This window comes from Rhizobium sp. P38BS-XIX (assembly GCF_012641435.1).
In the GTDB taxonomy this organism is placed as follows: domain Bacteria; phylum Pseudomonadota; class Alphaproteobacteria; order Rhizobiales; family Rhizobiaceae; genus Rhizobium.
The window spans coordinates 733,874-788,896 of sequence record NZ_JABAIJ010000001.1; the positions used below are offsets into that span (position 1 = coordinate 733,874).

A 55,023-nucleotide genomic window follows, 5' to 3' on the forward strand; every position below is an offset into this window, starting at 1 on the left:
GATGGTGTCCGTATCCGTGTTGTCCGCAGCGCGATTTCCGAAGTTCGCGTCAAGGGTGAACCGGTCAAGGCTGACGCTGCGTAAGCTTCCGACGCCTATGCAGCTCGTCTGACGCGCGCAGGTTCTCGAAAATCGGGATCGACTTTCTTGCAGGACTGTGCGCAAATTCAAGGTGTTACTGCGCCCTCCGCAATCCTTACGGAAAGCAGGGCGCAGTAAGGAAGCCCAAATTCGAGAGAGCGATGCTGCACGTCTCCTGGTGGAAGACCACCCTGATCTGGTTCGCCGTTCTCCTGAGCGTGCTTCTTGCCGTTCCCAATCTATTGGGAGAACGAGCGCTTTCCTCCCTTCCTTCCTGGTGGGCGAATAGAAAGATCGAGCTTGGGCTCGACCTGCGCGGCGGCTCGCATCTTTTGCTGAAGATCGAGCGAGACGACATCGAGAAGGATCGCCTCGAAACGATCGTCGGCGATATCGGAACCCGCTTGCGTACCGTCAATGTTGCCTATTCCGGCCTGACGGGCACCGGCCGCAAGATCCAGCTTCGCATCAACGATCCCGCGCAGCTTCAGGCCGCACTGACGGCGTTGCGACCGTTGACTTCGGGCTCGGAAAAACCCGTTGTGACCCTCTCGCAGGGTGAAAACGGTGCGATGACCTTCGATATCACGGATTCGGATATCGATAGCCATCTGTCTTCCGCTGTCGTTCGGTCGATCAAGGTGATCCGCAATCGTATCGCACAGCTCGGCGTGGATGATGCTCTGATCCGCAGACAGGGGAGCGATCGCATCATCGTTCAGGTTCCGGATCTCGCCGATCCCCAGCGGCTGAAGAACCTTCTTGGCCAACCGGCGAAGCTCAGCTTTCATCTTGTCGACCAATCGATGACTGTTCAGGACGCCATGAACGGCCGCCCGCCCGCAGGCAGCGACGTCATGTTTTCCGAGGACGATCCGCCGGTCGGCTACCTCGTCCAGCGCCAGCCCATCCTTTCGAACGTGGATTTCGCCGGCGCTTCCGCCGCCGTCAACAGCCAGAACAGCGACGGAACGGTTTCCACCAAGCTGACACCGGAAGCAACGCATCGCTTTGCGCAGACGACGGCAAGCAATCTCGGGCGGGTCATCGTCGTCGTTCTTGACGATCAGGTCTTGTCCGCCGCATCGCTGAAAACCGTCATCGCGACCGGTGAAGTCGATATTCCAGGCGATTTCACCGCGCAGGGCGCGCAGGATCTTGCCGTCATGATCAAGAGCGGGCCTCTGCCGGCAACGCTGACGACGGTGGAAGAGCGCACCATACAGCCCGGCCTTGGTGGCGAGACGGCTCGCTATGGCATCATTGCCTGCATCGCAGCCGCCATTTTCGTGACGATATTGATGATCGGCTTCTATCGCTTGCTCGGGATAGCGGCTGCCATCGCACTGATCGTCAACATCGTCATGGTCGTCGCGATCATGGGATTGCTGGGTATCGCGCTGACCCTGCCGGGTGTCGCCGCAATCGTCCTGATCATCGGCATCGGGCTCGACGCTCTCGTCCTGATTTACGAGCGCGTGCGTGAGGAGGAGAAAAAGACCCATCTTCTCGTCGATGCGCTGCGCCACGGCTTCAACAGGGCGGCCGCTACGGTCGCTGACGCCAATATTACCGTGCTCATCGTCGCCGCCATTCTGTTTTATATCAGCAGCGGCGCGGTTCGCGGTTTTGCCGCGACGCTGATCGTCGGCGTCTTCACCACATTCTTCACGTCCTGCTTCGTGACGCGATCGATCATCAATATGTGGATCTCGCGGCGCAAACCGCGCACGCTGCTCGTGGGTGTCCGCAGCGGCATTTTCGATAACGCCAATATCCGGTTCATGGGGATCCGCCGCTATACGTTTACGGTATCGGCAGCTCTGTCGGTCGCGACGCTTCTAGCGTTTGCGACGATCGGGATGCATCTCGGCATCGATTTTGTCGGCGGCTCCATCATCGAAGTCCGCGCCAAACAGGGCGTTGCCGACCCGGCCAATATCGAGACCCGCCTTCAGGATGTCATTCCCGGTGACGTGCAGGTCGAGCGGCTGGCCGATCGCCTGGGCGCGCGTATCCGTGTCCACGCCCAGGAGGGCGGTGAGAACGCGGAGCAATCCGCCGTAACCCTCGTACGCGAAGAGCTGAGCAAGGATTACGACTTTTCACGCGTCGAAGTGGTCGGGCCGTCCGTGTCCGGTGAGATCACCACGACGGCCTCGCTCGCGGTTCTGGCGGCGCTCGTGGCGATTCTTCTCTACATCTGGCTGCGGTTCGAGTGGCAGTTTGCCGTCGGCGCGATTATCGCAACGCTGCACGACGTCATCCTCACGCTCGGCCTTTTCGTTCTTACCGGCATGGAATTCAACATGACCGGCATCGCCGCCATTTTGACGATTGTCGGCTATTCCCTGAACGATACCGTTGTGGTCTATGACCGCATGCGCGGAAACCTCAAGCGCTACTCGCAGATGCCGCTCCCGATCCTGATTGATGCCTCCATCAATCAGACACTATCGCGGACCATACTGACATCGGCGACGACACTGCTTGCGCTGCTCGCACTTTATATCTTTGGCGGCGAAGTGATCCGTGCGTTCACCTTCGTGCTGCTTTTTGGTGTCGCGGTCGGCACTTTTTCGTCGATTTATATTGCGGCGCCCGTGCTGATCCTGTTCAAGCTGCGTCCGGACAAGTTCCAGACCGGCGGCGAAAGCAATGGGCCCGCGGCCGGTGACATTCAGTCAGGCAAACCAGCGGTGTGATACATTGGCTAAAGGAATAGAAATCCGTAACGCGCATTTTCCGGGTCGCGCACCGATCGACGCTTACGGCAACGGCGGCTTCCGCTTTGCCGATATGTCGCATCGCGGTTCGCTGCTGTGCTTGCCTTCGGGCATCTATGGTTGGGACATGCTGCAGGGCGATGCACTGACGCCGGATCGCTTCCAGAGGGTTCTCGACGAGGCGGCGGAGATCGAAGTGCTGCTTGTCGGTACCGGCACGGAGCTGCGTCCGCTGCCCGCGGAGTTGAAGGCTGTTCTGCGAGGCAAGCAGATTTCGTCGGACCCGATGAGCACCGGCGCAGCTGTGCGGACCTTCAACATCATGCTCGCCGAATCGCGTGCCGTTGCTGCGGCGCTGATCGCCGTCTGATTTTGGATCCCATCTATGACGACGACCGCCGCGCCCCGAAGCAATCGGGACATCTGCCTTGCCACGCTGCGCGACACAGATCGCGATCGCTATCTCGCATGCCTGCTTGCACCTGAAGAGAAACGCCCGGCGCTTGCCGCGCTCTATGCCTTCAATGCCGAACTGGCGCGTGTGCGCGATCTCGTGCACGAGCCGTTGCCTGGCGAGGTGCGGATGCAGTATTGGCGCGATCTTCTGGAAGGGCAGGCGCACGGATCAAGCGAAGCCAATCCCATTGCCTCCGAGCTTCTGACGGCAATCGAGCAATATCGTTTGCCGCGACAGACGCTGATCGACATGATCGACGCGCGCATCTTCGATCTCTATGACGATCCGATGGAGACCCGCGGCAATCTGGAGGGCTATGCCGGTGAAACGGCATCTGCGCTTATCCAGCTTGCAAGTCTTGTCCTGTCTCCGGAAGAGGCGAAGCAGTCCGCCGAGGCTGCAGGCCATGCCGGCGTTGCGCAGGCCATTGCCGGGCTGCTGTTGCTGATGCCCCTTAATCGCCATCGCGGGCAGCTCTACCTGCCGGTGGAAATCCTGGCGGCAACGGGTCTCGATCGCGATGCGTTTCTGGCTGGCGAGGATCGTCCGCGGATTTCAGCCGCAATCGAGGCATTTGCCGGCCTTGGCCGCGAGCATCTGGCCAAGGCGAGGGCGGCAGGCAGCATACCTGCTCAGGTTTTTGCAGCTTTTCTGCCGGCCACCTTGGCTGAACCTATTCTCAAAAAGGCGCAGGCGCTCGGAGCAGGGCTTTTTGACCGTTCCCTGGCTCTACCGCAATGGCGCCGGCAGATGCGCATGGCGCTGGCCTCTATTACAAAGAAAATCTAAAATACGACACGCTCGCGCAAGTCTCGGCGTATAGGGAGATGGCGGGCACTTGATTTGCATTTCTGGGGGATCTGCCGTGGGTATTGTCGTCTGGTGCATACTGTTTGCGATCGTGGTCTTTTTTGCCTTCTACGCGACGCGTATGGCGTCTCGTAATAAGGAAGACGGCCTGCACGATACCGGTCTTGCCATTTTCGAATTCGGCCGCGCCTTCCCGACGGAGGCTATTCGTCAGCTGCAAACGACAGCGGACGGGCAAGCGGTGTTCGTGCGCCTGCATGACGATAAGGCCGGCTTCATGCGCAATGTGCGCAATCACTTCAGCGTCCATCTGATCGAGCCCGGTCGCGCGCGTGCCAAGACCTCGGCATCCGGTAACGGTCTGACCGTCGATTTTCTGGATGTGCCGCATCACAATGGTACATACGAGTTCAAGACGCCGGCGGAAGCCGCGGAAGTCTCGCTTTGGCTGCTCGGCAACTATGTCGCCAGCAACGACTCCAAGCTCGAATATCTGACACCACCGCCGGGCAAGGCCTGAACCTTAGAAACCGCCGAGGTTTCAGGCACTTTCCGCAAGCACGGGTGCCTGAACGCCGAGCCATTGCGCGCAGTCGGCAAGGGCGCGCTTCGCAATGAGCTGACGCTTCATGATCGTCTTGTCCTTGCCGCGAAAGCGCTTGATGCCTTCCGGCTTGACGATGGAGCCCGGCGCCAGCTCGGGGAACAATCCGAAATTGATGTTCATGGGCTGGAAGGAGCGCTTGCCCGGCTCTTCGTCCGAAACGATATGGCCGCCCGTGATGTGGTTCAGCAGCGATCCGAGCGCTGTCGTGGCCGGCGGCAGCGACGCTGCCTCTCCCTTGCGCTCGGCCGCAGCGAAGCGGCCGGCGAGCAAGCCGATGCTGGCACTTTCGACATAGCCTTCGCAGCCGGTGATCTGGCCTGCAAAGCGCAGGCCTGGCCGCGACTTCAGCACCAGCGAACGATCGAGCAGGGTCGGGGAATTGATGTAGGTGTTGCGGTGGAGACCGCCGAGCCGAGCGAACTCGGCATTCTCGAGGCCGGGAATCAACCGGAAGATCTCTGCCTGAGCACCGTATTTCAATTTCGTCTGGAAGCCGACCATGTTGTAGAGCGTGCCGAGCGCATTGTCCTGGCGCAGCTGCACGACCGCATAGGCCTTGACGGTAGGATTATGGGAGTTCGTCAGACCCATCGGCTTCATCGGGCCATGGCGCAACGTTTCGCGCCCACGCTCAGCCATGACTTCGATCGGCAGGCAGCCATCGAAATAGGGCGTGCCTTCCCACTCCTTGAAACCGACGGCATCGCCGGCGATCAGGGCATCTATGAAGGCCTTATACTGAGCTTCGTCCATCGGGCAGTTGATATAATCCTTGCCCGTACCGCCCGGTCCGACCTTATCGTAGCGCGACTGATACCAGCAGACGTCCATGTTGATGCTCTCGCGATAGACGATCGGCGCGATGGCATCGAAAAAGGCCAGTGCATCCGCACCGGTCTCGGCCTGGATGGCGCTTGCAAGCCCCGGCGCCGTCAGTGGGCCGGTAGCAATGATTGCCTGATCCCATTCCGTGGGCGGCAGGCCCTGAATTTCCTCTCGGACCACGGTGATCAGAGGATGGCTCGCGATTGCCTGTGTCACCGCAGCCGAAAACCCGTCGCGATCCACTGCAAGCGCCCCGCCCGCCGGCACCTGATGCCGGTCCGCGCATGCCATGATCAGGGAACCGGCCAAACGCATTTCGGCATGGATGACGCCGACGGCATTGCTTGTAGCGTCGTCGGAGCGGAAGGAGTTGGAGCAGACAAGCTCGGCGAGGTCGTCGGTCTTGTGCGCCTCGGTGCCGCGCACGCCGCGCATCTCATGAAGGATGACCGGGACGCCGGCGCTGGCGACCTGCCAGGCAGCTTCCGAGCCGGCGAGGCCGCCGCCGATGATGTGGATTGGGGAATGAGAGTTGGTCTGTGTCATGCGCGCGTCATTATCACGGGCAGGGCGGCGATCCAATTGCTTTGCGAGGGCTGGAATCAAAAACGGCGCCGAAAGGCGCCGTCTTGAAGCAGTCTGCTCGATCCGTATCGATTAACGGAAAGAGCGGGAAGCGATGTCGCGGATTTCGTAACGGCTGACGCCGATGTCCGACAGGGTCTGGCTGGAGAGGTTGCCGAGTTCGTTCAGAGTGCGGCGGTAGCTGATCCAGTTCTTGGCAATGCGAATCGGGTTCATGATCTTGTCCTCGGTATCTTGTTTGCGGGCGGTACGATTACCGCCTCAGCGATTGAGATCTATATATGCTCGAGCGCGTATATTGTGCAGTGCAAATAAAAGGCGTCTGCTATGCGTTTGTGCAATATGACGCCTAAAAAGCGGCCATTGCTCAAAAAATGTGTGATCTGCGTGGAGCGATTGGCTCGACACGAGCAGCTTTATGTTGCGATGCACAAAGGACAAAAAAGAACGCCCGTCGCGGCGGTCCGCAACGGGCGTTGATAAGGCTTTCGCTGTTGGCGAAGCCTATCCGGCTTGGCTATTAGCGGCCGGTGGCTTCGCGTGCAACGCGATGGATGTCGGCGCGGTCGATGCCGAGGTCGTGCAGTTCACGCGAGCTCATACGGCCGAGTTCGCTAACGGTCTGACGATACTTGCGCCAGTTATTGAAAGAGCGGGTCAGGTTCATTGTAGTCCCTTTCGAGGATCCGGTGTCGAGCGGTTCCACGATTGGTTCCGTCTTCGATCTGATGGATGTTTATATATGCTGCGGCGCGAAAACTAAAAAGCGCCAAAGCATCATGTCACCTATGCATGAAGTGCACGCCTTGCGGGCGATCTGCCTAAGGAGATGGCTGCTTTATGTGCATATCACGGCTGAAGCAAGAATGGGGCAAAGTCGGCCATATCAGCCTTGCGCCGACGTTTCCCGGGGTATCTGCGGGGTTGCCCACAATCGGACACGTTTTCGCCAGCCTTGCGGTTTTCGGGTGGGTCGCAGCATCGTATCGAGGGTCTCGTTCGATGAATGATTGCCCGATCGCCCTTGCATGCTGCGTCATCGACGCGCACGGCCAAAATCTGCGTTTGGCGGATGTAAACCGATTTAAGTGGGTAAAAAAATAACGCCCACCGCGGGAGGAGGATGCGGTGGGCGTCATTTTGGATGATCGACGACTGGGAGGAGGAGTGTCGTCAATCTATCGGAGCGCACTGGGAGGAGGAGTGTGCAGCTCCGAATTCGGTGTCGGGATATTGCTCCCCAGGCTCATCCGGCTCGCGCCGCCACGGCTCGCCATCGCCGTGTTTGTTGATCCATTAATAGTATGACTTTTTGATTTTGTGCAGCGCAATAATTTCATGGGAGATATGTCTTGTGCGCATGTCTTGCATAGGTATCGAAATACCGGGTCCTATAATACTGAATGAACGATTAATGGCGTATTAATGAGGAACAAGATTGCGCGCGCCGGAGCAGTTGCAAAACTGTCGCGACCCGCATCGATTGCATGTCGATCTGTGCTAACTCTTGTTTTCACGGGAGTCGCGATCAAGGAGCCGGAATGTACAGGGGCAGGCTGGAACGGGATCTGAAAATCTGGGTCGAAAAGGGCATTGTCGATGCCTCTTCGGCGGAGGCGGTGCTTCGCGAGTATGATAGCCGTGAAACGAGCTTCAGTGCGGGCGGTGTGCTGACGATCATCGCGGCTGTGCTTTTCGGCTTGGCCATTCTGCTTTTCATCTCCGCCAATTGGGAGGCAATTCCGAGAGTTGCCCGCCTCACAGGGCTGGTTGTCATGATCTGGGCCTTCTATTTTGGCGCCGCTCATCTGTTGACCGTGGGGCGCTCGATATTGGCTTCGGCCCTTCTCATTCTCGGGACCTTGAGTTTTGGCGGCGCCATGGCGCTGGTCGGACAGATGTACAATCTGTCGGGCGACGAACTGACGATGGTGCTGATCTGGTTTGCCGCGGCCTGCGTCGTGGCAGTGCTTTATCGCTCCAGTGCGCAAGTCGGGCTCGCCGGCTTTCTCGCCTGGGCATTTTGCGGTGTGTATTTATCGGATCACTTCGATGACTGGTATGGCACCATGCCGTGGATGCCGCCATTGATGGCGGTCGTGCTCATTGCGCTCGTCCGGCATGTCGGCGCGCCGAGTGCGCGACATTTGGCCTACCTCATGCTCCTGGGCTGGCTGACTTGGTTATTTGGCCATAACGAAAGCCTGAATGCGGCAATCTTTTTCGCTGCAATCGGTATGGCCGCTTTTCTTCTGGTCGCCATCCCGGGCTCACCGCTGTCGCCTTTCGTTCGCACGGCAGGAGCTGCGCCGGCCTTTTACGCCTATCTTGGCGCTGCGATCGGCTTCTTGATGATTCACGCCGAGATTTCCGACGGCATTTACCAGAACAATGTCTGGGTGGAGAACAAGTTGCCGCTCATCCTCGTCGGCGCTACGACGTTGGCAAGCTCAGTGATCGCAATTGCTCTCAATGGCCGCGACAATGGCGCGGTCCGCTATCTCGCTTATGTCGTCTTTGCCTGCGAGATTCTCTATCTCGCAAGCGAAACGATCGGCTCGATCATGGGCACGGCTGGCTTCTTCCTGATTGCGGGCTTGCTGGTGGCCGCTGCCGCCGGCGTGGTCATCCGGTTGGAGCGGCGATTTTCCGGAGTTGGCGGGCAGGGGAAGCGCGCATGACCTATTTGGCTGACAAAAGTATTGTTGTGGGCAATCGCTCTCGGGTCTGGATCGCGGCGCTTGTTGTCGCGCTTCTGCAGACGGCAGTCCTGGGGTATATGGTCGGCGAGCGTGCCTGGGGATTGCGAAGCGGCACCGAGGTCTTGCTGAAGACGGCGCCCGTCGATCCGCGCGATCTCCTGCGCGGCGACTATGTGATCTTGAATTACGATATCTCCCGGGTTCCCGCCGCGTCGCTCACCGATGGACCGCCAAACAAGAGTTTGGACAACCAGGTGCTTTCGGTTCGCCTGAAAAAGCAGGATGACGGCTACTGGGGCATCGTCGAATCGTCTTTTGGCACGCTCGAGACGAAGCCTGACACCGTCGTGCTGAAAAGCCTGCCTTTCAATTACGTCTTCTACGACGATCCTGTCTATCGAGCCGAGGCCATCTCCGTGAACTACGGCATCGAGCGCTATTATGTGCCGGAGGGCCAAGGCCACGATCTCGAAAATGCACGCAACGACAATCGGGTCGCGATTGCCGCTCGCGTCTCATCGAGCGGCTCAGCGGTCATCAGAAGCCTGCTTCTCGATGGAAAAGCGGTCTACGAAGAGCCGCTTTTCTGAGGATGTTCACCCATTGAAGCCGGATAAGCTTGCGCATGGTCGTGGAACCGTCATTTTTCCTTTGCGTGGTTTGAAACGGGTGATATAGAGACGCCGCGCTCCGGAAGGCCCCATGGGCAGGCATCGCCATGCGGTTTTGGGAACGCGGGTATGGTGAAATTGGTAGACACGCCAGATTTAGGTTCTGGTGCCGCAAGGCGTGGGAGTTCAAGTCTCTCTACCCGCACCAGCACTGTCTTGTGGACGGGGGAGGCTGAACAGGCCTGACCTCCGATATGCTGCAGGACGCGCCACTTTGCCCAGGCATCCCGCTTTCGAAAAGAGAGTGGACAAGATGTTTCGGCTCGTAACGAGGTAGGGCTGCCTTTTGCGCGTTCGTTCGAAGGCGCGGCGCTCTTGGCAAGGTGACAGGAAATTGCATCCAAGCCACGCTCGGGATTTTCCGGCGTCGTGCTCATCGAAACGAACGGCTGTCTGGGCACGGCCGCCATGAATGAAGGTAGGACAATGCAGGTTATCGAAACGCTCGCTGAAGGGCTGAAGCGCGAAATCAAAGTGGTCATCCCGGCCAAGGACATGGAAGTGCGCATGAACGAGCGCCTGGCCGAGGTCAAGGACAAGGTTCGCATCAATGGCTTCCGTCCGGGCAAGGTTCCGGTCTCGCACCTGAAGAAGGTCTACGGCAAGTCGATCATGGCCGACCTGGTCAACGAAATCGTTCGCGACCAGCCGCCGGCAATCCTGACCGAGCGCGGCGAAAAGTCGGCAACCCAGCCGGAAATCGCGATGACCGAAGACCAGGAAGAGGCAGAAAAGATCCTCTCCGCTGAGGCCGATTTCGAATTCACGCTCTCCTACGAAGTGATCCCGGCAATCGAACTGAAGTCCGTCAAGGGCATCAAGGTTACCCGCGAAGTCGCCGAAATCGCTGACGAAGAAGTGACCGAGCAGATCCTCAAGATCGCCGAAAGCGCTCGCAGCTACGAAACCAAGAAGGGCAAGGCTGCCGACGGCGACCGCGTCACCATCGATTACCTCGGCAAGGTCGACGGCGTTGCTTTCGATGGCGGCAAGGACGAAGACGCACAGCTCGTTCTCGGCTCCAACCGTTTCATCCCGGGCTTCGAAGAGCAGCTCGTTGGCTTCAAGGCAGGTGATGAGAAGACCATCACCGTAACCTTCCCGGCCGACTATCCGGCCAAGAACCTCGCCGGCAAGGAAGCCACCTTCGACATCAACGTCAAGGAAGTTGCTGCACCTGGCGAAGTTGAAATCAACGACGAACTCGCTTCCAAGCTCGGCCTTGAATCGGCTGACCGCCTGAAGGAGATCGTTCGCGGCCAGATCGAAAGCCAGTACGGTTCGGTCACCCGCCAGAAGGTCAAGCGTCAGATCCTCGACCAGCTCGACGAAATGTACCAGTTCGACACGCCGCAGAAGCTCGTCGAAGCTGAATTCGCCAGCATCTGGCGCCAGATCGAGACCGATCTCAGCGAATCGGGCAAGACCTTCGAAGACGAAGACACGACGGAAGAAAAGGCTCGCGAAGAATACCGCAAGCTTGCTGAGCGCCGCGTTCGCCTCGGCCTCGTTCTCTCCGAAATCGGCGAAAAGGCCGGCGTCGAAGTCAGCGAAGACGAACTGCAGCGCGCGCTCTATGCCCAGCTCCAGCAGTTCCCGGGCCAGGAAAAGGAAATCCTGGAATTCTTCCGCAAGACGCCGGGCGCTTCCGCTAACCTGCGCGCTCCGATCTTCGAAGAAAAGGTCATCGATCACCTGCTGACGGAAGTCGACGTTACGGATAAGACCGTTTCGAAGGAAGATCTGCTGGCTGACGACGAAGCCGAAGACAAGCCGGCTGCCAAGAAGGCTGCTCCGAAGAAGAAGGCTGCCAAGGCTGAAGCAACCGAAGCTGCCGCCGAAGGCGAAGAAGCTGCCGCTCCCAAGAAGAAGGCCGCTCCGAAGAAGAAGGCTGCTGAAGACAGCGCCGAGTAATCGCTTCTTCCTTTGCAAGGAAATCAGGCCCCGCCATTTTGGCGGGGCTTTTTTGTTTGAGACAGATTCTCGGCGATGGATCATTAGTCCGACGCCGATCACTCCTTGCCCAATGCGCGCCGAATGGCGATTTCGACCGGGCAATAGGCGCCGTCCGTCCTATCCAGCCGGTAGGGTTCAGCGAGGCCGAACGACGGCTGTGCGATAAAGCGCGGGCGTGTCCCGTGATGCTTCTGCGCCGCATGGATGAGGAAGGGATGGCAGATATAGACCGTGCCTGCCTTTCCCGTCGCCAACGCCTCAGGGCAGTCAGCCGCGACCCCATCCAGCATCATGTGTGACCGACCTTTTTCGCCGACAGGCGCAAGGTAGCGCGCCATCTCCTGATGGGAGCCAACGCGGATGCGGGTTGGTGCATCATTCTCGCCGACGTCGGAGAACAGGAACAGGGTAAGAAGCGCGCGTCCTCGTGAGGTGACATTCACCCGCCAGGCGGAAAAATCGCTCCGCTCGTTGGGATCGCCGTCATCTCCCGGGAAACTGAGATCCACATGCCAACCAGCATCACCCGGATCGTCCGGATGCGGAAAACGCACCGGAAAGGTCCCGAGGCCATCACGCGGCAGCCACCGCCCCGGTCCGACCAACTGATCGAATGCGGCGTGCAAGACAGGCATGCTGGCAATTGTCTGGAATGGTTCGCCGCCATAGCCTGGCAGCCTGATGACCGGAAACACCCAACTTTCCGGATCGTGCTCGCTGCAGGGAAGGTCACGCCACATGATGGCGCGCGCCTCTGCCGCAAGCTCGGGTGAAAACGCATCGTCGATGCGAACAAATCCATATTCAATGAAATCGTTCAGCTGTGCGCTGGAAAGCGCATCCGGGTACTGTTCCTTGGATGGCATGATATCTCTCTCAATTATCGCGCCGTACGCCCTTCCTTGAAGGGATACGGTTGTTTCGGCACGAACCAGCCCGCAGCGTTGTCGCCGCTCAGGCGGTCTCGTCTTCATTTGGCTGAAAGCCCGAAGGTCAGAGGCTTATGAAGAAGACCGAAGCGATGTTGAGAATGCTCATCATGCCGACAGAGTAGTAAGCCCTGCCGGCATGGTCAATATCGACAAATTCTAAAGTTCGGACTTGATGTCGCCCATGCGGTTCCAGGCGTCGAGGCCGGCGATCTTGTAGGCTTCGGCAAGCGTCGGATAGTTGAAGGTGTTTTCGACGAAATATTCGACGGTGCCTTTGAGGTTAAGCACGGCCTGGCCGATATGCACGAGCTCGGTCGCACCTTCGCCGACAATGTGGACGCCGAGCAGGCGGCGCGTCTTCAGCGAGAAGATCATCTTCAGGAGGCCGGTATCGAGGCCCATGATATGGCCGCGCGAGGTCTCGCGGAAGCGGGCGATGCCGCATTCATAGGGGATATGCCGCTCCTTGACCTCTTCCTCGGAGAGGCCGCAGGTGGAAATTTCCGGCACTGCATAGATGCCATAAGGGAAGTATTTCGGTGGCTCCTTGGCGATCGCGCCGACAGCAACGCGGGCGGCGATGCGGCCCTGTTCCATTGAGGTAGAGGCAAGGCTCGGAAAGCCGACGACATCACCTGCCGCAAAGATATGCGGAACCTTGGTAGCGAATGTCTCCGGATTGACGCTCAAGCGCCCGCGCGCATCGGCTTCGAGACCGGCCGCAGCGAGATTAAGGGTGTCTGTGGCACCCATGCGTCCCGCAGCGAAGAGAACCATGTCGGTGATCAGGCGACGGCCATTGTCGAGCGTCAGCTCGACCTTGCCGTTCTGCCGTTCGACCTTCTCTGCCTTTTGACCCAGCATCAGCTTCATGTTGCGGTCGCGCAGCTGATAGATGAAATCCTCGACGATTTCCTTGTCGATGAAGTCGAGCATGGTCGACTTTGGATCGATCAGCGTCACCTGCGTGTCGAGTGCGCTGAAGATTGTGGCGTATTCGATGCCGATGACGCCGGCGCCGATGACGACCATGGAGCGCGGTAATTCCTCGATATCGAGCAGCTCATCGCTGTCGAGAACCGTCTTGTTGTCGAACGGCATGTAATCAGGCCGAAACGGCTTGGTGCCGACGGCAAGCAGGATGCTGGCGGCGGAGACGGTGACGACCTCGCCATCGTCCTTGACGACCTGCATGGTCTGCGGGTCGATGAAGCTGGCTTTGCCGCGGATGTGCTGCACGCGGTTGCGGGCAAACTGATGCTCCAGCACTTCGACTTCATGGTCGAGCGTGATCAGCAGGCGGCGGCGCAGGTCTTCTGCACTGATCTCCTGCTTGACGCGATAGGCGCGCCCGTAGAAGCCGCGCTCGCGCCAGCCGGAGAGGTTGAGTGCGGTTTCGCGCAGCGTCTTGGAAGGAATGGTGCCGGTGTGGACCGAAACGCCGCCGACGCGCTTGCCTTGCTCGATCACGAGCACCTTCTTGCCGAGTTTGGCGGCCTGAATGGCGCCTCTGCGGCCAGCAGGGCCGCTACCCACGACTAGGAGATCGAATTGTTCCATCGGGAAGCCTCGGATGATTGAATAGGGAATCAATGTCGCAACGCAACATGCTCCGTCAACCGGTAGCTGCTCAATGTTACAGATTATCTAACAAGAAAGACGACAGGTCAGGACGCGGTGAAGCCAAGCCAGTTTTGCAGCTTCTCCAACGTTCTGTCCATCGCATATGCCCGGGTGAAGGACAGAGGCAGATGGCCGTAAAAGATCGACATTTGATCTTCTGCCGCCGCTTCTCCGCTCTTGGCGATGGCGGCCACATACAGCGCGGACGCAAGTCCGGTGCGATCGGCCCCGGCCTGGCAGTGAATGAGCAGTGGTTTCGGCGCATCGCGCATGATCGCAACAAGCTCGGCTGCTTGCTCCTGCGTCAACTCCTTGTTGGAGGACATGCGGAAGTCGATGTGGTTGATGTCGAGGTGTTTCGCCTCGGTGATTTCCTTGTCGTACCAATGGCGCCCGGTATTGTCGCCGCGCAGGTTGATGATGGTTTTGATACCGTATTGCTTCTGGAGTTCCGCGATCATCGCGCCTGATGGCTGTGAGGATCGATAAAGCTCTCCGGCGATGACCGGATGAAAATTGGTCGTCCAAAGCATATGAGCGTAAAACCCGCCCGCAACCACGCCGAAAGAGCCCATAGCGAAAAGCGCTACACGGCCGAAACGGAGGAGTTGGCGGCCAAGCCTTGGCGATATCTGCTTCATGGAGTCTCCGGGCTGGCCTTACGCGACAGGCCAAATCAAACAACACCGTCCATCGGCGGATGCACCGATTTGACGTGTCGTCCTTTTGCCAGATCATCCTGAGGCAAAACTGAAAACGACCATGGAGATCATTTGAGGTTTGTTGAGATGAATTCGCAAACAGAGTCTAGCGTGAAGCAGGTCCATGGAGCTAATTATATCAATAGTATAAGATTTTATTTTTATATTTTAAATTAGCTGTGAGCGGTAAACTTAGATCAGTCTAAGCGCTCGAAAGCTGACATGGCCGTTCTTGCCGATGATAATATGATCGTGAACGGTGATGCCCAAAGGCTTTGCGGTATCGATAATCGTCTTCGTCATCTCGATATCGGCGCGCGACGGCGTCGGATCGCCTGATGGATGATTGTGAACGAGAATGACGGCCGTGGCGGAAAGCTCGAGTGCTCTTTTGACCACTTCACGCGGATAGACGGGTGTGTGGTCAACGGTTCCCAATCCTTGGACTTCATCTGCGATCAGGGCATTGCGCTTGTCTAAAAACAGCAGGCGGAATTGCTCGCGCGCTTCATGTGCCATGGCGGTGTGACAATAGTCGATCAGCGCTTTCCAGGAGGATAGGACTGGCTTGCCGGTCAATTCGCTTTTCAGCATGCGCTGCGCGATGCTTGCCGTAAGTTTCAGGTCCAGCGCGACAGCGTCGCCAATGCCCTTGACTTCCTTCAACAGCCCGATTGGTGCGCCGAAAACGCCGCCAAGCGTGCCGAAGCGAGCGAGGAGCGCCTTGGCGATCGGCTTCGTATCACGACGTGGGATGAGCCGGAACAGCAAAAGCTCAAGGATCTCATAGTCGGCAAGTGCCGCATCGCCACCATCTCTATAGCGGTTGCGTAGGCGCTCGCGATGACCGTGATGGTCGGGCTCGGGATTGGAGGGAGAGGATTGAACGGGCGTCGATTTGTTCGATGTCGATTTGCCGGGTGATGGTACCGGGAAATAGAGGCGCTCGTCAAAGAGCGTTGCTTCTTCCAAGGCATCTGCCGTTCCGCCGCCATCAAGGGGCATGTCTCCATGTCCGGTCGGGGAGGCGGAACGTTTTGCCATGAATTATCTCTGCAACGGCGGTAAACCCGGGCGATCGAGGCCGCCGGGCGACAAAGTGAAGATCTCGCAGCCGGTCGCGGTAACGCCAACCGTATGCTCGTACTGCGCCGAGAGGGACCGATCCCGCGTAACGGCCGTCCAGCCATCGGCAAGCACTTTCACATGCGGCTTGCCGAGGTTGATCATCGGCTCGATCGTAAAGATCATGCCTTCTCGCAGCTCCGGGCCGTCGCTGGCACGGCCGTAATGCAGGATGTTCGGCGAGTCATGAAACAGGCTTCCGACGCCATGACCGCAGAAATCGCGCACGACCGAGCAACGCTCCCCTTCGGCATAGATCTGGATGGCTTCACCGATGGCGCCTGTACGGGCTCCGGGGCGCACGGCGGCAATGCCGCGCATCAGCGATTCATAGGTCACTTCCAGAAGACGCTCTGCGGACCGCTTGATCTCACCGACCGGGTACATGCGGCTGGAATCGCCATGCCAGCCGTCGAGCACATAGGTCACGTCGATGTTGACGATATCGCCATCGCGAAGCGGCTTGTCGTTGGGAATGCCATGGCAGACGACGTGGTTGATCGAGGTGCAGGAGGACTTCATGTAGCCGCGATAATTCAGCGTCGCCGGATAGGCGCCGTGATCCATGCCGAATTCGAAGACGAAGCGGTCGATGACATCGGTGGCCACGCCTGGCGCGACGATCGGGGCAAGCTCATCGAGGCAGCGGGCCGTCAACTGGCAAGCCTTGCGCATTCCGGCAAAGGCATCCTGCCCGTAGATGCGGATAGCGCCCGTATTCTTCGCCGGCGCCGTTGCCGCTTCGATGTAATTCACCATGACTAGCCTTCAGCAGAAATCTTTATACTGTTATCTAATGCAGCTATGCCGGGTTCGTCTATCGGGATCAACCCGGCCGGCGCGATTTCCGTCGGCGAGATCCTGCATTTCAGCGCATAGACTTCGATGCCACGCGCCAAAGCGCGTTGATAAGCCTTGGCATAGACGGGATCGAGATCGCCACAAATGCGGAAGCGGTCGCAATCATTTCGCTGGATGACGAACAACATGACCGCGCGGTAACCCGCTTCAGCCATATCGCCGAGCTCTTCCAGATGCTTGGCGCCGCGTGCGGTCGCCGTATCGGGAAATTCCGCCAGGCCGCGCTGCCGCATGAAATGAACGTTCTTCACCTCGACATAGGTTGATGTCCGCAAAGGGTCGCTCAAGAGCAGGTCGATGCGCGAGTTACGGCCGTAATTCTGTTCGCGCTTTACGGTCGTATAGTTGCCGAGATCCGCGACCTGACCCAGGGCGATTGCTTCGGCTGCAATGCGGTTCGGCATGCCCGTATTGACACCGACGGTGGTTCCGTCGGCTTCGATCAGTTCGAAGACGTGCCGGTATTTCCTCTTTCCGCCGTCATGCTCGGAGAGCCAGATGCGCGAGCCGGGCGCAGTCAATCCCAGCATGGAGCCGGTATTCGGACATGAACCGGTAATCAGCGTGCCGTCCTCGAGTTCGGCGTCGAACAGGAAGCGCTTATAGCGTGCGATCAGCCGGGCAGGGACCAGAGGTGAATTGAACAGCATGGATGATGCGACCGCCTAGGCCTTTTCCAGCACAAAGCTGCCCGGCGCCTCCTCAAGCGCATTCAGGGCTTTCCCGCCTGGCTGACGCGGTGTTGTCATGCGGTGATCCTGAGCGAGGATCCATGCGTGCCAGTGCGTCCACCAGGAGCCGGGGCTTTCCTTGGCGTCTTCCAGCCACGTCTCGTAGTCGCCCTTCACTGGGCCACCGGTCCAGAACTGGTATTTGCGCTTGTCGGGCGGATTGACGACGCCGGCAATATGGCCCGACCCCGTCAGCACGAAATCCACAGGCCCACCGAAATACTGGCTTCCGATAAACACGGATTTGGCAGGCGCAATATGATCTTCGCGGGTCGCCAGATTGTAGACGGGAATGCGAACGTCCTTCAGCGACAGCGTCTTGCCGTCGAGCACCATCTTGCCCTGGCTCAACGCATTGTTGAGGTAGCAATTGCGCAGATAAAAGGAATGGTTGGCGGCTGCCATTCGTGTGGAATCTGCGTTCCAGAACAGGAGATCGAAGGGCAGTGGTTCCTGTCCCTTCAGGTAGCTGTTGACGAAATAAGGCCAGATAAGCTCGGAAGCACGCAGCATGTTGAAGGCTGCGGCCATCTTCGATCCCTCAAGATAGCCCACGACCTTCATCTGCTGTTCTAGCGCTGCGATCTGATCCTCATCGACGAAAACCTTGAGGTCTCCGGCAAAGGTAAAATCGACCTGTGTGGTCAGGAAAGTCACGGTGCGAATGCGCTTGTTCTTTTCCTGCGCATGAAGAGCAAGCGTGGCAGCCAACAGCGTGCCCCCCACGCAATAACCGACGGCGTTGACTTCCTGTTCGCCGGTGGCCTTCTCGATCGTATCCAGCGCGAAATCGATGCCTTCGCGTGCATAGGAGGTCCAGTCCTTGGTCGCATGGCGATGATCGGGGTTCACCCAGGAAATCACGAAGACGGTGTGACCTTGCTCCACGCACCATTTAATGAATGATTTCTGTGGGTTGAGGTCAAGTATATAAAATTTGTTGATCCAGGGCGGGCAGATCAGCAGTGGGCGTTTCAGAACCTTGTCCGTTGCCGGCTCATATTGGATCACCTGGCAGACATCGCTTTGGGCAATCACCTTGCCGGGCGTCAGCGCCATGTCGCGGCCGACGGCGAATTTTGTCATGTCAGTCTGCCGTAAGCGCAACTCGCCCTGGCCGAGGCTGATGTCTTCCGCAAGCATTTTCATGCCGCGCACCAGGTTCTCCGCATTTGAAGCAACTGTTTCGCGATAAAGCTGCGGATTGGTGGCAACGAAATTGGTCGGCGAAAAGGCGGCTGTGATCTGCTTGGTGTAGAACGACGCCTTGTGACGGGTGTGCTCGTCCAATCCCTCGGCATCGCTGACGAGCTTCTCCGCCCAACCGGCGGTCAGAAGGTACGTCTGTTTCAGAAAATCGAAAAAGGGATTTTTCTGCCAGTCCTCGTCGGCGAACCGCTTGTCCTTGACCGGCTCCGCTTCCGAAGGGGCGGACGAATCGCCGCTGAGGCGCTGCATGGTTTTTGTCCACAGGCCGAAATAACCGGACAAAAGATAGGTCTGCGCCTCCAGCGTACGACGCGGGTCCGAAAGCCAATATTCTCCGACCTTGGAGAGCGTTTTGACCATATCCGTGATCGGATCTGCGACGGTGTCGACCTTTTCGCCGCGTTCGCGCGGCGCAAGCCATGCGGACGCCGCTTTGCCGAGATTTTCGACCGCGCGGGCAAAGTTGACGGCCATCGCTTCGGGATCCCGAACGATGTAAGGCTCGACTGACTTCGGATCGAAGCCGGCAAAGCCGCCATTTCCTTCACTGTTGTCCCGCTTGCTGTCGGTCACGCATCATCCTCTCGGCGGCAACTGGGTCTTGTTTTCCATTTGTACATCTTGCTGGAAAAGGAATACAAGTCGAATGAAACGCAACCCTGCTCTTGCTTTGCTGCTGCGACAAATTTAACAGTCGCAACCCACAGCAAGGAATAGCGCAGGAAGACAATTATGGGCGGCGGCATGGTGGCAAGACTGAACCGGTATTCCGTACTCTGCGGTGCAATGTGCGGCATTCTCGCATTGACGCTCGCGGGTTGCTCGACGCCAGAGGAAAAAGCGGCTTATGCGAAGCGCAAGCAGCCGCCGCAGGCGGTGATCGTAAAGTCTGCCAAGGGCAGCCCGGTCGACGAGGGCAGCACCCAGACACATTACAAGGACGGCTACCCGTCCTTCAATTCGCCGCCAACGGCAGCCAACGTGCAGATCAATGATCAGCAGGCCAGCGATATGGTCAAGCAATTGACCGCATTGGGGTCGCAGCGCAAGGCGGGCACGATATCGGAAGCTGAGTACCAGCGTCGCGTTGCCGACATGCGCAAGCTGGCGGCCGAGCATGGCCAGGATACGCTGCAGGAAATCCAGAAGGAGAGCGGCACGCAGCCCGCTCCGGCGCAGAATTAATCTTGCGTTTCAGGTGATTTGGACGCAAAGCGTTCAGATAGGCCGAATTTGAATGTATCTGAGCGGCGGATTGCACTTTATGTGCGCAACCGCCCAAGATTCACCTTATCTTTCGAGTCAGCATGACTGCGGCGCCGCGATTCCGAGTTCGTATCGCGGCTGGCCGATGGATCCACGAACTTCAGCGCGGTTGTGAGGGCCGCTGTCCCATGGGGAAAGAAATGGAAGAGTTTCATAAAGTCCGGCGTTTGCCGCCCTACGTTTTCGAACAGGTCAACCGTTTGAAAGCAAGCGCGCGAGCGGGCGGGGCGGACATTATCGATCTCGGCATGGGCAATCCTGATCTTCCGACCCCCAAGGCGATCGTCGATAAGCTGTGCGAAGTGGTCCAGGACCCGCGCACGCATCGCTACTCCTCCTCCAAGGGCATTCCCGGCCTTCGTCGTGCTCAGGCCGCCTATTATGCGCGCCGTTTCGGCGTGAAGCTCAATCCGGATACGCAGGTGGTCGCCACCCTCGGCTCCAAGGAAGGCTTCGCCAACATGGCGCAGGCAATCACCGCGCCCGGCGATGTTATCCTTTGCCCGAACCCGACCTATCCTATCCATGCTTTCGGCTTCCTGATGGCCGGCGGCGTGATCCGTTCGATACCGGTCGAGCCGGACGACAGCTTCTTCCCGCCGCTCGAGCGCGCCGTGCGTCACTCTATCCCGAAGCCGCTTGCGCTCATCCTGAACTATCCGTCCAACCCGACGGCCTATGTCGCAACGCTCGACTTCTACAAGGAAGTCGTGGCTTTCGCGAAGAAGCACGACATTATCGTGCTCTCGGATCTGGCCTATTCGGAAATCTACTTCGACGACGTACCGCCGCCGTCGGTGCTGGAAGTCCCGGGCGCCATGGATGTGACCGTCGAGTTCACCTCGATGTCGAAGACCTTCTCCATGCCCGGCTGGCGCATGGGCTTTGCCGTCGGCAACGAGCGTCTGATCGCTGCTCTGACGCGCGTGAAGTCCTACCTCGATTACGGCGCGTTTACGCCGATCCAGGTTGCGGCGACGCATGCGCTGAATGGCGACGGTTCCGATATCGCCGAAGTGCGCAACGTCTACAAGCGCCGCCGCGACGTCCTGGTCGACGCGTTCGGCAAGGCGGGCTTCGAAGTGCCGCCGCCGGCTGCAACCATGTTTGCCTGGGCGAAGATCCCGGAAAAGTTCCGTCATCTCGGCTCGCTGGAGTTTTCCAAGCTCCTCGTCGAAAAGGCCGATATCGCGGTAGCACCGGGCATCGGCTTTGGCGAAATGGGCGATGATTATGTCCGTATCGCGCTCGTCGAAAATGAGCATCGCATCCGTCAGGCCGCGCGCAATCTCAAGCGTTTCCTGTCGACCGCGGACGAAACGATGCACAATGTCATTTCACTGAACGCTCATCGTTCGTAATGTCGCGCGGCAGCCGTTTCCGCGGCTGCCGTCCCAAGATACTGATCAGGAATTTTCCATGGCAGATGCCCTCAAAATCGGCATTGCGGGCTTGGGCACCGTTGGTGCCTCGCTCGTCCGCATCATCCAGAGTCGCGCCAACGAGCTTGCCGTTACCTGCGGCCGCCCGGTTAAGATCGTTGCCGTCACGGCACGAGATCGCAACAAGGATCGCGGCATCGACCTGAGCGATATCGAATGGTTCGGCGGTCCGGTCGATCTGGCACAGAAAGCCGATATCGATGTATTCGTCGAACTGATCGGCGGCTCCGAGGGTGCTGCCAATGCAGCCGTACGTGCCGCTCTGGCGCGCGGTCTGCACGTGGTTACCGCCAACAAGGCGCTTCTGGCCTATCACGGCGTCGAGCTTGCGCAGATTGCCGAAGAGAAGGGCGCTCTGCTCAACTTCGAAGCCGCTGTCGCCGGCGGCATTCCGGTCATCAAGGCGCTGCGCGAATCCCTGACGGGCAATACGATTTCGCGCGTCTACGGCATCATGAACGGCACTTGCAACTACATCCTCACCCGGATGGAGAAGGAAGGTCTGTCCTTTGCCGATTGCCTCAAGGAAGCGCAGCGTCTCGGCTATGCCGAGGCCGATCCGGCTTTCGACATCGAAGGCAATGACACCGCCCACAAGCTTGCGATCCTGACGACGCTTGCTTTCGGCAATCGCATCGCAGCGGACGATATCTATCTCGAGGGGATCACCAACGTCTCCATCGAGGATATTCGCGCTGCAGCCGACCTCGGCTATCGCATCAAGCTGCTCGGCGTCGCCCAGCGCACCGAAACCGGCATCGAGCAGCGCGTCCATCCGACCATGGTGCCGCTTGATTCGGTCATCGCGCAGGTCGATGGCGTTACCAATGCTGTCGCGATCGAATCCGATATTCTCGGCGAACTGCTGATGGTCGGTCCCGGTGCCGGTGGCAATGCGACCGCTTCGTCGGTACTTGGCGATATCGCCGACATCGCCAAGAGCCGCCCGGGCGAACAGCGCGTTCCTGTTCTCGGACACCCCGCCAAAGCGCTCGAGCCCTACCGCAAGGCTCAGATTCAGAGCCATGAGGGTGGTTACTTCATCCGCCTGACGGTTCTCGATCGCACCGGCGTTTTCGCGAGCGTCGCGACCCGTATGGCGGAGAATCATATTTCGCTCGAATCGATCGTTCAGCGTTCGAAGCAGCATCTGGCACCGTCCGATCACCAGACGATCATCCTCGTCACGCATGCGACGACGGAGGATTCGGTGCGCAAGGCCGTAGCTGCGATCAAGAACGAGGGTTATCTCGTTGGCGAACCGCAGGTCATCCGCATCGAGCGGCCGAAGGAATAGGCTGGAGACGGCAGCGCCTTGTAGGCGTTGCCAACAGCGATTTGGGAGAGATGGTGGAGCAACCGGTCGATCCAGTTCAGCGGGCTTTTCTGGGCGTCGAGCGCTCGGTATCAGGCAATCGCTGGGTTTCCCGGCTCGATCAGGCCGGCCAGAACCGGGCTCTTGCCATTGCGCAGGTGCATGGCCTGCCGGAGCTGATTGCGCGTGTGCTCGCAGGTCGCGGTGTTGGCATCGATGAAGCCATGGCTTTCCTCGATCCGACAATCCGCAGCCTGATGCCGGATCCCTATCTGCTGACTGATTGCGAAAAGGCGGCACGGCGCCTTTTGCACGCAATCAGGAAAAGCGAAACGGTTGCGATCTTCGGCGATTATGACGTCGATGGCGCCGCTTCATCGGCTCTGCTCTATCGATTCCTCGCCCATTTCGGCGTTCCCGCCAGCATCTATATCCCGGATCGGATATTTGAGGGCTATGGCCCGAATCCCAACGCCATCAATCAGCTGATCGACAATGGCGCGACACTGATCGTCACCGTGGATTGCGGCTCGACCAGTTTCGAGGCACTGGAGGCAGCAAGGGCGAGGGGCATTGATGTCGTCGTCATCGATCACCATCAGGTGGCGCACGAACTGCCACCATGCCACGCACTGGTCAATCCGAACCGTGAGGACGATCTGTCCGGGCAGGGGCATCTTTGCGCTGCCGGTGTCGTTTTTCTCGTCCTGGTCGCCGCGCTGAAGCAGCTGCGCGAGGCGGGCGATGCCCGCGTGCGATCTCTCGATCTGCTCGCCTGGCTCGATATCGTCGCTCTTGCCACGGTTTGCGATGTGGTGCCCCTCAAGGGCCTCAACCGCGCCTATGTCGTCAAGGGGCTCATTGCGGCACGCCATCAGGGCAATCCCGGCCTTGCTGCCTTGTTTCGCAAGGCGGGGCTTGGCGGGCCGGTGTCGCCTTATCATTTCGGCTTCCTGATCGGGCCGCGCATCAATGCCGGCGGCCGTATCGGTGACGCAGCCCTTGGCGCGCGTCTGTTGACGCTTGACGACACCAGCGAAGCCGAGACGATTGCTGCCAAGCTCGATGACTTGAACCGTGATCGCCAGACCATGGAAGCAGCCATGCTGCACGAAGCGGAAGCTGAGGCGTTGGCGGAATATGGCAATGGTGATGGCGCCTCCGTCATCATCACCGCTCGGGAAAGCTGGCACCCCGGTATCGTTGGTCTGATCGCATCGCGCCTGAAGGACAAGTTCCGTCGGCCGGCCTTTGCCATAGCCTTTGATTCGGCAGGCAAAGGCACGGGGTCTGGCCGTTCGATCAATGGCTTCGATATGGGGCGCATGGTCCGCGCGGCCGTTGATGCCGGCTTGCTCGTCAAGGGCGGCGGCCATGCAATGGCTGCTGGTCTGACGGTGGACCGCAGCAATCTTGGCAAGCTGCGCGCCTTCTTCACGGAGAAAGCAGAGAAGCAGGTCGCCGGTCTGGTGGCCAACGAAACCCTGAAGATCGATGGCGCGATCGGCGCAAGCGGTGCGACGGTTGAGCTGATAGACCGGCTTGAAACCGCGGGCCCTTACGGCTCCGGCCATCCGCAGCCGATCTTCGCCCTGCCGAGCCACCGGCTGCGTGATTCTCGCCTCGTCGGCCAATCGCACATCAAGATCACGCTGGAAGCACAGGACGGCGGTCGTGTCGACGGCATCGCCTTCCGCGCTGCAGAGACCCCCCTCGGCGAGTTGCTGATGTCATCCCGCGGTGCGCAGATCCACGTCGCCGGCACGCTTGGCGCCGATCATTGGCAAGGCAGCCGTCGCGTCCAGCTGCGCGTTACGGATGCGGCCAAGGCGCCCTGATCCCTACACAGATCGCAAGGTGCTCATCAGCGAGTGTCGCGAAATATTACCTTGCGGCATTCCTAAAGTCGTCTACTTCTCGCCACTTCTCAGGAGATATTGATCCACGTTGTAAAGCACCGCTGCTGGTGACTTTGGATAGTATCAATGTCTTTCAGAATTAGGTCGTAAACTCATAAAACGATTTGGTTATGCGTCGAAAAAGCCCCAGCCATCTGCCCGGCCTTTGTGTGACTGCGCCAATCTGTCCAGACTTTCTTCAATGTCGGTTATGACCTTGCAGCTCGGTGTCATTCTCTTCGAAGCCGTAACGTCCCATGGGTTTGTTTCGCGCTCGATCTCGTCTACCACTACGGAAAAGCCCTCGGCATTTGCTGCTTGAGCGAAGGAGTCAGCCGACATTTTGTCTGGAAAAACATGGCAGAAATCAACGGATCGAGGCGAGGTAAGGTCCTTCCCGTCGGATGCCATTTTCTGCAAGATCGCCGCGTTTTCCTCAAACAACGACATCGATACCTCCTCAAGCGCCTCTATTTCATATACGTATCAGGACTCCATATCGTCCCGAAGTGCGATTCAATGTCAGCATGCATCGATACGACATGACTGGCTACGAATGGCGTCCGGTTACAAGGATATGAGAGAAAGTTTTACGCTCGCTGGGAGGCGCAGGTTCATGGCGGCGAGGTCAGGCTTTTAAGATGGCCGCTATCAAGCGCCACCTGGGCGATGCCCATGGTGCTAAGTGTCGAACGAAAATAACGACACCAAATCAAATATTTAAAAGGAAAAACGGTGGCACGCCCTAGGGGAGTCGAACCCCTCTTTACAGAATGAAAATCTGTCGTCCTAACCGATAGACGAAGGGCGCGTGCTGTGGCGCCCTTATAGTCAGCACCTTTCATTCCCGCAAGCGGAAAATCGCGAAAAATCTCAGAAAATTTGACCACTAACAGCTTGTTTTTCGACGCCTGTGGAAAACGTCTCGATGCCGTAAGCTGGTACGCCCTAGGGGAGTCGAACCCCTCTTTACAGAATGAGAATCTGTCGTCCTAACCGATAGACGAAGGGCGCAGGATGCGTGACCTAGATAGGAACGATCTAGAGTGTTCGCAAGCGCGGCTGATGAATTCGATGAGGGAGAGGATAAACACAACAGTGGCACGCCCTAGGGGAGTCGAACCCCTCTTTACAGAATGAAAATCTGTCGTCCTAACCGATAGACGAAGGGCGCGTGCAGCTGTTGTGTGGCGCGCTTATAGCGGGGTGATTTCATTCCTGCAAGCGGCAATTTTGCTTTTTTGTGGAAAAAATGACAGATGCGTGAAGCCTATGCCGGTTGCGAATAGCTGAGCCATAACAGAGCCTTGCCGACACTATCTATAAAACCCTGGAAACCCGGGCGATTTACTGGCCGGCAGCGCCCTGCACCGGCTGCACCAAGAGCTTCCCGTTCTGAGGCTGGTTCTTCGATGCCACGAATTGTGCCAGGATCGCTGCTTGCTTGCTGTTCAGCACACGGACATTCGGGTTTGCCGTGTTCGCGGCGGCTGCCGGAGCGGTCTGGGCTGCTGTCTGCGGTGACGCTGCCGGAGTGGCTGCATTGCGGATGACCGGCACCGGAAGCACATCTGCGGAGGTCAGCCCATTGGGGGCCGCGGCCGGCGCCGATTGCGTCGGGTCGGTCTGCATCGCTGTCGGCGATGCGCTATAGACGCTGCGCATCATCGGCGTGATTCCCTGCGCCGTTGCGCCTGGCTGGCTGCTGGCCAGAGTTCCATCCGGGTTGACTGCAATCGGCGCCGGAGCAGCAAAAATGCTGCTCCTGTTGGCATTGACGGCTGTGGGCTGCGTGACAAGGCCGGCAATGCCGGTTTGTCCTTCCGGCGGCGCTGCCGTTGCGGGGCCGGGATAGAGCGCCTGATTCTGCTGTGCAACGATCTGCTGGCGCGTGCCGTTGACGCTATGGACCATCGGGTCGCGATAGCCGCCATCGGCCTTCTGTCGCCGGGCGTCAGCTTTGCTGTTCATGTCGGCTGCCAACTGTTCGGCTGCGGTCGGCTGCGCCGCAGGCGCGGCTTCCGCCGTCTCGCTCGGCTTCGACCCCGTGGTCGCACAACCGGCGATCATCACAAATGAGGCGACCACCGCAATAGTGCTTGCGAGCTTCTTCCCGCTGTATAAAATCCGTGTATCGCGCAAAGGACGTTCCCCGCAAAAAAAAGGTTTGCATCGGAACGGCCTCTTGCGAGGGACGGCGATATCGCGCGCTCTGATTGATAATGATGAGGGCGCGATATCCGATGCATGATGCTTCGAGTCGTCCAAGCATGCCGGAGGATGGCCATCAGCGGCAAGCGCGAAACGCTTGGTTCCGCGCATGCCGTAAGCCTCGCGAAAGCTTGCGCCTTACCAGGCGCCAGTGTTCGGCATCGAGGCCCAAGGCTCTGCCGAAGGAAGGTTGTCGCCCTTCTGCAGGATTTCGATGGAAATGCCATCCGGCGAACGCACGAATGCCATGTGGCCGTCACGGGGTGGCCGGTTGATGATCACGCCGTTGTCCATGAGCTTCTGGCAGGTCTCATAGATATCGTCGACCTCGTAGGCGAGGTGGCCGAAGTTGCGTCCGCCGGTATATTCTTCCGGATCCCAGTTATAGGTCAGCTCAAGGCTGGGTGCGCCGTTGCTGCCGGATGATTCGGCGTCTTCGGCCGCTGCAAGGAATACGAGTGTATAGCGACCCTTCTCGTTTTCGTAGCGACGGGTTTCTGTCAGTCCGAATAGGGTGCTATAAAAGTGCAGCGAGGCGTCGAGATCGGTGACGCGAACCATCGTATGGAGATAACGCATTCTATTTCCTCTCTTAATGTTGAGCTGGTCCGATCTTGGATCGTGACGCCAGCTTCGCGCAAGTCTTGAAGGAATAATCTTAGGGTGGGAATAAACGAAAACTAGGACTTGCGCTTTTCCGTTACCAAGATGTTAATCTTGATATCAGGGAATCAGTTAACCGTAACAGTGTGACGCGTAATCGAGGGCTGGCTAGGATGGGTGACAGAATTTCATCGAAGGGAGTTGACGACTTCGAGGAGATGTCCGGCGATGCCGTCGAGCTCATCGAAATCTCCGGCGTCGTCAAGTGGTTCGATGTTGCCAAGGGGTTCGGTTTTATCGTGCCTGACAACGGCATGCAGGATGTGCTGCTGCACGTGACCTGCCTGCGCCGGGATGGCTATCAGACAATTCTCGAGGGAACCCGCATCGTCGCGCTGATCCAGCGCAGGGAGCGTGGTTATCAGGCCTTCAAGATCCTCTCCATGGATCAGTCGACGGCCGTTCATCCCTCGCAGATGCCGCCTGTTCGCACGCATGTGCAGGTAACGGCGACAAGCGGTCTGGAGCGCGCCCTGGTCAAGTGGTTCAACCGCACCAAGGGCTTTGGCTTCCTGACGCGGGGCGAGGGCACCGAGGACATTTTCGTACACATGGAAACGTTGCGCCGCTTCGGTCTGGCGGAGCTTCGACCCGGCCAGGTTGTTCTCGTCCGCTTCGGACCCGGCGAAAAAGGCCTGATGGCGGCGGAAATCCATCCGGATGCACCAAGCCCGGCAACACGGCCTCATTAATATGAAAAGAGAATCGTTTCTCGTTGTTATAAAAAGCGCCGTAATGGCGCTTTTTCTCGTTGGAGCCACAGCCTCCTCTCCTTTCGCCGCGCAAACGACGAGCCAGCAATCGATGGCTTTCGATTCGGAATCACTTTCGATCGCATCGCCCAAGGGGCAGACGCATAAATTTACCGTAGAGCTGGCGCTGACGCCGCCGCAGCTCGAATACGGCCTGATGTATCGCGACAAGATGCCGGCCGACCACGGCATGCTGTTTGATTTCGGCACTTCGCGACCGGTGATGATGTGGATGAAGAACACCAAGCTGTCGCTCGACATGCTGTTTCTGGACAAGAGCGGCGTCGTCACGCACATCCAGGAAAATGCCGTGCCCTATTCCGAGGCGATCATCAGCTCCAACGGCTCGGTCGCTTACGTCATCGAGCTAAATGGCGGCATCGTGAAGAAGCTGGGCCTGTCGGTGGGCGACAAGGTGGCGAGCGCCACCATATCCGCAAAGCTCGGCAAATAGATTTTCCCAGGGGAAGATAGGCGAGGCGCGATTTTACCTGTTGCAGCGAGCAGGTGAACCGTGTATCTCCCCACTCGTTCCGCAGGGATATGTCCCGCGGCACGCAATCAGCATCCAATCGCCCAGGCGATCATGCTGATACGGTACGGAGTGTAGCGCAGTCTGGTAGCGCATCTGGTTTGGGACCAGAGGGTCGGGAGTTCGAATCTCTCCACTCCGACCATTTCAAGCAATCGCAACAATCCCATATATTGTTTTAGCAAGGCGTCTGCCCCGGGAACCTTCCAATCGTGTGCAGTTTGGCGCGTGGTCACGCAACAAACCGCTTGGACCGCTATCTCAATCAGATGAGATCGGCTGTCGCGTGAGGATCCAATAGTCTCGCTCCGTCACCTTTTCAAAGCAGGCAATGGCGTCTTTGAAGCCAAGACGCCGATAGAAGGGCAGGCTGAGGGGATTGAATGTCTCCAGGAAACACACTGCGCCTTCGCGATCGGCTCGGCTCAAAGTTCTTTCGATCAGGCGCTGTGCCAATCCTTGTCCGCGAGCCGCAGGACGCACGCCGAGGATAGAGAGATACCACGCATCGGACAGGTGCAGCGGAATATGCTGTGACATGGATTGCGATATCCGCGTGTAATTTCCGAAGCCGGAATCACCCAGCAGCTTTGCAAGCCCATGTTTGCGGGCCAAGATAAAGCTCTTGGCCTCCTCAGCGGCTTCGTTGGTGTGCCAGATGGCGGCGCCATCATCGCGAGCGTATTGCACTTCGCCGATTCCCAAAGCTTCTGTCATCGCCAGAGCGAAATAATCCGCAAGAACAGCCTTTCTATGCTCTTCGTCCTCTTCCGATTCGATTGTTACGGCCCGGTAGAACGGATCGTCATGCAGAGCTTCGGCAAGGGATAGGCAGACAGGCAACACATCAGTCATGAACGGCTCCGGGGCTGAACCAAGATTTCTCCAGCCGGCTCACGGCGGGAAAGCCTCTATGTCCCATGTTAGGGACGGTCGGCGCCACGGGTCCAGTCCAAATGAGATTCGCATGACGCAATGATCGATATCATCAAAGTGTCAGGCAGACGGCATGATGGATGTGAGGGATCGCTGCGGCAGCGACTGATCCATCAATGCAAAAATTGCAACGCCATAAGGCCGATGGTCGTCAGGGCGGACGACACCGTCAAAGCAATTAAAAACGAAGTCGACATAATATCGCTCCCAAGGATTTTGCCTCATATCCCCAACGCTCGCAGCGGTGATTACATGAGCGACGCAACGATGTCGCGTGACAGCTGCGTGACATGGGTCGATGCGCGTAAAAATAGCAATTTCGATTGAATACTTAGGCAAATGCGAAATGGCGCGCGACACGCGAAGCCGGCTCGGGGGAGACCTTTTGACGGCGGATTCCGGACTGCGTCTCTCCTCTGCTTTTTGCTTGAAAACAAAGGGATTCGCGGCTAAGCAAAAGTCACGATGTGCTTGGCTTGGATGGCCGAGCCAATATATGTGAAGCACAAAGGCGGGTCGCTCCCGCTTCATTCGGAGGCGCTGCAGCGATGCCTGCCAAGATTTATCGTCCCGCCAAGACAGCCATGCAGTCCGGCAAGGCCAAGACTCATCTTTGGGTTCTGGAATTCGATCAGGAATCTCCCCGCAAGATCGATCCGATCATGGGCTATACCTCTTCGGGCGATACGCGCCAGCAGCTCAAGCTGACATTCGATTCGCAGGAGCTGGCCGAGGCCTACGCTCAGCGGAACGGTATCGAATATCGCGTTATCGCTCCCAAGGACGCAAACCGCCAAGTGGTTTCCTACACCGACAACTTCCGCTTTAGCCGTATTCAGCCCTGGACTCATTGAGGCAGGCGCTTTTGAAGCCGCTACCCATTGAGTTTGGCGGCGGTTTCAGGCATGAGTTGCCCGCCTGCACATAGTTGCGGCAGGCCCCACGGCTCCTTAGCTCAGCTGGATAGAGCACTTGCCTTCTAAGCATGTGGTCACAGGTTCGAATCCTGTAGGAGTCGCCAGCTATCTTTCAAGCTTCATAGCCGCACACGCTGCACCCCAAGCCGTCAGCATTCGAAAGACCGGCACATCAGCCAGGTGATATGATCAGCTACCATTTTCGCTGAAAAATTTGCGCCAATATCCAAAACCAGCCGATGATAAAGATACCGGCGGCGATCACGTCAAGGCGAATGCCGGTGAGGGAAATGCGCGTTCCTTCCGGATATTCCGTGATATCCCGCAATCGCCATGCCCAAACCGGGTTGCCGCGGAAGAAGAAGGTTAAGGGAAAAGCAAGCGTTTCAAAGGGGTCGAACACCCTTTTATAAGCGTAGCGCGCTTTTTCTGAAGAGTCGCGTACAGCCCTCATCGTCCGGTTTGCCGGGTCGACAAGCATGTCATGCATATTGCCGTCGATGCCCGCAAGATATGCCAGATATTGTGGCCGGAATTCCTCGTTGAGCTTTGCGCGCGTTTCTACGCTATCGGCACTCATTGTTGTGCTCTCGGTTTGCTTGCGTCCGCTCCATGCTTAGTTTGCAACGACATTAGGCCAGCCTGCCGGCGCTGGTGGTCTGGTCGCGTCGACGGCCATCTGAATGAGGTCGTAGCCGAACATTGATCCGGCCAGCTTGATGACGATGATTGCCACGCTCAAGAGCGCAATCCCGCCAATGATCCTGTCGCTTGTCTTCACGGCCCCGTTCCCCTCGACGTCTCGTGAACCCCGCAATATCAGCGGTTTGGCGTACTATATCGCGTTCTGCGCGAAGCGCCATATGGCTTGTTCACGTTGCCAGTCGCCCGGCTGCCACAAGCAAGAGACAGCCGGCAATGGCTTCGATCCATCGTCGCCGGCGATCGTTGAATTCGTTGCGCGAGCCGACCTTTGCGATGAAGAGGCAGAGCAGCGCATAAACGATTGCGCACAGGCCGATGAAGACGGCTGACAGCAGGGAGGCCTGCAACGCGATGCTGCCGTCATGTCTCATGAATTGCGGCAGGAGGGCGAAATAGATCATCATCCCTTTTGGGTTGAGGACCGCAGTCAGAAAACCGCGACGGAATTGGCCGGCGCTGACATTCGATGAAACCGGCCTTTTGCCATCCGCCCGCATAGAGGATGCGAGGAGCCTGAAGGCGAGATAACTCAGATAGGCGATGCCCAGCCATCGCAGCGCCGCAAACAATAGGGGCGAGGCGGCAATGACGGCGGCCATGCCGAGAGCCGCCAACGTCGAATGGACGACATAACCTGCGCAGATGCCCGCGGTGGAGCGCAGCCCTGGGGCAAGGCCGCCGGACATCGCTTGTGATGCGACGAACAACATATCCGGCCCCGGCGTGCAGATCAGCGGCAGCACGGTGGCTGCGAAGAGAAGGAGATTGGTGTGTTCCATGATTGGCAGCCTAGCTGCTCATCCACGCAATCGGCTTGCGAAGATGCCAATTTATGAGAGATTATTGGCATCAGAACTCAATATTCGAAAATGATTGGTAGGCGATGCCAATGCGGCTGGATGAGATCGATAAGCGTATCCTGCGCGCGCTGCAGCGCGGCGGACGCATGCAGAATGTCGAGCTTGCAAAGGAGGTGGGACTTTCGCCATCGCCTTGCCTGCGGCGCGTCAAACTCCTTGAAGATGCCGGCATCATAGACCGCTATGTGGCTGTGGTGAATCCCGTCAAGGCAGGGCTGCCACTGTCGATGTTTGCGCGTGTCTGGCTGACGGCGCAGGATGCAGAGACGATCGACCGCTTCATTGCCGCCATGAAAAAACTGCCGCAAGTGATGGAATGCTACATCATGTTGGGCGAGAGCGATGCTTTGCTGCGTGTGTCCGTTGCCGACCTCGACGATTACCGGCAGTTCCAATCGACGCATTTGACCAAGGTCAACGGCATCCAGAACGTCAAGACAGACGTGCCGAGCGAGATCGTCAAGCAGACCTATGCCTTGCCCTTGCGGTAATCCACCTTCTAAACGGCGCGCAAGAAAAACCCGCCGCATGCGACGCAGCGGCGGGTCTCTTTCATTTGCTTACGGCCAGACTAGTGCAGGATCTGGCTTAGGAAGAGCTTGGTGCGCTCGTGCTGCGGATTGTCGAAGAATTCCTTCGGCGAATTCTGTTCGACGATCTGGCCCTGGTCCATGAAGATGACGCGGTTGGCGACCTGGCGGGCAAAGCCCATTTCGTGGGTCACGCACAGCATCGTCATGCCTTCTTCGGCAAGGCCGACCATGGTGTCGAGCACTTCCTTGATCATTTCCGGGTCGAGCGCCGAGGTCGGCTCGTCGAACAGCATGATCTTCGGGTTCATGCAGAGCGAGCGGGCGATCGCCACGCGCTGCTGCTGACCACCGGAGAGTTGGCCGGGGTATTTCTTGGCTTGCTCGGGGATCTTGACGCGCTTGAGGAAGTGCATCGCGATCTCTTCCGCCTGCTTCTTCGGCATCTTGCGCACCCAGATCGGCGCCAGCGTGCAGTTTTCCAGAATGGTCAGGTGCGGGAACAGGTTGAAGTGCTGGAACACCATGCCGACTTCGCGCCGCACTTCGTCGATCTTCTTCAGATCGTTGGTCAGCTCGACGCCATCGACGACGATGCTGCCCTTCTGGTGCTCTTCCAGCCGGTTGATGCAGCGGATCATCGTCGACTTGCCCGAGCCGGAAGGGCCGGCAATGACGATGCGCTCGCCACGCATGACCTTGAGGTTGATATCGCGCAGTACGTGGAAGTCGCCGTACCACTTGTTCATATTGGTCATTTCCACCGCGACCTCAGTCTCGGAAATGGTCAGTTTTTTCGGTTGGGCATCAGCCATTTTTTTATTCCCTCAGTTTTATCGCTTATAGCCGGTATCGAGATGGCGTTCCATGAAGCCTGAATAGCGCGACATGCCAAAGCAGAACAGCCAAAAAACGAAGCCGGCGAAAACAAGACCCGTTACCGGGGTCACCGCACTTGCCCAGGTGGCATCCGCGAAGTTCTGGCGGACGATGCCGAGCAGATCGAACATGCCGATGATCGCAACCAGCGACGTGTCCTTAAACATGCCGATATAGGTATTGACGATGCCGGGAATGACGAGCTTGATCGCCTGCGGCAGAATGATCAGTCGCATCTTTTGCCAATAGCCGAGGCCGAGCGAGTCGGCGCCTTCAAACTGGCCTTTGGGTATCGCCTGCAGACCGCCGCGAATGACTTCGGCCATATAGGCCGAGGTGAAGATCGCAACACCTACGACGGCGCGCAGCAGCTTATCGACAGTCCAGCCCTGCGGCATGAACAGCGGCAGCATGTAGCTGGCCATGAACAGCACCGTGATCAGCGGAACGCCGCGGATGATTTCGATAAACGACACGCACAGCATGCGGACGACGGGCATCCTGGAGCGGCGGCCGAGCGCGAGCAGGATGCCTAAGGGGAAGGAGACCGCGATCGCCACGAACGCAATTACCAGCGTTACGAGCAGGCCGCCCCACCTCTCCGTTTCCACCCTTTCAAGGCCGAAGCCGCCGTAGAGCAGGAAGAATGAAACGACGGGCAGCACGAAGAATGCCAGGATTGCGTTCAATCCCTTCCTGGGAACCGATGGTATCAGCATCGGAACGAAGCTGGCGATCATCAGGATATAGACGAGTATCGGCCGCCAGCGCTCGTCCGGCGTATAGAGGCCGAACATGAAGACCACGAATTTTGCGCGAACGAAGGCCCAGCAAGCGGCGTTCCAGCCATCCGGCTGCGTTCCGCCCTGAACCTTGGTCGCACAGAACGTGCGGTCTGTTCCGCTCCAGACCGCATCTATGAACAGCCAGTTGACCAGGTGCGGGATTGCCCAGACGAGGAAGGTGACCGCAAGCAAGGTCAGGACGATGTCCTTCGGGGTGGCAAACAGGTTCTTCTTCAACCAATGCCAAACGCCTCTTTCGCTGGCGGGTGCAGGCTGCGCCACAAGCAGCGTCTTGCTTACGAAGTGTTGATCTACGCTCGACATCCTATCTCTCCACCAGGGCCATCTTGGCGTTGAACCAGTTCATGAACAGCGAGGTTACGATGCTCAGGGCGAGATAGATGACCATCCAGATGATGACGACTTCGACGGCTCGGCCGGACTGATTGAGGATAACGCCGCCCACGGCGACGAGATCGGCATAGCCGATGGCGATGGCGAGGGACGAGTTCTTGATGAGATTGAGATATTGGCTCGTCAGCGGCGGAATGATGATGCGCATTGCCTGTGGCAAGACGATCAGCCGGTTGATGGCCGATGCCCGCAGACCAAGCGCGCCTGCCGCTTCCGATTGTCCCTTCGGCACTCCACGGATGCCGGCGCGTACGATCTCGGCAATATAGGATGCGGTGTAGAGGGAAAGCGCGAGCAGAAGCGCAAGGAACTCCGGTCCTATGACCGTGCCGCCTGTCAGGTTGAATTTACCGGCGACGGGATAATCGAACGAGAGCGGCATGCCGGTCAGCAGGAAAACCAGCAAGGGCAGGCCGATCAATATCGCGATCGACACCCAGATTGTATGAAATTGCTGCCCGGTTGCCGCCTGGCGCTTGTGCGCCCAGCGCGCCACAAAAAATACGGCGACTATGGCGACCAGAAGAGCAGTGCCGACTGCCCACATGCCTGCACCGAAGATCGGGCTAGGGAATGCGAGGCCGCGATTGCTGAGATAGCTGGAAAATGGCAGATGAACGGCATCGCGTGCCTGCGGCAGCAACACCAGTACGCCGCTGTACCAGAAGAAGATGACGAGCAGCGGCGGGATATTACGGAAGATTTCGACATAGGCTTGGGAGAGCTTCGCGATCAGCCAATTGTGCGAAAGTCTGCCGATGCCGATGACGAAGCCGACGATCGTTGCTGCAACGATGCCCACCGCCGAAATCAAAAGTGTGTTCAGCACCCCTACAACGAGCGCCATGGCGTTGGTCGAATCGCTGGAGTAGGGGATCAGCGCTTGCCCCAGGTTGAAGCCGGCGCGTCCTTCGAGAAAACCAAAGCCGAATGAGCGGTTCAATTCGCTCAGATTGCGGGCCGTATTGTGGATTACGAACACGGCGACGGCCACAAGAATGATGATCGTCAGCGCCTGATAGAAGGCGCCCCGAACTTTGGGGTCGTATAACGCCGCCGATAAGGCTGAGCGCTCGCTTTCAGGCGAGTTTACAGTAATTGCCATATATGTGTTTTCCCCAATGTGCCTGTTTCAGGCTTGTTTTCTTGAGGGGAGAGAGGCGAAGCCGCCTCTCTCTTTAAATTAGCCGGTTTTACGACTTAGCGCACCGGCGGGGCGTACTGGATGCCACCCTTGTTCCACAGGGCATTGAGGCCGCGAGCGATCTTCAGCGGGCTGCCTGCGCCGATGTTTCGGTCGAAGACTTCGCCGTAGTTACCGACACCCTTGATGATGTTGTAGGCCCAGTCGTTGGTCAGACCGAGGTCCGTACCGATCGTGCCGCCCTGTTCTGCGCCGAGGAAGCGCTTGATGTCCGGGTTAGCCGAACCCTTCATCTCGTCTACATTCTTCTGCGTGATGCCGAATTCTTCGGCGTTCACGAGCGCATAGGCCGTCCAGCTGACAATGTTGAACCACTGGTCGTCGCCCTGGCGAACGGCCGGGCCGAGCGGCTCCTTGGAGATGATTTCAGGAAGAACGACGTTGTCGTCCGGGTTCTTCAGCGTCAGGCGCAGTGCGTAGAGGCCGGACTGGTCCGTCGTGTACACGTCGCAACGGCCGGAATCATAGGCCGTGTTGACTTCTTCGAGCTTGTCGAAAACAACCGGATTGTACTGCAGGTTGTTGGTCTTGAAGTAGTCGGCAAGGTTGAGCTCGGTCGTCGTGCCGGACTGGACGCAGATGGCTGCACCGGACAGCTCGAGCGCCGACTTCACGTTGAGTTCCTTGCGAACCATGAAGCCCTGACCGTCATAATAGGTGACGGGACGGAACTTGAGGCCGAGCGCGGTGTCGCGGTTGATGGTCCAGGTCGTGTTGCGGGAAAGCACGTCGATTTCGCCGGACTGAAGCGCGGTGAAGCGATCCTTGGCGCTGAGCGGCGTGTACTTCACCTTTGTCGCGTCGCCGAAGACGGCCGAAGCAACAGCTTTGCAGAAATCAATGTCGAAACCGGCCCAGTTGCCGGAGGCGTCCGGCTGCGCAAAGCCGAGAAGGCCCGTGTTCACGCCGCACTGAACGAAGCCCTTTGCCTTGACGTCGCTCAGCGTCGATGCGGAAGCGCCAGACGCGGTGTAAGCCAATGCTGCGGCTCCGAGGAATACGGAGAGAGCAAACTTTTTCATTTTCCCTACCTTTGTCTATTTGTTTTATAGTTAAACTGCATCGCGGTCCGAAGCAGGTTCCTGGAGAACCACTTTCCTTCCCTTTCCCGGTGCGATTGGCGCTATCACAGTCGTAAATGGTGTAACGGTCAAGAGATCGCCCCAATTATTGCGGGATTATTCGGCATTTTCGCCGGACAGCGCCAAATATTGGGCATTTGGCGTCAAAATGAGCGCTGATTTGCCAAAAAACTGCACGAAAATGAGGTTTATCAAGCCATTTTTGTTATTTTAGCCTTCGAGTAATATGACACGGTGACAGGATCGGGGTTGACCCGAATGGACTTGGTCGCCACAAATCCAGCTTCCTACAGCCCAAAGGCATATCCTGACATGAAAGATAAAGACCCAATCCTGCAGAACGCCGGCATCAACACGCGGCTATCTCACGTCGGCAATTCGCCGCTCGACTTCCATGGATTCGTCAATCCTCCCGTCGTGCGTGCATCTACGGTATTGTTTCCAAACGCCCGGACGATGGAGACCCACGACCAGAAATATACCTACGGCACGCGCGGCACGCCCACGACCGACGCGCTTTGCGAGGCAATCGACGCGCTCGAAGGGTCGGCTGGAACGGTCATCGTGCCGTCCGGTCTTGCCGCAGTCACCATACCGTTTCTGGCGTTTCTCTCTGCCGGGGATCATGCGCTTATGGTCGATTCGATCTATGGTCCGTCTCGCCACTTCTGCGACACCATGTTGAAGCGTCTGGGCGTCGAGATCGAATATTACGACCCACTGATCGGCGCTGGCATCGAGCAGCTCATCCGGCCGAACACCAAACTGGTGCATACGGAAGCTCCCGGTTCCAATACCTTCGAAATGCAGGATATTCCCGCGATAACGGCTGCCGCCCATCGCCATGGCTGCGTCGTGACGATGGACAATACCTGGGCGACGCCGCTCTATTTCAAGCCGCTCGATCACGGTGTCGATATCTCGATTCATGCCGTCACCAAATATCCGGCCGGCCATTCCGATATTCTCATGGGCACCGTTTCGGCCAATGAGAAGCATTGGAAGCAATTGCTGGATGCGCATGGTCAGCTCGGCATCTGCGGCGCGCCCGATGATGCCTATCAGGTGCTGCGCGGTTTGCGCACCATGGGTGTTCGGCTCGAGCGCCATCAGGAAAGTGCGCTTGCCATTGCCGAGTGGCTCGAGGGTCGAGAAGAGGTTGCGCGCGTACTGCATCCGGCTTTGCCGAGCTTCCCGGGCCACGAAATCTGGAAGCGCGACTTCAAGGGGGCAAGCGGCATCTTCTCCTTCGTCCTCGCCGTCGATGATCCCCAGAAGTTCAAGGTGAAGGCGCATGCCTTCCTCGATGCGTTACGGATTTTTGGCCTCGGTTACTCCTGGGGCGGCTTTGAAAGCCTGGCGCTTCAGGTCAATCTCAATGACCGGCGTGTGGCCAAGGCTCCGACCGAAGGCCCGGTTCTGCGGCTGCAGATCGGCCTCGAAGACGTCGCTGACCTGAAGGCCGATATCGAAAAGGGCCTTGCGGCAGCAAAAGCGGCTTGATCAGCCGATGGCGCGATAGCCGTAGATCCAGTCCATATCCGCCGCGAGGCTTTGCGGCGGACGAAGCGAAAGAACGAGATCACGCGCCAGACGGATCGGGCCACGGGCGTGATAGGCAAACTGATTGAAGGCGGCCCGCTGCTTCAAACGCGCAATCCGGGGCGCCCTACGTTTCTCGAAAAGCTCGAAGGTTTCAGCGGGCGAGCGTGTTGCAAGCATGCCGGCAAGCTCGAACGCGTCCTCGATCGCCATGGCTGCGCCCTGCGCTGCAAACGGCATCATCGCATGCGCGGCATCCCCGATCAGGACGGCGTCACTGCCATTATGCCATCGACCGGCCTTCATCTCATAAAGAGGCCAGAAGCTTGCCTGCTCCTGGCTCTCCAGCATGCGCAGAATATCGCTGTTCCAGCCGGCAAAGCCGCGCAGCATCTGGTCGCGTTGCGCCTTGTTGCCCGTAGCGTCCCAGTCGCGGCTCGCGCTACTGCCGGAGACGATGGCGACAATATTGAATGTTTTGTTTTCACGAATGGGATAGCAGACGAGATGGCTCGACGATCCGAGAAACGCCGTGACATTCGCCTTGTCGAGGATGGCCGGAGCTGCGGCTTCGTCGATGGAAAAGCGCCAGGCGATGTTGCCGGAAAATAGAGGCGAGGGCGCATCAGGCACCATCGCCCTTGCTTTCGACCACACACCGTCAGCGCCGATGACAAGATCGAACTCCTGCGCGGCGATTTCTTCCAGCGCTTTCTTGCTTGTTATATCGATGTGCTGGCCAAGGCGCAGCGTGCAAAGCGCCTGGCCGCTGACGGCATCGAGAAGCACCTTTTGCAATGTCGCCCGATGCGCAGCGCCATAGGGTGCATCCCATCTTGCTTTGGCGAAGCTTCCGCAGGGAACGGACGCGACCGGCTTGAGCGACGAGCCGGACACGAGGCGAACCTCTTCAGGCTCCAGCCATACAGGCCGAAGTCGATCGAGCACGCCAAGCGTATCGAGGATGCGGGAGGCATTCGGCGAAATCTGCAGGCCGGCGCCAACTTCCGTCAGCGCTTCGGCCTGTTCGAAAATCTCGGAGCGAATGCCGTGTCTTGCAAGCGAAAGCGCTGCCGTCAGCCCGGCTATTCCGGCGCCGATGATTGCAGCTGTTTTGACCGGCATTCAGCTATGTCCGATCGCAAACGAGAGGCTCAGGCCGCCTTGAAATTGAAGACGCAGCCGGCCGGGTTGGTCTGGTCGGCCTTGAGGGATGGATTGTAGCGATAAAGCGTCGAGCAATAGGAACAGACCTTCTCGTTCTCGTCACCCATATCGATGAAGATATGCGGATGATCGTAGGGAACCGAGGCGCCGGTGCACATGAATTCCTTCACGCCGATCTCGATAACGCGGTGTCCGCCGTCGTTCTGGAAATGGGGAATGTTGTGGCCGGCCATGATGTTCTCCAAATGCGTCTTGCCTTGAGCGGCATGAATGTTTTGCCAGACTTGGTCGCCCCTCTTTATAATCCTTCTGATCGATTGTGTAGTGAGAAAGTCCGGCTCGGCGCAGAGATTTTCATGGATGCGGGGTTCACCTGATATCGGCGATAAAATATGGTCCGCCACCAGGACGTCCCCTTTGCAAAGACATAGCTATGAATCTGAATGCTCCTTCTTTTTCCCATTTTGTCAGAGACGGCGTCAAGCTCGCCTATTTCGATGAGGGCAACCCGAGTGGTGAACCGATCCTGCTGATTCACGGTTTTGCCTCGAGCGCCGTCGCCAACTGGGTCAACCCGGGTTGGCTGAAGGTTCTGGGCGAGGCGGGTTACCGGGTAATCGCCATCGATAATCGCGGTCACGGCGCAAGCGATAAGCTTTATGATGCCGAGGTCTATCATCCATGGATCATGGCTGACGATGCCGTCGCGCTTCTCGATCATCTCGGTATCTCGCAAGCCCATTTCATGGGCTATTCAATGGGTGCGCGGATTTCGACTTTCGTCGCGATCGCCCACCCGGACCGCGTTCGCTCGCTGGTGCTTGGCGGGCTCGGCATCGGCATGGTCAAAGGCGTGGGTGATTGGGATCCCATAGCTGACGCTCTGGTCGCGCCGTCGCTGGACGATGTCACGCACCAACGTGGACGCATGTTCCGTGCTTTCGCGGAGCAGACGAAGAGCGATCGGCAGGCGCTTGCCGCCTGCATCCAGGGCTCACGCGATCTCGCAACCAAGGAAGACGTATCGAAAATCGAGGCACCGACACTGGTGGCCGTCGGCACCAAGGACGACATTGCGGGCTCGGCGCAGGAACTCGCTGCCCTGATGCCGAACGCTGAGGTGGTGGATATCCCCAACCGCGATCACATGCTGGCTGTCGGCGACAAGGTTTTCAAGACAGCCGTCTTGGATTTCTACAAGCGGTTTGAAAACCGCTAAGCCGGTCCTGTCGCTGCAGGTCACTTGCCGGTGAAATGTGGTTTGCGCCGCGCAGCGAAGGCGGCGCGTCCCTCGGCGTAATCCTCGCTATCGAAGGTTTCGGCACCGATGACCTCCGCCTCGCGCAGCAGATCGCCATCCTTTTCGATGACGGCACGAAGCGCCAGTTTCGACGCATGCAGCGCTATCGGTGCGTTGGCGGCAATCGCATGGGCGAGGGCGGAGACTTCCGCATCAAAGGAGTCGGCTTCGATCTCCTCCAGCAGGAATCCGGCCGCGGCCATCTTCTCGCTCGACATTGGCGCGCCGGTAAACAGCGCAACCTTTGCCATTTGCGAGCCCAATGCGTTGACGATATCCTGGACGGCATCCGCGGGGTAGGCGATCCCCAGGCGGGCTGCGGGAATGGAAAAACGCGCGCCCTGTTCCGCGATCCGCAGGTCGCATGCGGCGGCAAGCCCGAAGCCGCCGCCGTAGCAGATGCCGCGAATGGCGGCGATCGTCGGTACACGGCAATGACGTATCGCCGTAAAGGCATGGCTGTTCAGCGCTTCATAGGCAACGGCAGTTTCGGCATCCTTGCGCACGTGGTCGAACTCGCGGATATCGGCGCCGGCCGAAAAATCCGCACCGGTGCCGCGCAGAATGATGACGTGCGCATGTGCCTCGTCGGTCAAAACGCGCACGGCCTGCGGGATTGCGCGCCACATCGCCGCGGTCACGGCATTTTTTCGATCCGGATTGTTGATTGTGATCGTGCCGATGGCATCGCTGCTACCGGCATGAAGGAGACCGCCGGCAAAATCACGCTCGAAACTCATAGGCGCTCGATCCATTTGTGTTGTGAGGCTTTTATTCTATATAATGCATTCTAGGCAGCAAATCGGGAGACCGCCAATGGTCGCAGTTACGGATATTCGCCCTTTGGAGGGCCTAGGCGCGGTTAAGGTCGTGGATCCTATCTGGGACAGTATGCGCGAAGAAGCTCGCGCGGCTGCCGAGCGCGATCCGCTTCTGGCGGCATTTCTCTATTCGACCATCATCAACCATCGCTCGCTGGAAGAATGCGTCATCTATCGCATCTGCGAGCGCCTCGATCATCCCGATATGCAGGCCATCCTTCTGCGGCAGACTTTCGAGGAAATGTTGGGCGACTGGCCGGAGTGGGGATCGATCCTCAGGGTCGACATCCAGGCCGTCTACGACCGCGATCCCGCCTGTCTGCGGTTTGTCGAGGCGGTTCTCTATTTCAAGGGCTTTCACGCCCTGCAGACCCATCGCCTTGCGCACTGGCTTTACAATCGCGGTCGTCGCGATTTTGCGCTTTATCTGCAGAGCCGCTCGTCCAGCGTCTTCCAAACAGATATCAATCCGGCGGCACGCATCGGCAAGGGCATTTTCCTCGATCATGCGACCGGTCTCGTGGTCGGCGAGACGGCTGTCATCGGTGACAACGTGTCGATCCTGCATGGGGTCACGCTTGGCGGCACCGGCAAGGAAGGCAGCGATCGTCATCCGAAGATTGCCCACGGCGTGCTGATCGGGGCGGGGGCCAAGATCCTCGGCAATATCCAGATCGGTCATTGCTCGCGCATCGCCGCGGGTTCAGTGGTGCTCAAGGAAGTACCGCCGAAGACGACGGTTGCCGGCGTTCCAGCCAAGGTTGTCGGCGAAGCCGGCTGTTCCGAGCCATCCCGCTCGATGGATCAACTACTTGCCGAACAGCTGGTCGTGGACCAGATCATGGGGGCCGGGATATAGGAAGGCTCCGGTCTCATTAACGGGATTGCGTGGCATCGACGAAGGTGTATGGCGTTGTTCCGGTCTTTACACTGCCGCTTTTCCTATGCAAGAAGCGGCCCCACCAGAGATCCTCACGGAGATGCATTGTGAAGCCTGAAGAAATCAAGAAACTCGACGCCTATTTCAAGCGCACGTTCAACCCGCAGATGGTGGTGAAGGCGCGCCCGCGTAAGAACGATTCGGCGGAAGTTTATCTTGACGAAGAATTCCTGGGCGTCGTCTATATCGATGACGAAGACGGCGACCGTTCCTATAATTTTTCGATGGCTATCCTCGACGTCGATCTCTAATTCGCGTTAGCGATCCTGTATCGCGATCGAATTTCAGAGCCGCACTCCAATCGGAGTGCGGCTCTTTTATTTGATCAATCTTTGGCGGCGGCCGGCTTTATTCACAATGATTTTGGCGAATGAAGCTGCTTGCTGCTCCTGATTTTACCAGGGACTGGCAATATTTATCGCAAAGCCTGTGGTTGCAGGCGCAATGATATATATTAGGAAAAACAGAATGATGCGGCGCAATAAGCGCTCGTGACATCGACTTGTCACCAGGGTTGCAACCAGGGGGTATATTGCAATGCACAAGACTACTTGACTAATTGTGCATCGCATTTAAGTTTTGTCCCCGTAAACCGGCCGACGGCCGGCCAACAAAAGGGACGGAGACGCATGTTCAATTTCGATGAAGCCAATAAAAAAGGCAAGGAAGCCATGGACACGGCGCTGAAGAGCTATTCCGATGTCAACAAGGGTTTCCAGGCGATTGCCGCCGAAGCTGCCGAATACTCCAAGAAGTCGTTCCAGGATGGTGTCACGCATTTCGAAACGCTCGCCGGCGTAAAGAGCTTCGAAGCTGCTTTCGAACTCCAGACCAGCTTCGTGAAGTCTTCCTACGAAAACTTCGTTGCCGAAGCTACGAAGCTCGGCGAAATGTATGCCGATCTCGCCAAGACGGCCTACAAGCCTTATGAAGCGCCGGTCGCTGCTGCGACAAAGGCTGCTAGCAAGGCTGCCGCCACGGCGACTGCAGCTTAAGCACTCGATTTAAGCAAAAATTTCCGAAAGACCGGCCGCGAAGCACGTGGCCGGTCTTTTGCGTTTTCACGTGCCTGGCCATCGACGCCAGGTTGCGACAATAACCCGCGACTTTTTTGGCCGTAACTCGCTTTGTCAGCGAATTGTGATTGCAGTGTCGGGCAAGGGGCTTAAAATCACGCCAATATGAACTAAGTTAGAGGTTCGGATATCCGGCCCGACCGAGTGAAGTAACCAACCCCAGTGCCAAGTCGGAATGCGATAGCTTCTGCCGGATGATTTGAGGAATGAATGAAATGATCGCTGAGCCGATCCGGATGCAAAACAATGGCGAAAGGAACGGGGAAAACGGAAACCGTGGGACCTCGGTCATCACACGGACCAAGCCCAAAACCAAAAAACCGAACCTGTATCGCGTGCTGCTTCTGAATGACGACTATACGCCCATGGACTTCGTGATCCACATCCTGGAGCGTTTCTTCCAAAAGGATCTAGAAGGTGCCACCCGTATCATGCTTCATGTCCACAACCACGGCGTGGGCGAGTGCGGGATATATACATATGAAGTAGCCGAAACGAAGGTGAGCCAGGTGATGGATTTTGCCCGGCAGCACCAGCATCCGCTGCAATGTGTTATGGAAAAGAAGTGAGGATCTGAACGTGCCAACATTTTCGCCTAGTCTTGAGAAGGCGCTGCATCAGGCACTGACCTACGCGAACGAGCGGCATCACGAATATGCCACGCTGGAACATCTGCTTTTGGCGCTGGTAGACGACGCCGACGCCGCAGCTGTCATGGGCGCGTGCAATGTTGATCTCGACGCGCTCCGTAAGACTCTGACTGAATACGTCGACAATGAACTTTCAAACCTGATTACGGGCTATGACGAGGACTCCAAGCCGACCTCCGGCTTCCAGCGCGTCATCCAGCGTGCCGTGATCCATGTGCAGTCGTCCGGTCGCGAAGAAGTGACGGGCGCCAACGTTCTCGTCGCGATTTTCGCGGAACGGGAAAGCCATGCCGCATTCTTCCTGCAAGAGCAGGAAATGACCCGCTATGACGCGGTCAACTACATCTCCCATGGCATCGGCAAGCGTCCGGGCTCGACCCAGACCCGCACGCCGCGCGGTGCTGAGGAAAGCGAATCCGAAAGCAAGCCGACCTCCCGCGGCGAGCAGGAGGATGGCAACGGCAAGAAGCAGCAGGATGCGCTGAAGGCCTATTGCGTGAACCTGAACGAGAAGGCCAAGAACGGCAAGATCGATCCGTTGATCGGCCGTCACTCGGAGGTCAACCGGACCATCCAGGTGCTTTGCCGCCGCTCGAAGAACAATCCGCTGTATGTCGGTGATCCCGGCGTCGGCAAGACGGCGATTGCCGAAGGTCTTGCCAAGCGAATTGTCGAAGGCAAGGTTCCGGAAGCTCTGGCTGACGCCACGATCTTTTCGCTCGATATGGGCACGCTGCTTGCCGGCACCCGTTATCGCGGCGATTTCGAAGAACGCCTGAAGCAGGTCGTCAAGGAGCTCGAAGAGTATCCGGGCGCTGTGCTGTTCATCGACGAAATCCACACCGTCATCGGTGCGGGCGCCACCTCCGGCGGCGCGATGGACGCATCCAACCTGCTGAAGCCGGCACTTTCCTCGGGCGCGATCCGTTGCATCGGTTCGACGACCTACAAGGAATATCGCCAGTTCTTCGAAAAGGATCGGGCACTCGTCCGCCGCTTCCAGAAGATCGACGTCAACGAGCCGAGCATTGAAGATGCTATCGAAATCATGAAGGGCCTGAAGCCCTATTTCGAAGAGTATCACCACCTGCGCTACTCGAACGACGCCATCAAGTCGGCTGTCGAGCTCTCGGCCCGCTATATCTCCGACCGCAAGCTGCCGGATAAGGCAATCGACGTCATCGACGAAACCGGTGCGGCACAGATGCTGCTGCCGCCGTCGAAGCGCCGCAAGCTGATCACCGAGCGTGAGATCGAAGTGACGATCGCCACGATGGCTCGTATTCCGCCGAAGACGGTATCGAAGGATGACGAGATGGTTCTCGCCAACCTCGAGCAGGAGCTGCGTTCTGTCGTTTACGGTCAGGATACTGCGATCGAAGCTCTTTCGACCTCGATCAAGCTGGCACGCGCCGGCCTGCGCGAACCGAACAAGCCGATCGGTTGCTATGTCTTCTCCGGCCCCACCGGCGTCGGCAAGACCGAAGTGGCAAAGCAGCTTGCTTCGTCGCTCGGCGTCGAACTGCTGCGCTTCGACATGTCGGAGTACATGGAGCGTCATACGGTTTCCCGTCTGCTCGGTGCACCTCCCGGCTATGTCGGCTTCGACCAGGGCGGCCTGTTGACCGATGGCGTCGACCAGCATCCGCATAGCGTGGTTCTGCTCGACGAAATCGAGAAGGCGCATCCGGATATCTTCAATATCCTGCTGCAGGTCATGGACCATGGCTCGCTGACCGATCACAATGGCAAGAAGATCGACTTCCGCAACGTCATTCTGATCATGACGACGAATGCAGGCGCTTCGGAAATGGCCAAGGCCGCTATCGGCTTCGGCTCGTCCAAGCGCACAGGTGAGGATGAAGAGGCTCTCAACCGCCTGTTCACCCCGGAATTCCGCAATCGTCTGGATGCGACCATTCCGTTTGCACCGCTGCCGAATGTCGTTATCCACAAGGTCGTGCAGAAGTTCATCATGCAGCTTGAGGCTCAGCTTTCCGAACGGAACGTGACCTTCGATCTGCACGAGGATGCGATCGCCTGGCTGTCCGAAAAGGGCTACGACGACAAGATGGGCGCCCGTCCGCTGGCGCGCGTCATTCAGGAAAACATCAAGAAGCCGCTGGCCAACGAAATCCTCTTCGGCAAGCTGAAGAAGGGCGGCGTGGTCAATGTCACGGTCGGTAAGAAGGAAGACGGCACGACCGGCATCGTGCTTGAAGCGATCGCCGATACCGCTCCCATCCGGCCGAAGCCGGAAGCCGAGGTCGGCGATGCCTCTGGTGATGTCGACCATGATGACGGCGATACCACCGTCAAGGCCAGAAGCCGTGTAGGCAAAGCCGGCGCGGCTGCGGATGCCCGTCGTTCGGCCAAGGCCTCACCGACCGGTGACAGCGATGGATCCGAAGGCAAGTCGCCGCGTAAGGGCGGCACGGTGCCGAAGGTTCCGCGCAAGTAATCGCCGACTGGTGACTTGAGAAAACCAAAAGGCTGCATTGGAAACAATGCAGCCTTTTTATATGCTTATTCTAATTTTCAAATGAGGGACTAGAGCTTCGTATAGTCGATCTCCAGGAAGGATTCGACATCAGGCACCCAGCGATCCCTGACGAAAGCAACGTGATCCGGATGGATGTTGTAGGCGTCGTAGCCGGCTTGGTCGTCGAACTCCATCGAGAAGCCGAACGTAAAATCGTTCTTCGGGCTGGTCTGCCGGAGCTGCTCGAAGTTCCGGACGCTCGGTATCTCCTTGAGAACAAGAGCATCTGCGAGAAAGCTGACTTCCTCAGCCGAGCCGGCCGGATGTTTCAGGCGAAAGGCGACGGTATGGCGGATCATGGCCGCCTCCAAGTTAAGCCAGAGCTTCGATAATTTTCTTGGCGTTTTCGGCCAATACCGCACCATCTTCCATCTTGCCGGAATGCGGCTTCAAGGCCGCGCCTTCATGACGCGGAATGACATGGAAATGAAGGTGAAACACGGTTTGGCCGGCTGACGGTTCGTTAAACTGGGCGATATAGACACCATCGGCATCGAAAGCTTCCTGAACGGCAACGGCCACTTTCTGCACGACTGTAATGGCCTGCTGCAGGGCGGCCGGATCGGCATCGAGAATGTTGCGCGACGCTGATTTCGGCACGACGAGCGTATGGCCCGGCGACTGCGGCATCACATCCATGAAGGCGACCGTGTGCTCATCCTCGTAGACGCGGTAGGAGGGAATATCGCCCTTCAGGATCTTCGCGAAGATATTGTTGTCGTCATAGGCGGGGCTGGTCATCCAGGGTCTCCTCGTCTTGCGGTTATGGTTGCATCAAACGGTTAGGGCAATTCTCCCCGAAAACCGTATAGCGGTTTTTCGTCTGGAATTGCGTAGAAACAAAAAGATAGAGCCTTTTTGCTATTCGAAGAAAAGCGGGAAGGCTTCAGATATCCTGCCGTTCGCCCTTGCGGAAGGGGCTGTGCTCGGTGAGGATTTCGCTCATCTCCTCCACCTGCTCCCGCTCGTGTTTCAGATAGTCGGCAACCGCGCGTCGCAGGCCGTGATGGCCGATGTAATGCGCGGAATGGGTAATGACCGGGAGATAGCCACGTGCCAGCTTGTGTTCGCCCTGTGCTCCCGCTTCAACCCGCTTGAGGCCCTTGCTCAAAGCAAAATCGATTGCTTGATGGTAGCAGACCTCGAAATGCAGGAAAGGATGGTCCTCGACGCAGCCCCAATGCCGGCCATACAAGGTTTCGCCGCCAATGAAGTTGATCGCGCCGGCAATATAACGGCCTTCGCGCTTTGCCATGACGAGCAGGATATCGTCGGGCATGCGCTCCCCGATCAACGAATAGAATTTGCGCGTCAGGTAAGGGCGGCCCCATTTGCGGCTGCCGGTATCCATGTAGAAGGCAAAGAACTGATCCCAGATGTTTTCGGTGAGATCGCTGCCGGTCAGCCAATCTATGGTGATGCCGTGCTCGACGGCTGCGCGCCGCTCTTTTTTGAGAGCCTTGCGCTTGCGCGATGCGAGCGTATCGAGGAAGGCGTCGTGATTGGCATAGCCTTCGTTGATGAAGTGAAACTGCTGATCGGTACGATGGAGGTAACCATCCGTTTCGAAGACGGAGGCCTCTTCTTCCGGCAGGAAGGTGATATGCGCCGAGGAGACCCCCATCTGCCGGCTGACTTCCTTCAGGCTTTCGGCGAGTGCCGGCTGGATCGCTTCACGATCCTGGCCATCGGCGACGAGCAGGCGCGGTCCTGTGGCCGGCGTAAAGGGAATGGAGCATTGCAGTTTCGGATAATACTGACCGCCGGCCCGTTCGAAGGCATCCGCCCAGCCGTGGTCGAACACATATTCTCCCTGGCTGTGGTTTTTCAGATAGCCGACAACCGCGCCGATCAAATCGCCGCCGCCGGTCTCGAGAAGCAGATGATTGCCGAGCCAGCCCGTCTTGTCGGTCGCAGAGCCGGATTCCTCCAGCGAGGATAGGAAGGCGTGGGAGACAAACGGGTTATAGGGCAGCACCTGGCTTGCCTTGGACGCTCCGGCAAGCTTTGACCAGCTTTCCGGGGCGATGTTTTTGAAAGATCGTTCGACTCGAATGGATAATTCGTCTGTCATCAAACTCTTGGACGCTAACAAGGAAGGAACGGGGCTCTGGCTGCTGCGCCTTGCGTCCGGCAGGACGCGTTGGGAGCGCAGCGGCATTTCAAGTGGCGCGTAACCTTCCGTCTATCGGTCCCGATTTACGAGGCTATGCGCGGATCAAAACCTTCGAAGGTCATCTGGTCTGCATTGGCAAATGTGTGTTTGCGGGCCGCCTCGTCGCGCACGGTCCAGGTAATGACCGGAATGTCGCGCTGGCGCTGCGCCGTGACGAAGGGGTTCGGCAGGTGGCCGTAGAAGTACGAAATGAAGTCTAGCCCAAGATGCATGGCTTCGTCATGCTGAAAAAATGTCTCGGGCTTGTTTCCTTCTGCCGTCAACCCCACCGGATAGCGTGCCTCCAGAGCCTTAAGGTCCTTGAGCAGCCAATGGTCGAAGCTCATCAGCGCGACATGGCCCTTGTAACCTTCGAGCACGTCAAGAACAGCTTCCGCAAAGCCATCGTCATCACCTTCGCGTCCCTTCAGCTCAAGCACGAGGGGTACTTTGCCATCGCAAAGCTGCAGCAGCTGCTTCAGTGTCGGGATCTTGTCCTCGGTGCCGCCGATCGAAAGCAGACCGAGCTCTGCCGAGGTGCGCTCACGCACTTCGCCGGGCAGGTTGCAGACGCGCTGGAGATCGTCGTCGTGGAAAACGATCGGAACGCCGTCCGAGGCGTAGTGCAGGTCGCATTCGATGGAGAAACCCGCCTCGATGGCGCGGCTGAAGGCAGAGAGCGTGTTCTCCCAGATCTGCTTGTTCATGTCATGATAGCCGCGATGGGCGACGGGACGCTCGGTCAACCAGGCAAGCTTGCTCATCATGCAATTTCCAGAATGGCATCGATTTCAACGGCGGCATTGAGCGGCAGCGCCGCCATGCCGACAGCGGCGCGGGCATGCTTGCCGGCTTCGCCGAGTACATTTGCCAGAAGATTGGAGGCGCCGTTGATCACAAGATGTTGTTCGACGAAATCCGGGGTCGAGGCAACGAAGCCGTTCAGCTTGATAAGGCGCTTGATCCGGCCGAGATCGCCGCCGAGTGCCGCCTTCGCCTGTGCAAGAATGTTGATGGCGCACAGTTCGGCCGCGCGCTGGCCATCTGCGACGTCGACGTCCTTGCCGAGATGACCGGTGACACCGATCTTGCCGTTTTCCATCGGCAACTGACCCGACAGATAAAGAAGATTGCCGCTGATGACATAAGGAACATAGTTGGCGGCCGGTGCGGCGGCCTGAGGCAGAACGATCCCGAGTTCCTTGAGGCGACCTTCAATTGCGTCGGACATTTTCATCTCCCGTTTTGTTGTAAAAACTTCAAAAATCCGGCATCAAGACTAAATTCCGTCACTTAGGATCGGCAGCCTCGTTTTAGCCGAAAGCGTTCTTATAACATCGCGTGCGAGTCCAACAGGAGATAATGAATGTTCCGCTCGAGTCTTGCTGCCACCGTCGTTTCGGGCCTGAGCATTCTGTCACTGGGAACTTCGTCAGCCTACGCGGCCGGTCCGAGCGGCCTGATCGCTCATCGCGCCGTCTACGATCTCGAATTGAAGGACGCGTCGGACCGATCGGGTATTTCCGGCATGGTCGGCCGCATGGTCTATGAGTTCGAAGGCTCCGATTGCACCGGATTCACGACGAATTTCCGTTTCGTGACGCAAATCGATACGGGCGATTCCACCCGGGTCAGCGATCAGCAGACGACGACATTCGAAGATCTGGCAAAGCGCGTGTTCCGCTTCGAAACGAAATCATACACCGACAGCCAGCTGGACAAGGATGTGCGCGGCGCTGCGACCGACGACCAGAAGGGCATCAAGGTCGACCTGACCCAGCCCCACAACAAGCAGGTCGAGCTTATCCAGAGCCGTTTCCCCACCGAGCACATGCTCGACATCATTCAAAACGCCAAGCTCGGCAAGAATTTCTTCGAGGCGCAGGTGTTTGACGGTTCGGACGATGGCGACAAGCCGCTCATCGCAACCACTGTCGTCGGCAAGCAGGAGACGCCCGCCACCGACGACCCCGATGCCGACAAGGCCGGCGCTTTTTCAAAGACGCCGTTCTGGCCCGTCACGGTCGCCTACTTCAACGAGAAGTCGGTGGGCGATGCCACCCCGGTCTACCGCATGTCGTTCAAGCTCTACGAGAACGGCATCACGCGCGATCTGACCATGGATTACGGCGACTTCGTACTTACCGGCAAGCTGACCAAGCTTGAGGTTCTCGACAACAAGGCGTGCCAATAGCTCGCGCCTGCGTTGCGTCCAAAACATAAAATCACTGTCATAAAACTGTAATCCAAGCGTCATTATGCTGTGGAACTATCGGCACGTGTGGGTGAGTCTTGCGTTCACCCGTGCCGATCAGGAATTGTAGTGGGGCGCGCGGGGGTGGATCGTCTGGGGGCGATTGACGGTTTTTTGCGGTCGGCTCCGTATTATCGACGAGAAAGCGCGATCCATGAGCAATGTCGAAACTTCCACCGGTTCCAACAACACGCTGCCGGTCGTCACGGCGGACCCTGCCGAGATCGCCCGCATTGGTGATACGATCGACCTGACCGATCGCGCTGGCATTTCCGTTTATGGGGATCGCGCCCAGCAGTCCGTGTCCGATTATTCCGATCGCATCCTGCGTGAAGTCCGCAATCGCGATCTTGGCGAGGTCGGCAAACTTCTGACCGATATCATCGTCAAGTCGAAGAAGCTGGATCCGGCGTCGCTGAAGGATGAGGGATTCCTCTCGCGCATGTTCTCATCGTTCCGTGCAAGGCTCGAACGCTTCAAGGAACAGTTCGAAGACGTCGCCGGCCAGATCGATCGCATCGGGCTCGAGCTCGATCGTCACAAGGATGTCCTGCGCAGGGACATCGCGCTGCTTGACGACCTGCACGAAGAAACCAAGCAATCCATCGTTCGGCTCGATGCCTATGTGCAGGCCGGCAAGGAGTTTGCCGATCGCTTTCGCACGACCGAACTTCCGCGCCTGAAGAGTGCGGCCGACGCCGCCTCTGCCAATCCCGGCGGCGGTATGCTGGAAGCACAGATCTATCAAGACAGCGTTCAAGCGCTCGACCGGCTGGAAAAGCGGGTCTTCTATTTGCAGCAGGCCCGCCAGCTCGGCATCCAGCAATTGCCGCAGATCCGCATCGTCCAGGCGGGTGACGAGACGTTGATCGAGAATTTGCAGGCGACCTCGGCGCTGACGGTGCCGGCATGGAAGCAGAAAATGGTGATCCTGCTCGGTCTTACCCAGCAGAAGTCGGCTCTCGAATTGCAGAAGACGGTGACGGACGCCACGAACGACATGATCCGTCAGGCGTCGAAGATGATGAAGGATCAGGCGATTGCCATCGAACAGCAATCTCAGCGCGGTATCGTCGATATCGACACGCTGGCTGCGGCCAACCGCGACCTGATCGATACGATCGGCGGTGTGCTCAAGGTGCAGGAGGATGGCCGCGCCAAGCGCGCCGAGGCCGAGCAGCGGATGCAGAAAATGACCATTGAACTCAAGAAAGCAATGATCGAGGCGCGGTAATTCGCATGACACTCCGCACATTCGTCACCGGCCTGACGCTGGCTGCAGCCCTTGCCTTGAGCGGCTGCGATGTCGGCGGATCGGGACCGAAGTTTTCCATTATCTCCGGCTCTGAAAACACGGTGCTCCAACCGATCGTTGAGCAATTCTGCAAGGAAAAGAAGGCGACCTGCACTTTTTCCTATGAAGGAACGCTCGATATCGGCTTGGCATTGCAAAGCGATCAGGGTGTGACGCAGGATGCCGTATGGCCCGCGTCGAGCGTCTGGGTCGATATGTTCGACGTCAAGCGCCGCGTGAAGTCGCCGACATCGGTGGCACAGATGCCCGTTATTCTCGGTGTCCGTAAATCCAAGGCGCAGGCCCTCGGCTGGATCGGCAAGCCCGTCTATATGAAGGATATATTGGCGGCGGTGAAAAACGGCTCGCTGAAATTCCTGATGACGTCGGCGACGCAATCGAATTCCGGCGCAAGCGCCTATCTCGGCATGCTGTCGAGCGCGCTCGGCAACAAGCCTGTCATCGAGCCCGGTGACCTCGACAAGCCGGATGTCCAGGGCGCTGTTCGCTCGCTGCTCGCCGGCGTGGAGCGCTCTTCCGGCTCTTCCGGCTGGCTTGCGGATCTCTATACCGACTCGGCCGCGAAGGGCGTGGTTTACGACGCCATGTGGAATTACGAGGCGTTGCTGAAGGAGACCAACGACAAGCTGACGGGCATGGGCAAGGAGCCGCTCTATGCCATCTATCCCGCAGACGGTGTCGTTGTCGCCGATTCGCCGATCGGCTTCATCGATCATGGGCGGGGGCAGGAGGTGGAGACCTTCTTCAATCAGCTGGTCGAGTATTTGCGCTCGGCGCCGGTCCAGAAGCAGATTGCCGATACGGGACGGCGTATTCCTCTTGCCGATGTTGCCGCAAAGCCCGATCCGTCTTGGAATTTCGATCCGACGCGGCTCGTCACAGCCATCCGCATGCCGGAGCCAACGGTCATTCGCCAGGCTCTTGATCTCTATCAGGTGACATTGCGTAAACCATCGCTGACCGCGCTCTGCCTCGATTTCTCGGGTTCGATGGCGGGTGAGGGTGAGAGCCAGCTGCAGTCGGCGATGCGCTTTCTGTTCAACCCAGATGAGACGGGCAAGGTTCTGGCACAATGGACGCCGGCTGATCGCATCATGGTCATTCCGTTCGATGCGAATGTGCGGGGCACCTTCGAAGGAACGGGAGACCCTGCTCAGCAGAAAGCTCTTGTCGACAGGGTCTCACGGCAACACGCCGGCGGCGGTACCGATATGTATGCCTGTGCAAGCAGGGCGCTTGACTGGATCAAGTCGACGCGTGATCTATCGTCCTTTCTGCCGGCGATCGTCATCATGACCGATGGAAAGTCCGATGATGCCAATGGTGATTTCATGAGCCGATGGGCAGCCGTCAATCCGCACGTGCCGGTGTTCGGTATCACTTTCGGCGATGCGGACAAGCGTCAGCTGGATACCTTGGCACAGGGCACGTCGGCGCGGGTGTTCGACGGCCGTGGTGATCTGGTCAGCGCATTCCGGGCAGTGCGTGGTTATAACTAGAGCATGTCTGTCTTAAACGGAGCCGCAGACATGCTCTATATGTTTGTTTTCTCGCAATTCCGGACGGAGCCAAACCGCTTCGCATCTCTATCGGAACTGCTCTAGGACGATAATGCGCAATTGGTTCGGCAATGACTGGAATTGGATCGTGGCGGGGCTTGCCGCTGCGATCGTCATTCCTGTCCTGAGTTTTGTCGCCGCCATGCCGATTTGGATTGCGGCGATCATCGGGCTGTTGGTTTTTGTCGGCCTTGTCTTCGTGCTCGCGCCGCGTGGCCTTTTCGAAGGGCTGGACGCCAGGGTGATCGGCAAGGGTCGGCTCGAGTTTGCCCGCGATCTCCTGAACTCCGCGGCGCCGGCGGCTCGCAGGCTGGAGGCATCGGCCGCCGCGATCGGCAGCAAGCAAACGGCAAAGCGAGTGAGCCATCTCGCTGAAATCGCCGCAGATGTCTTTGCGAAGGTCGAGGAGAACCCGGAAAGTGCCGGTACGGTCAGGCGTTTCCTCAGCTACTACCTGCCGCGGGCAGCAGAAGTGGCGGAGGGGTTTGCCGTGATCGAGGCGAAGCGCCAGCCCGATGCCGCTCGTTTGCAGGAAGTCGATCTGGTCCTGACCAAACTCGAGGACGCCTTCGTCCACTATTCGGACAGCCTTGTCGATGACAAGCTCGATACGCTTGATACGGAGTTGCGGCTGATACAAGCCTCGCTCAAAGAGGATATAGGACGCTGATGGCCATTTCCCGCCGCGCTTTTGGAGTAGGGCTTCTTG

At 58.1% G+C, this 55,023-nt stretch carries 57 protein-coding genes and 6 tRNA genes (2 of these 63 only partly in view); 31 read left to right on the forward strand and 32 right to left on the reverse strand.

The window, feature by feature from the left end; genetic code table 11:
* The 5 genes from yajC to HGP17_RS03595 all read left to right on the forward strand — a co-directional run.
* Nucleotides 1–84: the 3' end of a preprotein translocase subunit YajC gene (gene yajC, locus HGP17_RS03575; RefSeq protein WP_168805988.1), read on the forward strand. Its footprint begins 264 nt before the window's first position; 84 of the gene's 348 nt are visible here — the last part of the coding sequence; its start codon lies off the left edge, out of view; the stop codon is at nt 82–84.
* 158 nt (nt 85–242) lie between these two features.
* On the forward strand, nt 243–2,786 hold the full coding sequence (secDF, locus tag HGP17_RS03580; protein ID WP_168805990.1) for a protein translocase subunit SecDF: 2,544 nt from the start codon (nt 243–245) through the stop codon (nt 2,784–2,786).
* Between the two features lie 4 nt (nt 2,787–2,790).
* Nucleotides 2,791–3,177: an Mth938-like domain-containing protein gene (locus HGP17_RS03585; RefSeq protein ID WP_168805992.1), complete on the forward strand. Its 387-nt coding sequence runs from the start codon at nt 2,791–2,793 to the stop codon at nt 3,175–3,177.
* A gap of 15 nt (nt 3,178–3,192) precedes the next feature.
* On the forward strand, nt 3,193–4,053 hold the full coding sequence (locus tag HGP17_RS03590) for a phytoene/squalene synthase family protein (RefSeq protein ID WP_168805994.1): 861 nt from the start codon (nt 3,193–3,195) through the stop codon (nt 4,051–4,053).
* 76 nt (nt 4,054–4,129) lie between these two features.
* Nucleotides 4,130–4,594: a hypothetical protein gene (locus HGP17_RS03595; RefSeq protein ID WP_168805996.1), complete on the forward strand. Its 465-nt coding sequence runs from the start codon at nt 4,130–4,132 to the stop codon at nt 4,592–4,594.
* Nucleotides 4,595–4,615: 21 nt separating this feature from the next.
* On the opposite strand, the gene trmFO is transcribed toward HGP17_RS03595, so the two are convergent.
* The 3 genes from trmFO to HGP17_RS03610 form a co-directional block, all read right to left on the reverse strand.
* Nucleotides 4,616–6,052, reverse strand: a complete 1,437-nt coding sequence (gene trmFO / locus HGP17_RS03600; protein WP_168805998.1) for a methylenetetrahydrofolate--tRNA-(uracil(54)-C(5))-methyltransferase (FADH(2)-oxidizing) TrmFO — start codon at nt 6,050–6,052, stop codon at nt 4,616–4,618.
* Between the two features lie 111 nt (nt 6,053–6,163).
* Nucleotides 6,164–6,307 carry a DUF1127 domain-containing protein gene (locus HGP17_RS33890; RefSeq protein ID WP_168806000.1) on the reverse strand — a complete coding sequence of 48 codons (144 nt, stop codon included), beginning with the start codon at nt 6,305–6,307 and terminating at the stop codon, nt 6,164–6,166.
* Between the two features lie 304 nt (nt 6,308–6,611).
* Nucleotides 6,612–6,758: a DUF1127 domain-containing protein gene (locus tag HGP17_RS03610; protein ID WP_168806002.1), complete on the reverse strand. Its 147-nt coding sequence runs from the start codon at nt 6,756–6,758 to the stop codon at nt 6,612–6,614.
* 874 nt (nt 6,759–7,632) lie between these two features.
* On the opposite strand from HGP17_RS03610, the gene HGP17_RS03615 reads away from it, so the two are divergent.
* From HGP17_RS03615 to tig, 4 genes are all read left to right on the forward strand, one after another.
* Nucleotides 7,633–8,772, forward strand: a complete 1,140-nt coding sequence (locus tag HGP17_RS03615) for a DUF2157 domain-containing protein (RefSeq protein ID WP_168806004.1) — start codon at nt 7,633–7,635, stop codon at nt 8,770–8,772.
* Nucleotides 8,769–9,383: a GDYXXLXY domain-containing protein gene (locus HGP17_RS03620; RefSeq protein WP_168806006.1), complete on the forward strand. Its 615-nt coding sequence runs from the start codon at nt 8,769–8,771 to the stop codon at nt 9,381–9,383. Before HGP17_RS03615 ends, HGP17_RS03620 begins: the two co-directional genes overlap by 4 nt.
* A 144-nt stretch (nt 9,384–9,527) precedes the next feature.
* A tRNA-Leu gene (locus HGP17_RS03625) sits at nt 9,528–9,612 on the forward strand.
* A 278-nt stretch (nt 9,613–9,890) separates the two neighbouring features.
* A complete protein-coding gene (gene tig, locus HGP17_RS03630) occupies nt 9,891–11,378 on the forward strand; it encodes a trigger factor (protein WP_168806008.1) in 1,488 nt (495 codons plus the stop codon).
* A gap of 98 nt (nt 11,379–11,476) precedes the next feature.
* Here the strand turns inward: tig and HGP17_RS03635 are convergent, their stop codons facing one another.
* The 7 genes from HGP17_RS03635 to phaC all read right to left on the reverse strand — a co-directional run bounded on the left by HGP17_RS03635 (nt 11,477) and on the right by phaC (nt 19,175).
* Nucleotides 11,477–12,286: a phytanoyl-CoA dioxygenase gene (locus HGP17_RS03635; protein WP_168806010.1), complete on the reverse strand. Its 810-nt coding sequence runs from the start codon at nt 12,284–12,286 to the stop codon at nt 11,477–11,479.
* Between the two features lie 222 nt (nt 12,287–12,508).
* Entirely contained in the window at nt 12,509–13,912 is a 1,404-nt protein-coding gene (gene sthA / locus HGP17_RS03640; RefSeq protein WP_168806012.1) for a Si-specific NAD(P)(+) transhydrogenase, read from the reverse strand.
* Between the two features lie 107 nt (nt 13,913–14,019).
* A complete protein-coding gene (locus HGP17_RS03645) occupies nt 14,020–14,616 on the reverse strand; it encodes a dual specificity protein phosphatase family protein (protein WP_168806014.1) in 597 nt (198 codons plus the stop codon).
* 252 nt (nt 14,617–14,868) lie between these two features.
* A complete protein-coding gene (radC, locus tag HGP17_RS03650) occupies nt 14,869–15,681 on the reverse strand; it encodes a DNA repair protein RadC (protein WP_205925849.1) in 813 nt (270 codons plus the stop codon).
* Between the two features lie 42 nt (nt 15,682–15,723).
* On the reverse strand, nt 15,724–16,560 hold the full coding sequence (gene map / locus HGP17_RS03655) for a type I methionyl aminopeptidase (protein ID WP_168806018.1): 837 nt from the start codon (nt 16,558–16,560) through the stop codon (nt 15,724–15,726).
* 2 nt (nt 16,561–16,562) lie between these two features.
* The gene (gene sfsA / locus HGP17_RS03660) at nt 16,563–17,312 is read right to left on the reverse strand and encodes a DNA/RNA nuclease SfsA (RefSeq protein WP_168806020.1); all 750 of its coding nucleotides are present in this window, start codon (nt 17,310–17,312) and stop codon (nt 16,563–16,565) included.
* A gap of 15 nt (nt 17,313–17,327) precedes the next feature.
* A complete protein-coding gene (gene phaC / locus HGP17_RS03665; RefSeq protein ID WP_168806022.1) occupies nt 17,328–19,175 on the reverse strand; it encodes a class I poly(R)-hydroxyalkanoic acid synthase in 1,848 nt (615 codons plus the stop codon).
* 159 nt (nt 19,176–19,334) lie between these two features.
* Between phaC and HGP17_RS03670 the strand changes: the two genes are divergently transcribed.
* The 4 genes from HGP17_RS03670 (at nt 19,335) to recJ (ending at nt 24,463) form a co-directional block, all read left to right on the forward strand.
* Complete coding sequence (locus HGP17_RS03670; RefSeq protein ID WP_168806024.1) at nt 19,335–19,787, forward strand: hypothetical protein; 453 nt, start codon at nt 19,335–19,337, stop codon at nt 19,785–19,787.
* A gap of 221 nt (nt 19,788–20,008) precedes the next feature.
* Nucleotides 20,009–21,229 carry an LL-diaminopimelate aminotransferase gene (locus HGP17_RS03675; RefSeq protein WP_168806027.1) on the forward strand — a complete coding sequence of 407 codons (1,221 nt, stop codon included), beginning with the start codon at nt 20,009–20,011 and terminating at the stop codon, nt 21,227–21,229.
* A gap of 58 nt (nt 21,230–21,287) precedes the next feature.
* Nucleotides 21,288–22,607, forward strand: a complete 1,320-nt coding sequence (locus HGP17_RS03680) for a homoserine dehydrogenase (protein ID WP_168806029.1) — start codon at nt 21,288–21,290, stop codon at nt 22,605–22,607.
* A 53-nt stretch (nt 22,608–22,660) separates the two neighbouring features.
* A complete protein-coding gene (gene recJ / locus HGP17_RS03685) occupies nt 22,661–24,463 on the forward strand; it encodes a single-stranded-DNA-specific exonuclease RecJ (RefSeq protein WP_168808074.1) in 1,803 nt (600 codons plus the stop codon).
* Between the two features lie 189 nt (nt 24,464–24,652).
* On the opposite strand, the gene HGP17_RS03690 is transcribed toward recJ, so the two are convergent.
* From HGP17_RS03690 to HGP17_RS03715, 6 genes are all read right to left on the reverse strand, one after another.
* Nucleotides 24,653–24,973, reverse strand: coding sequence for a ribonuclease E inhibitor RraB (locus tag HGP17_RS03690; protein ID WP_168806031.1), 321 nt, complete (start codon nt 24,971–24,973; stop codon nt 24,653–24,655).
* Nucleotides 24,974–25,259: 286 nt separating this feature from the next.
* Nucleotides 25,260–25,334, reverse strand: a tRNA-Glu gene (locus HGP17_RS03695).
* A gap of 128 nt (nt 25,335–25,462) precedes the next feature.
* Nucleotides 25,463–25,537, reverse strand: a tRNA-Glu gene (locus tag HGP17_RS03700).
* A gap of 85 nt (nt 25,538–25,622) precedes the next feature.
* A tRNA-Glu gene (locus HGP17_RS03705) sits at nt 25,623–25,697 on the reverse strand.
* Nucleotides 25,698–25,870: 173 nt separating this feature from the next.
* Nucleotides 25,871–26,665: a hypothetical protein gene (locus HGP17_RS03710; RefSeq protein ID WP_168806033.1), complete on the reverse strand. Its 795-nt coding sequence runs from the start codon at nt 26,663–26,665 to the stop codon at nt 25,871–25,873.
* Between the two features lie 207 nt (nt 26,666–26,872).
* On the reverse strand, nt 26,873–27,313 hold the full coding sequence (locus HGP17_RS03715) for a VOC family protein (RefSeq protein WP_168806035.1): 441 nt from the start codon (nt 27,311–27,313) through the stop codon (nt 26,873–26,875).
* A 197-nt stretch (nt 27,314–27,510) separates the two neighbouring features.
* On the opposite strand from HGP17_RS03715, the gene HGP17_RS03720 reads away from it, so the two are divergent.
* The 3 genes from HGP17_RS03720 to HGP17_RS03730 all read left to right on the forward strand — a co-directional run bounded on the left by HGP17_RS03720 (nt 27,511) and on the right by HGP17_RS03730 (nt 28,826).
* Nucleotides 27,511–28,089: a cold-shock protein gene (locus HGP17_RS03720; RefSeq protein WP_037201851.1), complete on the forward strand. Its 579-nt coding sequence runs from the start codon at nt 27,511–27,513 to the stop codon at nt 28,087–28,089.
* A 112-nt stretch (nt 28,090–28,201) separates the two neighbouring features.
* Complete coding sequence (locus HGP17_RS03725) at nt 28,202–28,603, forward strand: DUF192 domain-containing protein (protein WP_246703950.1); 402 nt, start codon at nt 28,202–28,204, stop codon at nt 28,601–28,603.
* A 146-nt stretch (nt 28,604–28,749) separates the two neighbouring features.
* A tRNA-Pro gene (locus tag HGP17_RS03730) sits at nt 28,750–28,826 on the forward strand.
* A 116-nt stretch (nt 28,827–28,942) separates the two neighbouring features.
* On the opposite strand, the gene HGP17_RS03735 is transcribed toward HGP17_RS03730, so the two are convergent.
* Nucleotides 28,943–29,536 (reverse strand): GNAT family N-acetyltransferase, encoded by a 594-nt coding sequence (locus HGP17_RS03735; protein WP_168806039.1) that lies wholly within the window; start codon nt 29,534–29,536, stop codon nt 28,943–28,945.
* A 629-nt stretch (nt 29,537–30,165) separates the two neighbouring features.
* Here HGP17_RS03735 and HGP17_RS03740 point away from each other — a divergent pair.
* Complete coding sequence (locus HGP17_RS03740; RefSeq protein WP_168806041.1) at nt 30,166–30,471, forward strand: ETC complex I subunit; 306 nt, start codon at nt 30,166–30,168, stop codon at nt 30,469–30,471.
* Between the two features lie 90 nt (nt 30,472–30,561).
* Nucleotides 30,562–30,638: transfer RNA gene (locus tag HGP17_RS03745), tRNA-Arg, on the forward strand.
* Nucleotides 30,639–30,727: 89 nt separating this feature from the next.
* Here the strand turns inward: HGP17_RS03745 and HGP17_RS03750 are convergent.
* The 3 genes from HGP17_RS03750 to HGP17_RS03760 form a co-directional block, all read right to left on the reverse strand.
* Nucleotides 30,728–31,114: a hypothetical protein gene (locus HGP17_RS03750; RefSeq protein ID WP_168806043.1), complete on the reverse strand. Its 387-nt coding sequence runs from the start codon at nt 31,112–31,114 to the stop codon at nt 30,728–30,730.
* Nucleotides 31,115–31,150: 36 nt separating this feature from the next.
* Nucleotides 31,151–31,315 carry a hypothetical protein gene (locus HGP17_RS03755; protein ID WP_168806045.1) on the reverse strand — a complete coding sequence of 55 codons (165 nt, stop codon included), beginning with the start codon at nt 31,313–31,315 and terminating at the stop codon, nt 31,151–31,153.
* A 91-nt stretch (nt 31,316–31,406) separates the two neighbouring features.
* Complete coding sequence (locus HGP17_RS03760; protein WP_168806047.1) at nt 31,407–32,018, reverse strand: LysE family translocator; 612 nt, start codon at nt 32,016–32,018, stop codon at nt 31,407–31,409.
* Nucleotides 32,019–32,122: 104 nt separating this feature from the next.
* On the opposite strand from HGP17_RS03760, the gene HGP17_RS03765 reads away from it, so the two are divergent.
* Nucleotides 32,123–32,590, forward strand: a complete 468-nt coding sequence (locus tag HGP17_RS03765; protein ID WP_205925785.1) for an Lrp/AsnC family transcriptional regulator — start codon at nt 32,123–32,125, stop codon at nt 32,588–32,590.
* An 80-nt stretch (nt 32,591–32,670) separates the two neighbouring features.
* On the opposite strand, the gene HGP17_RS03770 is transcribed toward HGP17_RS03765, so the two are convergent.
* The 4 genes from HGP17_RS03770 to HGP17_RS03785 all read right to left on the reverse strand — a co-directional run bounded on the left by HGP17_RS03770 (nt 32,671) and on the right by HGP17_RS03785 (nt 36,933).
* Nucleotides 32,671–33,444, reverse strand: a complete 774-nt coding sequence (locus tag HGP17_RS03770) for an amino acid ABC transporter ATP-binding protein (protein ID WP_168806051.1) — start codon at nt 33,442–33,444, stop codon at nt 32,671–32,673.
* An 18-nt stretch (nt 33,445–33,462) separates the two neighbouring features.
* Nucleotides 33,463–34,617, reverse strand: coding sequence for an amino acid ABC transporter permease (locus HGP17_RS03775; RefSeq protein ID WP_168806053.1), 1,155 nt, complete (start codon nt 34,615–34,617; stop codon nt 33,463–33,465).
* Between the two features lies 1 nt (nt 34,618).
* Complete coding sequence (locus HGP17_RS03780) at nt 34,619–35,812, reverse strand: amino acid ABC transporter permease (protein ID WP_168806055.1); 1,194 nt, start codon at nt 35,810–35,812, stop codon at nt 34,619–34,621.
* A gap of 95 nt (nt 35,813–35,907) precedes the next feature.
* Nucleotides 35,908–36,933, reverse strand: a complete 1,026-nt coding sequence (locus tag HGP17_RS03785; protein WP_168806057.1) for an amino acid ABC transporter substrate-binding protein — start codon at nt 36,931–36,933, stop codon at nt 35,908–35,910.
* 372 nt (nt 36,934–37,305) lie between these two features.
* Between HGP17_RS03785 and HGP17_RS03790 the strand changes: the two genes are divergently transcribed.
* Nucleotides 37,306–38,496 (forward strand): cystathionine beta-lyase, encoded by a 1,191-nt coding sequence (locus HGP17_RS03790; protein WP_168806058.1) that lies wholly within the window; start codon nt 37,306–37,308, stop codon nt 38,494–38,496.
* On the opposite strand, the gene HGP17_RS03795 is transcribed toward HGP17_RS03790, so the two are convergent.
* Nucleotides 38,497–39,660 carry an FAD-dependent monooxygenase gene (locus HGP17_RS03795; RefSeq protein WP_168806060.1) on the reverse strand — a complete coding sequence of 388 codons (1,164 nt, stop codon included), beginning with the start codon at nt 39,658–39,660 and terminating at the stop codon, nt 38,497–38,499.
* A gap of 29 nt (nt 39,661–39,689) precedes the next feature.
* Nucleotides 39,690–39,935: a zinc-finger domain-containing protein gene (locus tag HGP17_RS03800; RefSeq protein ID WP_168806062.1), complete on the reverse strand. Its 246-nt coding sequence runs from the start codon at nt 39,933–39,935 to the stop codon at nt 39,690–39,692.
* A 200-nt stretch (nt 39,936–40,135) separates the two neighbouring features.
* On the opposite strand from HGP17_RS03800, the gene HGP17_RS03805 reads away from it, so the two are divergent.
* The gene (locus tag HGP17_RS03805; protein WP_168806064.1) at nt 40,136–40,921 is read left to right on the forward strand and encodes an alpha/beta hydrolase; all 786 of its coding nucleotides are present in this window, start codon (nt 40,136–40,138) and stop codon (nt 40,919–40,921) included.
* Between the two features lie 20 nt (nt 40,922–40,941).
* On the opposite strand, the gene HGP17_RS03810 is transcribed toward HGP17_RS03805, so the two are convergent.
* The gene (locus HGP17_RS03810) at nt 40,942–41,742 is read right to left on the reverse strand and encodes an enoyl-CoA hydratase-related protein (protein ID WP_168806066.1); all 801 of its coding nucleotides are present in this window, start codon (nt 41,740–41,742) and stop codon (nt 40,942–40,944) included.
* A 76-nt stretch (nt 41,743–41,818) separates the two neighbouring features.
* Between HGP17_RS03810 and cysE the strand changes: the two genes are divergently transcribed.
* The 5 genes from cysE to clpA all read left to right on the forward strand — a co-directional run bounded on the left by cysE (nt 41,819) and on the right by clpA (nt 46,950).
* Nucleotides 41,819–42,682 (forward strand): serine O-acetyltransferase, encoded by an 864-nt coding sequence (gene cysE / locus HGP17_RS03815; protein WP_168806068.1) that lies wholly within the window; start codon nt 41,819–41,821, stop codon nt 42,680–42,682.
* A 128-nt stretch (nt 42,683–42,810) separates the two neighbouring features.
* Nucleotides 42,811–43,014 carry a DUF3126 family protein gene (locus HGP17_RS03820; RefSeq protein ID WP_168806070.1) on the forward strand — a complete coding sequence of 68 codons (204 nt, stop codon included), beginning with the start codon at nt 42,811–42,813 and terminating at the stop codon, nt 43,012–43,014.
* A gap of 378 nt (nt 43,015–43,392) precedes the next feature.
* Complete coding sequence (locus tag HGP17_RS03825) at nt 43,393–43,758, forward strand: phasin family protein (RefSeq protein ID WP_168806072.1); 366 nt, start codon at nt 43,393–43,395, stop codon at nt 43,756–43,758.
* Nucleotides 43,759–44,054: 296 nt separating this feature from the next.
* Entirely contained in the window at nt 44,055–44,408 is a 354-nt protein-coding gene (gene clpS / locus HGP17_RS03830) for an ATP-dependent Clp protease adapter ClpS (RefSeq protein ID WP_168808076.1), read from the forward strand.
* A gap of 10 nt (nt 44,409–44,418) precedes the next feature.
* Nucleotides 44,419–46,950 (forward strand): ATP-dependent Clp protease ATP-binding subunit ClpA, encoded by a 2,532-nt coding sequence (gene clpA, locus HGP17_RS03835; protein WP_168806074.1) that lies wholly within the window; start codon nt 44,419–44,421, stop codon nt 46,948–46,950.
* 89 nt (nt 46,951–47,039) lie between these two features.
* Here clpA and HGP17_RS03840 read toward each other — a convergent pair whose 3' ends face one another.
* From HGP17_RS03840 to HGP17_RS03860, 5 genes are all read right to left on the reverse strand, one after another.
* On the reverse strand, nt 47,040–47,330 hold the full coding sequence (locus HGP17_RS03840) for a Dabb family protein (protein WP_168806076.1): 291 nt from the start codon (nt 47,328–47,330) through the stop codon (nt 47,040–47,042).
* A gap of 13 nt (nt 47,331–47,343) precedes the next feature.
* The gene (locus tag HGP17_RS03845; RefSeq protein ID WP_168806078.1) at nt 47,344–47,772 is read right to left on the reverse strand and encodes an HIT family protein; all 429 of its coding nucleotides are present in this window, start codon (nt 47,770–47,772) and stop codon (nt 47,344–47,346) included.
* Nucleotides 47,773–47,917: 145 nt separating this feature from the next.
* Entirely contained in the window at nt 47,918–49,105 is a 1,188-nt protein-coding gene (locus HGP17_RS03850) for a GNAT family N-acetyltransferase (protein WP_168806080.1), read from the reverse strand.
* Nucleotides 49,106–49,230: 125 nt separating this feature from the next.
* Nucleotides 49,231–49,950, reverse strand: coding sequence for a glycerophosphodiester phosphodiesterase (locus HGP17_RS03855; RefSeq protein ID WP_168808078.1), 720 nt, complete (start codon nt 49,948–49,950; stop codon nt 49,231–49,233).
* On the reverse strand, nt 49,950–50,417 hold the full coding sequence (locus tag HGP17_RS03860; RefSeq protein ID WP_168806082.1) for a RidA family protein: 468 nt from the start codon (nt 50,415–50,417) through the stop codon (nt 49,950–49,952). The genes HGP17_RS03855 and HGP17_RS03860 overlap by 1 nt, the downstream gene beginning before the upstream one ends.
* A 135-nt stretch (nt 50,418–50,552) precedes the next feature.
* Between HGP17_RS03860 and HGP17_RS03865 the strand changes: the two genes are divergently transcribed.
* The 5 genes from HGP17_RS03865 to HGP17_RS03885 form a co-directional block, all read left to right on the forward strand.
* Nucleotides 50,553–51,380 carry a cell envelope integrity EipB family protein gene (locus HGP17_RS03865; RefSeq protein WP_168806084.1) on the forward strand — a complete coding sequence of 276 codons (828 nt, stop codon included), beginning with the start codon at nt 50,553–50,555 and terminating at the stop codon, nt 51,378–51,380.
* 214 nt (nt 51,381–51,594) lie between these two features.
* Nucleotides 51,595–52,674 (forward strand): toxic anion resistance protein, encoded by a 1,080-nt coding sequence (locus HGP17_RS03870; RefSeq protein ID WP_168806086.1) that lies wholly within the window; start codon nt 51,595–51,597, stop codon nt 52,672–52,674.
* 5 nt (nt 52,675–52,679) lie between these two features.
* Nucleotides 52,680–54,254 (forward strand): VWA domain-containing protein, encoded by a 1,575-nt coding sequence (locus HGP17_RS03875; protein WP_168806088.1) that lies wholly within the window; start codon nt 52,680–52,682, stop codon nt 54,252–54,254.
* A gap of 112 nt (nt 54,255–54,366) precedes the next feature.
* Nucleotides 54,367–54,984, forward strand: coding sequence for a 5-bromo-4-chloroindolyl phosphate hydrolysis family protein (locus HGP17_RS03880; protein WP_168806090.1), 618 nt, complete (start codon nt 54,367–54,369; stop codon nt 54,982–54,984).
* On the forward strand, nt 54,984–55,023 hold the 5' end (the start) of the coding sequence (locus HGP17_RS03885) for a substrate-binding domain-containing protein (protein ID WP_168806092.1). The gene runs 1,067 nt beyond the window's last position; the window shows 40 of its 1,107 coding nt (coding positions 1–40); the start codon lies at nt 54,984–54,986; its stop codon lies off the right edge, out of view. The genes HGP17_RS03880 and HGP17_RS03885 overlap by 1 nt, the downstream gene beginning before the upstream one ends.

What these genes read in the sequence shown, in the direction of transcription:
- secDF (WP_168805990.1), top strand. Translation starts at nt 243, where the DNA reads ATGCTGCACGTCTCCTGGTGGAAGACCACCCTGATCTGGTTCGCCGTT.
- HGP17_RS03590 (WP_168805994.1), top strand. Translation starts at nt 3,193, where the DNA reads ATGACGACGACCGCCGCGCCCCGAAGCAATCGGGACATCTGCCTTGCC.
- trmFO (WP_168805998.1), bottom strand. Translation starts at nt 6,052, where the DNA reads ATGACACAGACCAACTCTCATTCCCCAATCCACATCATCGGCGGCGGC.
- HGP17_RS33890 (WP_168806000.1), bottom strand. Translation starts at nt 6,307, where the DNA reads ATGAACCCGATTCGCATTGCCAAGAACTGGATCAGCTACCGCCGCACT.
- HGP17_RS03610 (WP_168806002.1), bottom strand. Translation starts at nt 6,758, where the DNA reads ATGAACCTGACCCGCTCTTTCAATAACTGGCGCAAGTATCGTCAGACC.
- HGP17_RS03615 (WP_168806004.1), top strand. Translation starts at nt 7,633, where the DNA reads ATGTACAGGGGCAGGCTGGAACGGGATCTGAAAATCTGGGTCGAAAAG.
- HGP17_RS03620 (WP_168806006.1), top strand. Translation starts at nt 8,769, where the DNA reads ATGACCTATTTGGCTGACAAAAGTATTGTTGTGGGCAATCGCTCTCGG.
- tig (WP_168806008.1), top strand. Translation starts at nt 9,891, where the DNA reads ATGCAGGTTATCGAAACGCTCGCTGAAGGGCTGAAGCGCGAAATCAAA.
- HGP17_RS03635 (WP_168806010.1), bottom strand. Translation starts at nt 12,286, where the DNA reads ATGCCATCCAAGGAACAGTACCCGGATGCGCTTTCCAGCGCACAGCTG.
- sthA (WP_168806012.1), bottom strand. Translation starts at nt 13,912, where the DNA reads ATGGAACAATTCGATCTCCTAGTCGTGGGTAGCGGCCCTGCTGGCCGC.
- HGP17_RS03645 (WP_168806014.1), bottom strand. Translation starts at nt 14,616, where the DNA reads ATGAAGCAGATATCGCCAAGGCTTGGCCGCCAACTCCTCCGTTTCGGC.
- radC (WP_205925849.1), bottom strand. Translation starts at nt 15,681, where the DNA reads ATGCCCCTTGATGGCGGCGGAACGGCAGATGCCTTGGAAGAAGCAACG.
- map (WP_168806018.1), bottom strand. Translation starts at nt 16,560, where the DNA reads ATGGTGAATTACATCGAAGCGGCAACGGCGCCGGCGAAGAATACGGGC.
- sfsA (WP_168806020.1), bottom strand. Translation starts at nt 17,312, where the DNA reads ATGCTGTTCAATTCACCTCTGGTCCCTGCCCGGCTGATCGCACGCTAT.
- HGP17_RS03670 (WP_168806024.1), top strand. Translation starts at nt 19,335, where the DNA reads ATGGGCGGCGGCATGGTGGCAAGACTGAACCGGTATTCCGTACTCTGC.
- HGP17_RS03675 (WP_168806027.1), top strand. Translation starts at nt 20,009, where the DNA reads ATGGAAGAGTTTCATAAAGTCCGGCGTTTGCCGCCCTACGTTTTCGAA.
- HGP17_RS03680 (WP_168806029.1), top strand. Translation starts at nt 21,288, where the DNA reads ATGGCAGATGCCCTCAAAATCGGCATTGCGGGCTTGGGCACCGTTGGT.
- HGP17_RS03690 (WP_168806031.1), bottom strand. Translation starts at nt 24,973, where the DNA reads ATGTCGTTGTTTGAGGAAAACGCGGCGATCTTGCAGAAAATGGCATCC.
- HGP17_RS03715 (WP_168806035.1), bottom strand. Translation starts at nt 27,313, where the DNA reads ATGCGTTATCTCCATACGATGGTTCGCGTCACCGATCTCGACGCCTCG.
- HGP17_RS03720 (WP_037201851.1), top strand. Translation starts at nt 27,511, where the DNA reads ATGGGTGACAGAATTTCATCGAAGGGAGTTGACGACTTCGAGGAGATG.
- HGP17_RS03725 (WP_246703950.1), top strand. Translation starts at nt 28,202, where the DNA reads ATGGCTTTCGATTCGGAATCACTTTCGATCGCATCGCCCAAGGGGCAG.
- HGP17_RS03735 (WP_168806039.1), bottom strand. Translation starts at nt 29,536, where the DNA reads ATGACTGATGTGTTGCCTGTCTGCCTATCCCTTGCCGAAGCTCTGCAT.
- HGP17_RS03740 (WP_168806041.1), top strand. Translation starts at nt 30,166, where the DNA reads ATGCCTGCCAAGATTTATCGTCCCGCCAAGACAGCCATGCAGTCCGGC.
- HGP17_RS03750 (WP_168806043.1), bottom strand. Translation starts at nt 31,114, where the DNA reads ATGAGTGCCGATAGCGTAGAAACGCGCGCAAAGCTCAACGAGGAATTC.
- HGP17_RS03760 (WP_168806047.1), bottom strand. Translation starts at nt 32,018, where the DNA reads ATGGAACACACCAATCTCCTTCTCTTCGCAGCCACCGTGCTGCCGCTG.
- HGP17_RS03765 (WP_205925785.1), top strand. Translation starts at nt 32,123, where the DNA reads ATGCCAATGCGGCTGGATGAGATCGATAAGCGTATCCTGCGCGCGCTG.
- HGP17_RS03770 (WP_168806051.1), bottom strand. Translation starts at nt 33,444, where the DNA reads ATGGCTGATGCCCAACCGAAAAAACTGACCATTTCCGAGACTGAGGTC.
- HGP17_RS03775 (WP_168806053.1), bottom strand. Translation starts at nt 34,617, where the DNA reads ATGTCGAGCGTAGATCAACACTTCGTAAGCAAGACGCTGCTTGTGGCG.
- HGP17_RS03780 (WP_168806055.1), bottom strand. Translation starts at nt 35,812, where the DNA reads ATGGCAATTACTGTAAACTCGCCTGAAAGCGAGCGCTCAGCCTTATCG.
- HGP17_RS03785 (WP_168806057.1), bottom strand. Translation starts at nt 36,933, where the DNA reads ATGAAAAAGTTTGCTCTCTCCGTATTCCTCGGAGCCGCAGCATTGGCT.
- HGP17_RS03790 (WP_168806058.1), top strand. Translation starts at nt 37,306, where the DNA reads ATGAAAGATAAAGACCCAATCCTGCAGAACGCCGGCATCAACACGCGG.
- HGP17_RS03795 (WP_168806060.1), bottom strand. Translation starts at nt 39,660, where the DNA reads ATGCCGGTCAAAACAGCTGCAATCATCGGCGCCGGAATAGCCGGGCTG.
- HGP17_RS03800 (WP_168806062.1), bottom strand. Translation starts at nt 39,935, where the DNA reads ATGGCCGGCCACAACATTCCCCATTTCCAGAACGACGGCGGACACCGC.
- HGP17_RS03805 (WP_168806064.1), top strand. Translation starts at nt 40,136, where the DNA reads ATGAATCTGAATGCTCCTTCTTTTTCCCATTTTGTCAGAGACGGCGTC.
- HGP17_RS03810 (WP_168806066.1), bottom strand. Translation starts at nt 41,742, where the DNA reads ATGAGTTTCGAGCGTGATTTTGCCGGCGGTCTCCTTCATGCCGGTAGC.
- cysE (WP_168806068.1), top strand. Translation starts at nt 41,819, where the DNA reads ATGGTCGCAGTTACGGATATTCGCCCTTTGGAGGGCCTAGGCGCGGTT.
- HGP17_RS03825 (WP_168806072.1), top strand. Translation starts at nt 43,393, where the DNA reads ATGTTCAATTTCGATGAAGCCAATAAAAAAGGCAAGGAAGCCATGGAC.
- clpS (WP_168808076.1), top strand. Translation starts at nt 44,055, where the DNA reads ATGATCGCTGAGCCGATCCGGATGCAAAACAATGGCGAAAGGAACGGG.
- HGP17_RS03840 (WP_168806076.1), bottom strand. Translation starts at nt 47,330, where the DNA reads ATGATCCGCCATACCGTCGCCTTTCGCCTGAAACATCCGGCCGGCTCG.
- HGP17_RS03845 (WP_168806078.1), bottom strand. Translation starts at nt 47,772, where the DNA reads ATGACCAGCCCCGCCTATGACGACAACAATATCTTCGCGAAGATCCTG.
- HGP17_RS03850 (WP_168806080.1), bottom strand. Translation starts at nt 49,105, where the DNA reads ATGACAGACGAATTATCCATTCGAGTCGAACGATCTTTCAAAAACATC.
- HGP17_RS03855 (WP_168808078.1), bottom strand. Translation starts at nt 49,950, where the DNA reads ATGAGCAAGCTTGCCTGGTTGACCGAGCGTCCCGTCGCCCATCGCGGC.
- HGP17_RS03860 (WP_168806082.1), bottom strand. Translation starts at nt 50,417, where the DNA reads ATGTCCGACGCAATTGAAGGTCGCCTCAAGGAACTCGGGATCGTTCTG.
- HGP17_RS03865 (WP_168806084.1), top strand. Translation starts at nt 50,553, where the DNA reads ATGTTCCGCTCGAGTCTTGCTGCCACCGTCGTTTCGGGCCTGAGCATT.
- HGP17_RS03870 (WP_168806086.1), top strand. Translation starts at nt 51,595, where the DNA reads ATGAGCAATGTCGAAACTTCCACCGGTTCCAACAACACGCTGCCGGTC.
- HGP17_RS03875 (WP_168806088.1), top strand. Translation starts at nt 52,680, where the DNA reads ATGACACTCCGCACATTCGTCACCGGCCTGACGCTGGCTGCAGCCCTT.
- HGP17_RS03880 (WP_168806090.1), top strand. Translation starts at nt 54,367, where the DNA reads ATGCGCAATTGGTTCGGCAATGACTGGAATTGGATCGTGGCGGGGCTT.